This window comes from Bacillus sp. GC_Bacil_1 (assembly GCF_026540675.1).
GTDB classification, from domain to species: domain Bacteria; phylum Bacillota; class Bacilli; order Bacillales; family Bacillaceae_G; genus Bacillus_A; species Bacillus_A cereus.
This window is the reverse complement of sequence record NZ_JALNUG010000001.1, coordinates 1-57,149: the sequence shown is the minus strand read 5'-3', so window position 1 is coordinate 57,149 and position 57,149 is coordinate 1. Positions and strand designations below refer to the sequence as shown.

The window sequence follows — 57,149 nt, the reverse complement described above, 5'->3', positions numbered from 1 at the left end:
GCTCTTCTTCTCATCTACATATTCAGACCGAATTACATTTCGTTGCCATTCCATATGCTGATCAACATCTTTATTTTTATCTTTTAATCCCCTCCGTAGAAGGTGAAATTTTTTTCTCATTAACATGTCGCATCCATCCTATTGATAATAATTATCAATTTCAACTATATTTAGATTAATTGACATTGATTATCAATGTCAACAACTATTTTTAAAAAAATGATTAAAATGTACAAGCTTGTCCGTTAGCTATTCATATACTATAAATGAGCATAGTTCTTTCTCAGCCCTCTCTGACGGAAAGAAATAAAAGCAACTGCGATAGAGCGCAGTTGCCTTTTTTTATTTTTCTATGATTTTAGTAATCTTATAGTAGTCTCTAAGAATAGCTCCACTCCACAAATTAATGCTGATTCATCCACGTCAAATTTCGGATGATGATGTGAATAACAAGTATATATATTTTCATTACCTGTTCCTAATTTAATGAAACAACCAGGTGCTTTTCTTAAATATGCTGAAAAATCTTCCCCACCCATAGAAGGTTCAAGCTTCACAACACGCTCATTCCCAAACAAATGTAGTGCACTTTCTTCTACTATTTTCGTAATATATTCATCATTAATAACCGGATCATATCCATATCGATACGTATATGTATACGATCCTCCATGTGCTTCTGTAATTCCTTTCACAATTTTTTCGATTTTCCCTTCTGCTTCCACCCTCAATGCTTGATTAAATGAACGAACAGTTCCCATTAAAGTTGCTGTACTAGGAATAATATTGTCAGCCACTCCCCCATGAAACTGCGTAACTGAAACGACTCTTTGCATGAAAGCACTTGTATTTCTAGATACGATATGTTGTAGATTTGTAATAATCTGCGCTCCGATAGCGATAGGATCAATCGTTTCTTCTGGCCGCGCCGCATGCCCTCCTTTGCCTTGGATCTCAACTGTAAATACGTCTGGTGCTGCCATCATCGGTCCATATACAATTCCTACATTCCCACTTTCCAAGCCAGACATAACATGTAAACCTATTACATAATCAACACCGTCCATAACACCCGCCTCGACCATTTCTTGTCCACCACCAGGGTATACTTCTTCTGCATGCTGAAAGAATAGACGAATTTCTCCTACAAACTCTTCCTTCATATTATTAAGCACCTCTGCAGTACTTAATAATATAGCTGCGTGAGCATCGTGCCCACATGCATGCATCATTCCTTTATTCACAGATGTATAAGATTTACTTGTCTCCTCTTGAATTGGCAAAGCATCTATATCAGCTCGAATCGCAATTACTTTCCCTTGCTTCACACCCCTTTTGATTGCTAGTACACTATACTTCGTCGGTCTCGTTACTTCAAAAGAAGAAAATGAGCATAATGTATCATATATAAATTGCGAAGTTTCTTTTTCATGAAATGATAATTCCGGATACTTATGAAAATGCCTTCTCCATTTCACGATATTTTCTTCCGAAATTAGACTCTTCCACACTCTATTCATGATAATTTCCTCCTTTTCAAAAGAACTAGAAATTTAAAATTTTACTCCGTCTTAAATGATTAATAAAAACAAATACTGCATTTTTACGTATTCTTATAGTCCACTTTTATGTATTCACACAATCCACTTTCTATTTACATGTCAAACCCATTACAAATTCATGCTGAATGTAATATAATTGCTAAGTTAGGGATTTTCTTTTTTAGTATTTAGTGCTAATATCAGAAAAGAGCCTTTTGACTTATTTTTACCTAAAATGTGGGATTTTGTTTTTTTCACAATAATGTAGGACATGATACCTACAAAGAGCTATTATTTCATTAAGAGAGGGAAAGACATGGAAAGATTAAAAGAGATATGGTCTCGACCACTCACACAATGGGTTGCAAAGACGGTTTATTATCTTGCAATTTTATTTGCATTACTTTGGTTGTATGGATTCCATGATACAAACACAAGTACATTTATTTACAATGAATTCTAGGGTGGGAACGTTATGAAGTTATTAGAACAAATTGAAAAGTGGGCTGCAGAAACGCCTGATCAAACCGCTTTTGTTTGGCGAGATGCGAAAATTACGTACAAACAATTAAAGGAAGATTCTGATGCGTTAGCACATTGGATTTCTTCTGAGTATCCAGACGATCGTTCACCAATTATGGTGTATGGCCATATGCAACCTGAAATGATTATTAACTTTTTAGGATGTGTAAAAGCTGGACATGCTTACATTCCTGTAGATTTATCTATCCCAGCTGATCGTGTACAACGTATTGCTGAAAATTCTGGTGCGAAATTACTTTTATCGGCAACAGCAGTAACTGTAACTGATTTACCAGTTCGCATCGTAAGTGAAGACAACTTAAAAGATATTTTCTTTACTCATAAAGGGAACACTCCAAATCCTGAACATGCGGTAAAAGGTGATGAGAACTTCTACATTATTTACACATCAGGAAGCACAGGTAATCCGAAAGGGGTTCAGATTACTTATAACTGCCTTGTTAGCTTTACAAAATGGGCTGTAGAAGATTTCAACTTACAAACAGGGCAAGTATTCTTAAACCAAGCACCTTTCTCATTCGATTTATCTGTAATGGATATTTACCCATCATTAGTAACAGGTGGTACACTTTGGGCAATCGATAAAGATATGATTGCGCGTCCAAAAGACTTGTTTGCTTCTTTAGAGCAATCGGATATTCAAGTATGGACTTCCACACCTTCTTTCGCTGAAATGTGTTTAATGGAAGCATCTTTCTCTGAGAATATGCTACCGAACATGAAAACATTCTTATTCTGCGGTGAAGTGTTACCAAATGAAGTAGCTAGAAAATTAATTGAGCGTTTCCCGAAAGCAACAATTATGAATACGTATGGTCCAACAGAAGCTACTGTCGCTGTAACAGGTATTCACGTGACAGAAGAAGTGCTTGATCAATACAAATCACTTCCAGTTGGCTATTGTAAATCAGACTGTCGCCTTCTTATTATGAAAGAAGATGGCACGATTGCACCTGATGGTGAAAAAGGTGAAATCGTAATTGTCGGTCCAAGCGTAAGCGTTGGATATTTAGGAAGCCCTGAATTAACAGAAAAAGCATTTACTATGATTGACGGTGAGCGTGCCTATAAAACAGGCGATGCTGGCTATGTTGAAAATGGTCTTCTATTCTATAATGGTCGTCTTGATTTCCAAATTAAGCTGCATGGTTATCGAATGGAATTAGAAGAAATTGAGCATCACCTTCGTGCTTGTTCTTACGTAGAAGGAGCAGTTATCGTTCCAATTAAAAAAGGTGAGAAATACGATTATTTATTAGCGGTTGTTGTTCCTGGAGAGCATTCGTTTGAAAAAGAATTCAAATTAACATCTGCAATCAAAAAAGAACTCAATGAGCGATTACCAAACTACATGATTCCACGTAAATTCATGTATCAATCTTCTATTCCAATGACACCAAATGGAAAGGTAGATCGCAAAAAATTATTGAGTGAGGTTACAGCATGACCGCATATGGATCATTTTATTTTTTCGCTATAGTGGGCATTTTATTAATACCTACTATCATAGCTGGATTAAAAGGTAAAATGTTGCGTAAATATAATGCCGTTTTAACATTAGTCATGCTTGCTATTATCTTCTCGGATAAACCGAAGCAAGCAATGATGTTAGCTGCATTTATTATTTGGCAATATGTCCTTATTAAAGGCTATTTAATTTTAAGAAAACAAAATAATAGTACATTCACATTTTGCATAGCTGTTATTTTATCGATTTTGCCTCTTATTTTGGCAAAAATCGCACCATTTGCATCGTTATTACCTGAGTTAAAACTTGTTGTTTTTCTAGGTATATCTTACGTAACATTCAGAGCAGTTCAAATGGTATTTGAAGTTCGCGATGGTTTAATTAAAGAGCTTTCTTTCTTTAACTTCTGGGAATTCGTTTTATTCTTCCCTGCGATTTCAACAGGACCTATCGATCGTTACCGAAGATTCCAAAAAGATATTCAAAAGCCACCTAGCGCTGAAGAATATCAAAAATTACTATATACAGGACTAAATCGTATTTTCCAAGGTTTCTTGTATAAATTTATTATTGCTTACTTAATAAAGCAATATTGTATGGATCCAGCATTCGCTCAACACGATACAATCTTTTCAAATATGATTTACATGTATAGCTATAGCTTATATCTATTCTTTGATTTTGCTGGTTATAGCTCTTTTGTAATTGGTGTAAGTTATATGATGGGAATTAAAACGCCAGAAAACTTTAATAAGCCATTCCTTAGTCGTAATATTAAAGACTTCTGGAACCGCTGGCACATGAGTTTATCATTCTGGTTCCGTGATTTTATTTACATGCGTTTCGTCTTTTTTGCAACGAAGAAAAAGTTAATTAAGAACCGTTACACAATTTCGTATATCGGTGCATTTTTAAACTTTTTCATTATGGGAATTTGGCATATCCAAGGAAGCGCTGTTGCGCAGTATATTATTTATGGTCTATATCATGCCGCACTGTTTATTTTATTCGATATTTTCGAACGAAAAAACAAGAAGCATAAGTTTTGGCCAAACACTAAATTTACACGCATCCTTGCGATTGTAATTACGTTCCACGTTGTATGTTTCGGTTTCCTAATCTTCTCTGGACACCTTAACAGATACTTTTAATGCACCCTTCTTATTCCATTAAGAAGTTGCACATATAATATATTTCGGATATAAAGGAGATTTTAAAAATGGCAGAATTCAAAGAGCAAGTATTAGATATTTTAGAAGAAGTATGTGAAAACGATATTGTGAAAGAAAACTTAGATGTTCAATTATTTGAAGAAGGTATCCTTGATTCTTTCGCTGTAGTATCTTTATTAGTTGAATTCCAAGAGCGTTTAGATATTGAAGTTTCTATTTCTGATTTTGACCGTGACGAGTGGGCTACACCAAACATGGTTATTAAAAAGTTGGAAGAAATCCGATGAACAAAGCAAAATTTGGTCCGATGCTTTTAGCATTGGCCCTTTTTGCTGTATTCTTACTTATTCCAACGCGCTTCCTACTTCCACTTTTAAGTGATGAAAAAGTAGAACAAGCTGCTACTTCTTTAAAAGAAGAAAAAATTCAAAGTATGATTTTACAGCAAAAGATGTTAGCAAATCCAAAATATCTTCCGATGTACGGTTCATCGGAATTCGCACGTATGGATGCTTTCCATCCATCTAATTATTTTAAAGTAAAGCCTGAAGGGTTCACACCATTCCTTCTTGGACGCGGCGGAACACAAGACCTTGTACATGTGTTAAACTTCGCATCTACAATGGATCAATTGAAAGATAAGAAAATGGTATTCGTTCTTTCTCCGCAATGGTTTGTACCACAAGGTATTGATGAAACGCACTTTGCACCTAACTTTTCAAAGCAACAAGGTTACCATTTCATTTTCAACAATGATTTAAAACCTGAAATGAAAAAACAAATTGCAAAGCGTTTATTAAACTTTGAGATTGTAAAAAAAGAAACTTTATTAAAAATTTCGCTTGAAGGCATTGCTTATGATGATACGAAGTATAAAGTAAAAGCACTTGCTGCTAAACCTTTCGCTTATATTTATCGTAACATTTTAGATCGTAAAGATTTATTTACAGCTATGTTTAATATTAAACCGCACAAAGAAAAGCTTGATCCTTCATTAAAACAAATGAACTGGGAAGAGGCTCGTAAACATGCGGATCAAACAGGTGCAGTAGAATCTGGATCTAATGAATACGGTATTGAAGATGATTATTTCAATAGCAAAATTAAGAAAAAATTAAAGCAACGTGAAGGTTACTTAAAAAATGATGCTTATGACCAATCGCCAGAATATGAAGATTTACAAATTGTACTTGATTTATTAAAACAATCTGGTGCAAAACCACTCTTCATTTCTGTTCCTGTAAAAGGTCCTTGGTACGACTACGCTGGCTTCCCGAAAGAACGCCGCGAAGCATACTATAAGAAAGTTCATGAGCAAATTGAAAAAGCTGGTTATCCAATTGCCGACTTCTCAAATCATGAATACGATAAATACTTCTTAAAAGATCATATGCACTTAGGTTGGAAAGGCTGGGTTTACATCGACGAAGCCATCCAACAATTTTATAAAGCAAACTAATGAAAAGGCCACTTGAATTACTCAAGTGGTCTTTTTGTATATATTTTGTAATTGCTCGATTGCATTCTCCGCTTCTTTCATAACTCGCTCCACTACATGCTGAGCTGATTCGATTCGTGCCAACGATGCTGCCTGTCCTGCCCAAAGTGACATATATTCTTCCTTATTTTGCTTCGCTGCCTCTTGGCGTATTTTAGAAGTTAATACGTTTTGCACTGGATACATCGGAAGCCCTTCTTCTTTTCCTTCATGTCTCTCTATAAATTCATTCCGGATACCCCGTGCATATTTCCCGGAAAACGCACGAGTTACCGTTGTGCTCGTATCTGTACTATGTAAAACCGCTTCTTTATACACATCGTGCGTAATACTCTCTTCACTTGTTAAAAAGGCCGATCCCATTTGAACACCTTCTGCTCCTAGTGCCAATGCCGCAACAAGCCCTTGTCCGTTCATTACACCACCTGCTGCGACAATTGGGATATGCGGAACAGCCCCTACTAACTGAGGTATTAACGCAAAAGTACCAATCATAGCATCTTGTTCTTTCCCGACAAATGTTCCTCTATGCCCCCCTGCCTCGCTGCCTTGACCGACAATTATATCTACCCCTAATTCTGCAAGTACTTTTGCTTCTGTCACATGGGTAGCTGTTCCGATAACCTTTATTCCACTTCTTTTTAAGTCATCTATTTCTTCTTTTTCTAACGTTTGAAATGCAAAGCTAACGACCGGTACTTTTTCTTCTAATAACACTTGTAATTGTTCCTTATAGCTTTTTGGAAGCTTTAACGTTCCTTCTACTTCTATACCTAATTCTCTATTCACTCCGCTTAGTAATATTTTCGCCTCATTTACCTTCTCTTCTTCTATTTGTATCTCTTTCGTTACAAGTAAATTAACACCGAAAGGCTTATCTGTTAGTTCTCTTATTCTATAAATCGCTTCACCAATTTGTTCTGGGCTCATATAGCCCGCCCCAAGCGTCCCTAATCCTCCGCTATTACTTACTGTTGCAACGAGTTCTGGCGTCGTAATCGCGCCTGCCATACCGGCTTGAACAACGGGATACTCAATTTTTAATATGTCTGTTACTCGACTTGTAAACATCATTTTCCCTCCTATTTCCCTTATATCTTCTTTATTTGATAAGCTTTCCCCTGCTTTTGCAAGGGTTGAACTTCATATGAAGCGAATATATTGAAAGAGAAGGAGGCTGAGCTTAATGATTTATCCAAATGCATTAAAACAAGGTGATACAGTAATGATTATTGCACCATCTGGTCCACCTACAATCGAAAATGTATTAAAAGGTGTGAATGTATTACAAGAGATGGGGTTATCCGTAATAATCGGGAAGAGTGTTTACGAGAAATATGGATTTTTAGCCGGAAGTGATCAAGTTCGGCTTGACGATATACATGAAGCATTTACAAATAATGAAGTGAAGGCAATTTTTTGTGCACGAGGTGGTTATGGAAGTGCTCGTCTTCTTCCTCACATTCAATATGAAGTTATTAGGCAGAATCCAAAAATCTTTTGGGGATATAGCGATATTACAGCTTTACATACTGCTGTTTCACGTTATGCAAAGCTTATAACATTTCATGGTCCGATGATTGAAGAACTAGGAAAAGGTATTGATTCCCTATCTTTATCCTCTTTTAATCAGCTATTCCATCCGTATTCAACCATTTTGTCTGCATCAGAATGTATCGTACCTAGCTCCCACAGTACAGTTACAAGTACGTTAGTTGGAGGAAATTTAGCTGTGTTAGCAAGTATAATTGGCTCGCCCTACGAGATAAATACGGACAATACACTTTTATTACTTGAAGACATTGGTGAAGAACCGTACCGCATTGACCGTATGTTAAATCAGCTACTTTTATCTGGAAAGTTTAATGAATGCAGGGGCGTTATTTTCACAAGTTGTCACGACTGCACTCCTTCAAAGCCATCTCAATCATTGCAAACAATATTATATGAATATTTCGCGCCATATCATATACCTGTCCTATTCGATTTACCAATTGGACATATAAGTCCAAACATCGGTATTCCACTTGGAGCTACAGCGACAATAAACACGAATAATAAAACAGTCTCTATTTCTTCTGGTATAGCCACTTCATATTCAAATTAAAAAGTAAAAGGAAAAGCGATTACGCTTTTCCTTTTACTTATAATAATTAAAAATTCGTCCAGATGCGATATCTGCAATTTCTTCTGGAATAAATGTTTTACTTATATCAGTGCCAACATTTAATACAGCTGTAGCATCTTTCTCAATGCTACCAAATAACTCTTTCCCACGTATCGTAATAAGGGGCGTTCCTTCTGGCAACACATCTTTTACAAATTCCATTTGTGTAAAGAACGGAACGATCCATCTACCTTCTCCTTGGAAATGACGCAAACGAAGTATTCCTTCTGTTGCCCCGTCCTCTGCTTCTAGTGAACCAGCAACATAAAACTCAGTAGATAAGAGCAATTCATAAAATTCCTTTTGCTTCTGTTTATCATCCCCTGCTACAACAAGTACCTCTTCTAATTTCTTTACTGAAATTTGCTCCATATGATGCCACCCCTATTTTCAAAATGATTGTACTTAGATTATACGAAATATTCTTATTTTTTTCTACATAATTCGCAATTATTTTCTTAAAATAATTTTAACACTTCTTTTGTCGTCACAATCGTAGCAAACTCTTCATGTAAATTTACAAGTGTCATATTGTGAATATCTTCTGCACTATACTCTTTACCATCTAAACCTATACGGTTAAAAGTAGCCGTTGCATCACTCACTAAATATGTTGTAAATCCTAAATTCCCTGCCATTCGTGTCGTAGTTTCCACGCAATGATTTGTCGTTAATCCTACAACCACTACTGCATTACATTTGTCCTTTCTTAATTGCTCTTCTAAATTTGTCCCAATGAACGCGCTGTTAACGAATTTCTGAATAACCACTTCACCAAGTAGTGGTTGCACTTCTTCTTTAAAGTTTACCGTTTCCGCTCTCTCATAAAACATTGACTGAGCATTTTCTTTATTTACATGTTGAATATGAAAAACTGGTCGTTTCCTTTTTCTCCATTCTTCTAACAAAATTCTCATGTTTTCTTCAGCAAAAATATTATTTCTCTCGCCCCAATCTGGTAATTGAAATGCCTTTTGTACATCGATTATGATAAGTGCTATTTGATTTGTCATCATTTCCCCCTTAATTTGGCTGTAATTGAAATAGAAAACCAAGTTGTTGTGACGCAGTAATAAAGCAAACATAGGCGCAAAGTTCTACAATTTCTTTTTCTGTCCAATATTGTTTTAAGGCGTGAAACATAGTATCATCTATTGCTTTTCGGTCATGAACAAATGTATGCGCAAAAGTAACGGCTACACCAATCTCCTCTGCCTTTTGCACATCATCAGGTCTTCCCTTTGCCATACAGTACGGACATTCATTCCCATACGCTAATGTTCTTCTCACTTGCTCCTTCAACTCTGCTGAAAGAGTTCCTTTATTGTACAGTGTATCTTCTAACTTACTCCACGAGTGTAATATATCCGAATTATGCCCTAATAACTTTTGAAACTTTGTATCTCCTACATTTGATAATGAAATTCTCTCCATCATTTCCCCTCCTATTTCCTTCTGTTTTATTGTAAAATAAATAACGTTCACTTTACATTTCATATGAATCTTAATTTATATTTTTCCTTTACAAAAATCATTATTTTACTGGAGGTATATTTACAAATGCAACTAGACCGTGTTGATCGAAAAATTTTAAATGAATTATATAATGATAGTCGCCTTTCTATGCGTGAATTGGCGAAACGAGTAAACTTATCTGCTCCGTCTACTTCAGAACGTGTTCGTAAGCTCGAAAGCGAAGGTGTTATTCAAAAATACACAATTGATATTGATTATAAAAAGGCAGGACTAGTTTTAGATTGTATTTTAGAAATCACCTTAAAGAATGGTGATACAACACGTATGCAACAATTTATTCAGTCTTATCCATCTGCAAGTTTTTGTTACCGAGTAACAGGAAGCTTATGCTACATTGTAAAAATTTCTGTTCCTTCACTCGTTGAACTTGAAGAATTTATCAATGATGTTTCTTCATATGCAACGACAGTTTCTCATATCGTATTATCAGAAGTATCTCTTACTCCTGATATTGAACATATCTTCCCAGAAGATTAATTTATTTTTATTCATAAAATATAAAAAAACCCCTTACAATAAGAATAAAAATAATATATTATGTATTAAAATACATAAAGTTCGAGAAAGGGGCTTTACATTGAAAATCTGGTTTTATGAAAAAACGGCACAATTAGATGACTTGCTTGGTATTTGGGACAATGTTCCGACCATCCCGCGAATTGGTGAAAAAGTGGAGATTTTAAAGACAGTCCGCACTGTTACAGATATTAAATATGTAAAGAACGGTAATAATTTTCGTGTAGAAATTATTACAAATTAAAAAGTAGCTCCTAAGAGCTACTTTTTAATTATCTATTATGTGCTTTCTTTATAACGATTTTATCTTCTTCTACAGCTACTGTTACATAATCATTTTCTTCTAACCGAAGCTTATTTACAGCCTCATCTGGTAACTCTATGGCCATCAATCTATCGGTTACGATCACTTGACTATACACTTCATTTTCTTGTGATGAATTCACTACTTTTTGCTCATTTATAAAACGTACTGGTGGCACGCCAACTTCTTTTACTGTACGCCATTGTTTCCAAACATACGGAATTAACCATAGTAATCCAACAACTGTAAGACCGATACCAATCCATAAATTACTTTGCGCTTGTAATTCAGTAATTGAGATTGTACCACTTTCTTCTCCACCGAAAAATTGCATACTTGTTGCAATCAAATTATTTAGAGCGTGCACAGCTATATTCGTCCATATATTTTTTGTCTTTATGTATAAAAGACACATAACGACACCAAACATGAACGCACCAATAACATCAAAATGTCCTAGGCCAAAAATAATTGAAGATATAATTACAGCTTTTTTAATTCCCCATTTATGAGCCATTCGCTGTAAGAAAAATCCCCTAAAAATAACCTCTTCCATAATAGGTGCTAACACACATGCTGAAATGAAAGTAAATATCGTCATATATACGTTACTCGTATTAATAACATTTCCGTCTTCTAGCATAGTAACTAAGAAATTCGGTAACGTATGTGCTAATATGTAAAATTGAATCTGAGATATGCCAACTGAAAAAATCATCCCCATTATCGTTGCTAATACAATTAATCCCCAAGATAAACGTCCTGGCTTATCAAAAAAACTGTTAAATACAACATTATTTTTATTTGTTTTTACGTATAGCCAAAGTAACGGAAATACAAAAAATACAGTTATTTGTGAAATAACCTCCATCGTATTCTCAGAAACATTTGCTAGACCTAATGGTATCATTATAAGGAACACCCCTATAATCATCCATCCAAAAAAGCTACGTAGCCTTATACGTGAAAATGCATAGTGCATATAGAACACCCCCAAAGATAGTAAAAATAAAATAAAACTTTAATCAGTACTTTATAGGCAATCCTTTCCCTATAAATAGCAGGATAACTAAATTATAATATGAATATAGTTGAAATCCTTCCTATTTTTCTCAAATCATTTCAAACAGCATAGCTCTTAAAATACCATATCGCTGTTCTTCAAGTTGCAATCCAAGTGAAATTTATGTAATAAAAATCCCCGTTTTTACAAGCGGGGATTTCTTTTATTATAATACGTCACGTTTTTGGAATAATGCACTTGATGCTACAAGTAACACAACAAAGTATGCAGCTACAAGTAATAATGAAGTTGTAAACGTAAATTCTGTAAATGTTGGTTCCATTCCACCATTGATTAATTTATTACTATCGTAAGCTCTTAAATCCAAATGGTTGAATACTACAAACTTCGCTACACCTTTTGCAAACATTATTAATACCATGTTAATTGCACCTTGTAAGAAGAATAGGAACATCGTAATAATTAATGGTAATACAGACTTTCTAAAGACATTTGCTAGGAAAAATGCAAGTGTTGCAAAAAAGAATGGTGAAAGTAGTTGATATAAAGTGGACTTCATTACGATTCCTAACGTTAATTCTGTTTTACTACCATCCATTACAATACCGCCAATAATCATTGCAATTAGCATACCAGCTAATACGATAAATAACATTGCTAATAACACTGTAATATATTTAGAAAATAAAACTGCAAGTCTTTTTCTTGGACGGATTAACAATTGTTTAATTGTACCTTTTTGGAACTCATCAGTAAGAGTACGGGCAGCAAGTGTAATCCCAAAAATCGTTGTAAATAAAACAATTAAGCCAATCTCTGAGTTTGCATAATCTAAATATGATCCCTTAAACTCATCACCTTTTCCCCACTTCAACATTGCTAAAGTACCTAAAATTTCGAGTGCTGCAATGACACCAATTAAAATATACATACCTTTTTTCGCATGCAACTTTAAAAATTCATTTTGAATTAATTTAAACATTACGCTTTCACTCCCCCAGTAATCGCTAAGAACTCATCCTCTAACGTTTTATTTTGAACAGTAACTCCGTATACAAGCACATCAGCATGAACAAGTTTTTTTACAAGTTGCGGAATGTTGTCTTTTGTTACAGATGCTACAATTACATTCCCTTTTGCTTTACCTTTAATGATTTCATTTGCTTTCTTAACTTCATCTACTTCAAACGCTACAACGACTGCCTCATCATGTTTCACTTTTTCATGTAAGTTGTACTCTTGTACAAACTCACCTTGTTTAATAATAACAACGCGATCACACATTAATTCAATTTCACTCAATAAGTGACTTGATACGATTACAGCAATATTCTCTTCTTTCGCTAAACGTTGTAAATAATCACGAATTTGGCGAATACCAGCTGGATCTAATCCATTTGTCGGCTCATCTAAAATTAAGATTTTCGGCTGATGAAGTAATGCTTGTGCAATTCCTAAACGTTGTTTCATACCAAGTGAATATGTTTTCACCTTTTTATGAATCGCATGCTCTAATTCAACAAGCTTTACAATCTCAGCAATGCGCTCTTTACTAATTGGAGTAATGGCCATGTTCGCAAAATGCTTTAAGTTTTGCATTCCTGTCATATAATCATATAGTTCAGGATTTTCTACAATCGCTCCAATTTGCTCTAGTGCCTTTTCACGCTCCGAGCGAATACTATGTCCACAAATTGTAATATCGCCCTCTGTCATTGAAATAAGACCTGTCATCATACGGATCGTCGTCGTCTTACCGCTACCGTTCGGCCCAAGGAATCCGTATACTTCTCCTTCACGAACCTCAAATGATAAACCACGAATAATTTCCGTTCCACCAATCCTTTTTCGAACATTCTCTAACTTTACTACTACGTTTCCCAATGCTGATTCCTCCTTTAGACTTCTAGTTTTTTATCGACTATGTGACCTGTAACTACTAGTAATATAATTGTTAATAAACAATTAAAAAATAGATTTAAAATTGTAATCTCTGTACCAGAATAAAATGATGTATTTAAAAAACCATTTTGATCTATAAATCCAATATTATTTATAGCAAACACATACTTTTCTATTTGCTGAAAAATATACGTTATTCCTCCATTAAATGCGGTAAAAATGACGAATAAAACTAAACAAGCAACTTTATTCATCGATGATTTCACATTTAATAGTTTTACAATTACTATAATAAAATAAATAGAAACTAGCATATTAAGAAAATCTAGTCCCCATAAGAAAATAGATAACATATGATGTAATATTCCATAATTATATAAACTGTGTATTGCTTGCTGAATACCTAAATTAGTTTTTCCATTGTAAATATTTAAAGAAAAATAGTATAGAAAAATGATTCCTATTCCTAGCAAAATCATAAAGAGTAGTACACAGAATAAAATATTTGCACATATATACTTTTTTGCTGAAATAGAAGTATAACGTAGCATAGAATTTTTTAACATTTTCCGAAAAGACGATATACCTGTTAAAAGAATTGCAAATCCATTTATACCTAGTACGATAAAGAATATAATAATAATTATATCTTGCCTACCTGAAATTCTAACTCCTGAAACTCCTTTCATATTAAATAAAAGAATTAATGAAACTGTAATAAAGCCAAAGTAAATAATGGCTATCTTTCTCTTATTACAATTATACAGATAAAGAAAAAGCTGACTCATTTCTCATAGGCCTCCTTAAACAGCTCATGTACTGCTTTCCCCTTTTGAAATCGTAGTTCTTCCACATTTTCATGTAATATTATTTCTCCATCTTTCAAAAAGATTACTTCATCGAATATATTTTCGATTTCTCTTATTAAATGAGTCGATATAAGTAGCGTACAATCTTCACGATAAAATTTAAGTATTAACTCAAGTACATGTTCTCTAGAAACAAGATCTATCCCGCCCAACGGCTCATCCAGTACGTATAGCTTCGCTTTTCGAGAAAATGTTAAAATGATTTGCAGCTTCTCTATCATACCTTTTGACAATGCTGTAATTTTTTCTTCTAACGGTATTTTAAATTCTGCAATCGTATCTACCGCTTTTTGAATATCGAAGTCTTTATAAAAATCCCGGTAGAAAAATAAAGCGTCTTTTACAGTCATCCAATCATCAAAGACTGGCTTATCGGACATGAATGAAACGATTTCTTTCGTCTGTAATCCTACCTTTTTACCGTCTATTGTGATACTGCCTTCAGAAGGGTGTTGCAAGCCTGCAATCATTTTCAATAACGTCGTTTTCCCGCTCCCGTTATCTCCAACAAGCCCAACGATTTTCCCTTCCGTAATCTCTATGTTTAATTCACGGATCACTGCTTTTAATCCGTATCTCTTCCATAAGTTTTCTATTTTTAATAGCTCTGTCATTGGCTCTCCTCCCTCTTATCATGTAATGAAGAACGAAGAATTGTAAGAATTTCTTCTTCTGAAAAACCTAAATTGTCCATTCCATCTATAAAAGAATGAAGTAATTCTTTCGCCATCTCTTTTCGCAGCTCCATAATTTTCTCCCCTTCATTCGTTACATACCGTCCCATTCCTCTACGTGTTACAACAACTCCATCCCGTTCTAGCTCTTGAAATGTACGCTGAATCGTATTTGGATTCACTTGTAATTCACTCGCTAATTCACGGACAGAGGGAATTTTATCACCAGGCAATAAATGTCCTGTTACGATCTCTTTTTTTATGTATTCCATTACCTGAATGTAAATTGGTATATTTGGAGAAAACTCTATTTTCATTTCTTCCCTCCTTTTGTATCAGTGTACTAGTTAAATAATACACTGATACAAAAAGTTTGTAAATACCCATTTAATTACAAAAAGTTCTATCCGTTAACCGAATAGAACTTCCCAAACATAAATCACTATACAGAAATAATAGTGTTATGTAAACAAAATTATAAAGAAAAGCTGTCTTATCAATGAATAAGACAGCTTTTCTTTATAATCCTATATCAAAAGTTAAACACGAAGTCATCGTCAGCTAACTTTTCAACGTTCGTTGCTTTTACGTAACCATTTCCTTTTACAGAGAAGAAATCATGGTTTTTCGTATCTGTACGTAAACCATTTAAAACGATTGGGTTAATTTCTTCTTCTTCAAACTTCGGCTCAAGTCCTAAGTTCATAAGCCCTTTATTCGCATTGTAACGAACGAAACGATTTACATCTTCTACAAGACCGATAGAAGTGTAAATTTCTTCTGTATAGGCCATTTCAATTTCATATAGTTCCATTAATAACTCTTGTGTTTCTTTTTGCACTTCTTGTTGCTCTTCTGCAGAAAGTTCTGCGAAGATTTGTTGTGCTAAAATACCGACGAATACGCCGTGAATTGACTCATCACGAATTATCAAGTTAATAATCTCACCACTTGCTGTTAGTTTTCCTTGACCAGCTAAGTAAAGCGGATAGAAGAATCCACTATAGAATAAATAACTTTCTAAGAACACACTTGCTACCATTGCCATATATAGCTCTTTTTTCGTTACTTCAGGCTTTAACAAACGACGATAGTAACCAGTAATAATACCGGCCTTTTTCTCAAGTAATGGATGATTGTCTACCCAGTCAAAAATATCATCAATTTCTTCTTCAGTAGCTAACGTTGTAAAGATATGACTGTAACTCTTCGCATGTACTTCTTCCATAGCTCCCATGAAAGCTAATACACTTTTCGCTTGTAAATTTTCAAGATGAACAAGTACAAGTGGCATTCCTTCGCCACCTTGTTTCGTATCTAAAAGTGTTAAACCACCTAATACACGCTTATAAGCAATTTGCTCTTCTTTCGATAATTGCACCCAAGTATTTTTGTCAGACGAAACCGCAATTTCTTCTTCTGTCCAAAACTGAGCGATGTTTTGCTTCCAAAACATTAAACTAAAATCATCTTCTTTTTTGTTCCAGTTTACCGCACGCATTAAATCGCCCCTTCTCTAAATATGATAACTAAGCATGAGCAGGGTTCAGAAAACCCTGCTCATCATGTCTCACTTTTTATATTAAACGGTACAAGCCACACACTCTTCCACGCTTAATTTACGTGTTCTCGTATAATACAGACTCTTTAAGCCTTTTTTATGTGCATAGATGTAGTAACGTGCTAATTCACGTGTTGAAATATCACTATTAACGTAAAGAATTGTACTAATTCCTTGGTCAATATGTTCTTGAATTTCTGCGATTAAATCAATTAATTTAAACTGATTCATATCGTAAGAAGATTTATAGTACCAGAACGTATCTTTTGATAAATACGGCATTGGATAATATGTTGTCGCGTTCGCATATGTTCTTGATTCGATTTGACTTACAATCGGCATTACGCTTGAAGTTGCATTTTGAACGTAACTGATTGATTGTGTTGGAGCAATGGCAAGACGATATGAGTTGTATAAACCATTCTTTTGCACTTGCTCTTTTAAACTTGTCCAATCTTCTTTTGTTGGAATATGAATTCCTTCAAATAGTTGCTGAACTTTTTCAGTTACTGGGCTGTAATCTGTCGTTTCATACTTTTCAAAGTATGTGCCATTCGCATAATCAGATTTATCGAAGTCTTTAAATGTCTCGCCTTTTTCTGTAGCGATTTCCATACTTTTCTCAATAGAGTAGTAATTTAACATCATAAAGAATGTACGAGCGAATTCTTTCGCTTCTGCACTTTCATAAGCGATTTTATTTTTTGCTAAATACCCGTGTAAATTCATTGCTCCAAGTCCAACTGAATGAAGCTCGTCATTTGCTTTTTTCACGGTTGGTGCATTCGGAATGATCGTCATATCAGAAACAGCTGTTAAAGCTTCCATTCCTGCATGAACCGCTTCACGAATTTCTTTATTTTCCATTACGTTTACGATATTTAACGATCCTAAGTTACAGTTAATATCACGACGGATAATGTCATCTGTACCGTAATCATTTATTTCTGAAGTTTCTTGAAGCTGGAAGATTTCTGTACATAAGTTCGACATCTTCACAGTTCCAATATCCTTCAATGGATGTTGATTATTTGCATTTGATTTAAACATTAAGTATGGGTAACCAGACTCAAGCTGAATCATAGCGATTTTAATAAGCATATCACGTGCACTAATATCTAGTGGCTTCTTCTTCACTTTCGGATTGCTCATTAATTCATCGTACATTTCATCAATATCAATATCATCTAAATGCTTGCCATATTCTTTATAAACCGTATAAGGTGCGAAAACATGGAAAGGCTCATTTTTCTCAGCAAGCTCAAAGAACTTACTTGGAACGATAATTCCGATTGATAGAGACTGAATACGGCTCTTCTCATCGGCATTTATTTTTTTTGTATCAAGGAATTCAATAATATCCCAATGGAAAATGTTTAAATATACTGCACCGGCACCTTTTCGTTGGCCAAGTTGATTCGCATATGAAAACGAATCTTCAAGCAATTTCATAACAGGTACTACACCACTTGCAGCATTGTCGATACCTTTAATTTGCTCACCACGTGCGCGTAGCTTAGATAAGTTTAAAGCTACTCCCCCGCCGATTTTCGATAATTGCATCGCAGTATTAATGTTAAAGCCGATCGAATTTAAGCTATCGTCCATCTCTAACAAGAAACAAGACACCATTTCTCCTCTTCTGCTTCTTCCCGCATTTAAAAAGGTTGGTGTCGCTGGTTGGTAGTTTTGTTTTACAATCATGCTTGCGAATTGTCTTGCCTTCGAAACATCACCGCGTCCTAAGTATAATGAAACAATTGCTACACGATCTTCATAGCTTTCTAAGTATTGTTTTTGATCATTCGTTTTTAACGCATAATCTTTGTAGAACTTAGATGCTGCCATATAAGATTGGAACTCGAAGTTTTCACCATAAGCGATGTTATATACTTCCTCTACTTCCTCCAAGCTATACTCGTCCAGAACGTTGTAATAGTAATCATGTTCTTTCATATACTCCATTCGCTCTGCCACGCTATTAAAAGGAACGGTATTCTCTCTAGCTTCTTCCATAAAGACTTCTAATGCCTCTTTATCTTTATGAAGCTGATAAAAACCGTCCTGCATTTGCGTGATTTCATTATTCAGTTCAATGTGTCGCAATCTCCCGCACCCTTTCCTTAAAATATTCTACATCGTTATTTGTTCCAGATAACTCAAATTTTGATACAATAGGCACTTCATATTTAGTAGAAATCTTGTCAGCACTTGCACCGAACATGTCTCCCCAGTTACGATTGCCGCTTGCAGATACGCCTTTTAATTTTTCATTATTGCGCTCTAAAAAGTCTAAAACACGTTCTGGTACATTGCCAAAACCTGTTGTATACGTAATAAGAATAAAGTCTTCATCTATTACTAGATCTTCATCAATTTGAACGGCCGGCATATTTAATTTGTGAATGAAACGCTTCACGTTTCCTGTCATAGAATCATATGCAACTAACATTTCCGACCCTCCCTCTCAAATCTATATTCTCTATATGTTGTTCTTGATTTCTCTATATATTGTATTACGTTTCAAAATAAGACACAAGATATATGTATAAATTCTTTCTTTTTTTAACTTTTACTTTTCGACATGATAGCCGTTTTTTTTCAATACAATGACTATGAAACAACATTCTAAAACTCATGTCAATAAAGTGCTTTTCAAAAAAGTTGTCAACGAATTTAACCTTATTTTTAAAAAAGTTAACAATATATTTTGTCATAAAACGGTAGATGCTGAAGAAATATATTTCTCCAGCATCACGCAAAAAAGAACAGATATAAAACGATAATCTGCTCTAAAAAACGATTACATTTATCAAATTTACCTTATTAAATATATTATACATATACTTTCGTCTCTCGTTACATACTAAAAGATAACTATTATAGAAAAAGATTATTATTATGGAACTTCAATTTATTTATGAAAAGTTTATTCAGAGTGCTCAATACGCAAAATATCTTTTACAAATATGTGATGTGGATTTTCATCTTTATCAAGCATTGTACATACAGGAGCCTCTTCATCAAAGTATACAATCATTCCTTCTACATACTGATATGTATGTTGAACTTGTACAGTTACTTTAATTTCTATCGCTTCTTCATATGCTCTTTTTATTTTCTGAAGCATTTTTGCTGAACATTTTCGTTTCTCTGGATACATAACCATTCCCATAAATCTATTGCCGGCTCTATCTTTCCACATATAATCCCAATGTGGTAAAATGCCTTGTTTAAAATCGCCCATAATTCCCCTCTCCTTTATCTTTTATTTATTCCGCATTAAACGTCCAGTTGGTGAAGGTTACTAATCAGTGAGGGATGCCCTGCTGATCAAAATTCCCCTTTATGAACGTGGCGTTTCTGAATATGTATAAATCACTTGCCCGCCTCGCTGTGCGTTACCAATGAAATGCTTAAAGTCTTCTCTATTTACAACAACTTCTCTGAACGTATAAAATACATCTTTCGTAACAACATACTCCGTTATTTCACCATTTTTCAGCTGATCTAAAATTGTATTTGCTAATTCTTTATCCATGTATTTCACCTCTCTGCAATATTTTATTCTATCGTATATTCTATAGGTCAACAACTGTAAAATTATCCCGCTATTTGCGGGTAGTCCGATTGGTGTTGACTACTAATCAGTCGTGGAATGAACAAAAAATCTTACTGATTAACATTTCACTTTATCTTGTTGTTATGCCATGATTTTATTTTCGTTATTTCGCAAACAATATCGTTTTACTATATGTCCACTAAATATCATATACTAACATAGCTACTTCTCTATATCAAACATTTCGGCATTCAATTATGCAAAGTTCCATACCACTATGCTACAATATACAAATAGAACTAGGAGGGATACTATGATTCGGAAAGCAAAAAAGACAGATGCAATGGCAATAGCTCCTTTATTGTATAATGCTCTGCATGAAATTGCTGAAAAAATCACAGGTAGCACAGTTGAAGCAGAAGTATTACTAGGACTTGAGACATGGTTCTCAAAAGAAAATAACCGTCTGAGCTACGAAAACTGTTTTATTTATGAACAAGACGAAAGTGCAGTTGGAATTATTGTCGCTTATCACGGTAGTGAAGCAACACAGCTTGACGCACCAATTGTACATCACTTAAGAGAATTACATAAAGATGAATCGATTACGTTAGAAAAAGAAGCTGAGCTTGATGAGTATTACATTGATACATTATCAGTTTCAAGTGCACACGGTGGAAAAGGTATTGGTTCTAAATTAATTGAAGCTGCCGAAATCTATGCAACTGAAAAAGGGCATGAAAAAATCGCTTTACTTGTTAATTTAGAAAACAAACGCGCCTATTCACTATACGAAAAGTTAGGTTATAAAAAAGATGAAATTGTTATGCTAGTAGGCGAACCTTATGCTCATCTCGTAAAACCATTAAACGTCAAAATTTCTATATCTTAAAAAGAAAGCACACGATTTATATAAATCGTGTGCTTTTATGTTAAATTCGTATTTAATATATTTCCATCCATCGCCTCGTGAAACGTATATGTTGTACATCCCCATGGCTTTCTATGCAAAATAGGAGAACCAGACCATCCCATTGCCCTCAGCTCCGTTCCAATCATCGAATTAAAATAATTATGACCTACAAGAGCAATACTTCCATGTACGAGAGCATAACGATGTAACAGGTAAGCCGCTTGCCTTGCCCTCTCTCTTACTTCCTTATAAGACTCAACATCTTTATGGTAGCCAAGTATCCATAATGTGCGCCCAATGAACATCCATACCTTAATTGTGCATTTCAACCACTTCGGAGCAAAAAAGTATGAAGGAACTTCAGCTTCTCTAAAAAGAGAGTTTTGCATAAAAGATAAAGAATCCGTTAATTCAGCTGCTGATTGTACAGCACGCCTTTGATCACTTGTTAAGACAAATTTCGCTGCTTCAATTGCCTCTATTGTTTCTATCGGCATTTTAGCTTTTTGTATCATTGACTCGGAATCATACTGTTTCATCCATTCGTGAAATGAATTAATTGTCATCGGTTCTCCTATACGACCTAAACAACCATGACGAATAAAAGAAATCTTCATTCTTTTCACTCTCCATTCATCACTTACGAACTCTATTATGCACTAGTTCTAAACATCATACCACGCAAGAAAAGAAAGTCATATACCTTTACATCTCCCCACCACTATCATGCGTTATCGAAGCATGGATACCATCCATCCCATCAAAATATGTACTCGTATCATATTGACGAATCTTTTTTAAATGCATATAAGAAAATAAAAATAAAATTAAAGCTATAACACTCCCCACAAATTCAAACATCATTTTACCGCCTCTAATTTCTCCCACTTCAGCAGGTTATTCTACTTTTTCATTATACCTCGATATAAAGATTCCCGCATTTTTGCTATTTTTTTCAAATAACATGGATTTTCTACATATTTTCTTACAAAAAGTGAATATTTTTCGAATTTTTACTTTGGAAACATTTACAAAGTAGGAAATATGGTTCAAAATAGGAGGAAATAAAAAAACCCAAATTTATTCTTTTTTTGGGAAAACTGTAACAAGGAGAGTTGCTTATGCAGATCGCAGAAACTGGAGATATCATCGAATTTAAAGGTGGAATGCAAGGCCGTGTTCAAAAAGTAAATCAAAACTCTGTTATTGTTGATATAACAATTATGAAGAATTTTAGAGAACTAGATATGGAACCTCTTACAGTTGTAAGTCATAAAAACTATACTGTCATTAATCAAAATGCATAATATAATAGAAAGAAAGAGCCTGTATACTATACAGGCTCTTTCTTTCTATTAACGATTATCAATTGTTTCCGGATATAGATCGTGGTTCATCATGCGGTAGTCAGCCATTTGTTCATACTTCGTCCCTGGGCGACCGTAGTTGCAGTATGGATCAATTGAAATGCCACCACGTGGTGTGAATTTCCCCCATACCTCAATGTAACGTGGATCCATTAATTTAATTAAATCGTTCATAATAACGTTCATGCAATCTTCGTGGAAATCACCATGATTGCGGAAACTAAATAAATACAACTTTAAAGATTTACTCTCTACCATTTTTTGCTCTGGAATATAGCTAATATAAATTGTTGCAAAATCTGGTTGTCCTGTTTTCGGACATAAACTTGTAAATTCAGGACAATTGAATTTTACAAAATAATCACGGTTTGGATGATTATTATCAAATACCTCTAATATTTCTGGGCTATATTCAAATAAATATTTTGTATTTTGATTTCCTAATAATGTTACATCTTTTAGATCTTCATCTAATCTTCCAGTCATTTTAAACATCCCTTCTCGTTATACGCCGCGTTTATTTCCCCATACTAACGCATGAAGCTGAGGCAATACTTTTGCATCATTCATCTCTTTACAATTTACAGCTTTATCAATCAGCCACTCATACTTATCTAATAATTTTTTAATAAGCATCGCATCATCCACTGTTTTTGTATCATCGTTTCCTACTTGCAGGAAAAATGGTACACCTGGATAACGTTCGTGCATCTTAACTGCATATTCAAAATCATGATCATCGAATACTACTACTTTTAAACTAATATCTTTTCCTGCTAGTTTCTGAATAATAGCATCTAACTTCTGAAAATCTGTTTTCATCGTCGAACTTGGTGGTTTTGGAGAAATTGTTACCTCATCAATTTGAAGTAACCAATCTTGCCATTTACTCCCTTGCGTTTCAATTGCCGTTCGCATTCCATTTTCTTTTAATATTGAAAGAAGAAACTCAATATTTTTCAGTAATGCCGGATTTCCGCCTGAAATCGTAACATGAGAAAATTTTTCTCCTCCAATTGCAACAAGCTCATCCCAAATATCTTCTGGTGTCATCTGTCTAATTTGATCTTTAGCTGATCCATCCCACGTAAAAGCAGAATCACACCAAGCACAGCTATAATCACAACCAGCTGTACGGATAAACATTGTCTTTTGCCCTACAACCATTCCTTCACCTTGAATAGTCGGACCGAATATTTCTAAGACAGGGATTTTACTCATCGAGCATCCACTCCCGTCTCACTTCCGCATAACTAGTCGGCGTCTCAAATAGACGAACAAATTCAACGCGAGCTCCTTTATATTCGTTCACTCGATTCTCTTTTGTTAGTGCTTCTGCCATCTTTTCATAAATCCAAACGACCATATTTTCAGCAGTCGTATTCATTGCAGGTAACGTTTCGTTTAAATAACGATGATCTAAATAAATTTCGATTTCATTCTTCCAAATTTCTTTTATATCTCCAAAGTCAATTGCAAGACCTATTTCATTTACATATCCACTAATTCCAAATACAACTTTATATGTGTGACCATGTAAGTTTTTACATTTCCCTTCATAACAGTGTAAATGGTGTGCTGCATCAAATGTAAATTCCTTGCTGACCATTACTCTTTTATTATGGTATTTGAGTTGTTTACGCTGAATATCCTTGTCCATTTTTTGCAAATTCTCTACGATGCGAAATCCAAAAAAGTTATCCATTAGTTGTTCGCTCCTTCGCGTTCCTGTAGGTACGTATCTAATCCTGCTTTACGAAGTTGACATGCTGGACATTCACCGCAACCATCACCAATGATTCCGTTATAACATGTTAATGTTTTTTCCCGAACAAACTCAAATGCTCCAAGTTCATCTGATAATTTCCATGTTTCAGCTTTATCAATCCACATAAGTGGCGTGTGAATGACAAACGGGTAATCCATAGATAAATTTAAAGTAACGTTTAACGATTTCACAAACACGTCACGGCAGTCTGGATAACCACTGAAATCAGTTTCACATACACCTGTTACAATATGACGTGCTCCAACTTGTTTTGCTAATACAGCAGCAAATGATAGGAAGAGTAAATTTCGTCCATCTACAAATGTCGATGGCAATTCACCTTCTTCATGTGTAATCTCCATATCCGTTCTCGTTAACGCATTTGGAGCAAGTTGATTTAATAGACTCATATCTAGTACCGTATGCTTTATTCCTAGCTCTTTTGCAATTTCCGCTGCACAATCAATTTCTAGCTTATGACGTTGATTGTAATTAAATGTTACAGCTTCTACCTCTGCAAACTGCTCTATTGCCCAAAATAAACATGTCGTACTATCTTGTCCTCCACTAAAAACAACAACTGCTTTTTCTTTTTTCATTTCACTCATTCTCCTTCTCTACTATAAATAAGAAGAAAGAACGTTCTTGAACTGTCACAATAAAAAAACAAAACAATACCTAAAGATATTGTTGTTTCCATAGTTTTTTATAGAGGGAGTTCGCGAACCTCTCCCGCGCGGTGCACGGAATTTCTTCTTTCATTGACACAGCTTATTGTAACATATTGTATACTAGCGTAAAAATTTCTGATTTTTCCGCTATTTATCATTTCATTTCTTTCATTTTATAGTATGATTAATTTAATATAAGAAGAGAGGAGGCATCCCACTGAAATCCTTTATTATTTATCTCTTTTTAAATATATTATTCATCCTGATTACAATGCTCGTATATCATTTATTTTGGAATCAAAAAGGGAAACGCTCTCCTAAATTAAATTCAGCTATATTCATTGTACTCTGTTGCCTCGCTACCGTACTCTGTATTACATTTGCAGCAAAAACAAATAATGGTTTTCAATTTGATATGCGCCATATTGTATTAATTGTCGGTACATTAACGGGAGGGCCTATTGCTGGTGGTTCTATCTTAGTTGTATTAAACATATATCGCTTATTATTAGGTGGGATCGGTGTTTTCCCATCTCTTATCGGTTCTGTTCTTCTATTTATTGTTCTACTATTAACATATAAATTTTTCAATCGAACTTCTAATCGTATAAAAATAACACTTGCTATTATCTACAGTCTCACATACGGATTTAGTTGGATACCCTTCTTCCTTTCAAAGGTTACAAATAAGACTGATTATATACCGCATATTATTGTGTATGAGTTATGTTCAATGCTTGGTACGATTCTAATTTTATATTTACTACACATATTACAAACTCAAGTTCGTCTCCAAAACGAACTTATAAATGCTGAAAAATTTCATTTAATTGGTGAAATGGCAGCGTCTATCTCTCATGAAATTCGCAATCCATTAACTTCAACAAAAGGGTTTTTACAACTGTTACAATCAGATACATGCACTGAGCAGGAACGAAAATTATATATCGACATTGCCATTAACGGCATTGAACAAGCAAATCATGTTCTTACAGATTATTTAACCTTTGCTAAACCAAGCATTGAAAAAGAACAAACATTACAGTTAGAAGAAGAATTACTACATGCATTGTCGTTAATTACACCGCTTGCTAATTTAACAAATGTACGTACTCATTATATAAAGCAAAGCACTTCTTTTTTTATCGCTGGAGAAAAGCAAAAACTAAATCAATGTTTATTAAATATTTTAAAAAATTGCATTGAGGCTATGCCAAAAGGCGGTGATCTTTATTTCACATTAGTTCCTGATCATAAGCATATTCAGTTATACATAAAAGATACAGGAGTCGGTATGGATTCAGAACAAGTAAAACGTCTTGGCTCGCCTTTCTATTCAACGAAAGAAAAAGGCACTGGACTTGGAATGATGGTCGTATTCAGTGTTGTTCAAGCTATGAATGGAAAAATTGATATTATAAGTGAAAAAGGAATCGGTACAACCTTTTTATTAACTTTTCCACTCATACAAAAAACGTGATGAAATAATCATCACGTTTTTTCTGTTCCTTCAACTAATTCAGCAAAAGCTTTCACTTTTCCGTGCGGTTGTTGATTTTCTTTACGCGCTTTCCAGGCGCGCTCTTCTTCTCGCTTCTTCTTAGACATATTTTTTCAACTCCTTCTTTTCTTTCTCCATGTAGTATTCCAAAATAAGAAAGAAAACTATGCACGTATCAAAAAAAGAAGTGGTTTCCCACTTCTTCCACTTTAGCGCTGCAAAATTGCATGTTTCGCCTCTTTTAATTGCGTAAGATGTCTTTGTTCATGCAAATCAAGAAATTGAACCCATTGATACAAATTCAGATCATTAAAAACAGGATGCTTTAATCCATTTTCAAATAGATCTTTTTCATCTATAACACTATGAAGCGCATGTAATAGTTCTTGTCGTGAATGTTCTAGTAATTGAATTCCTTGCTGTTTTTTCATTAAAGTTTCTGTTGGTTGCATTTGCTGAGGAGCTTCTCGTTTATGTGTGCGATCAAGCGTAAGTTGGAGGTCTTTAAATGGAGTCATGTTTCTTTCATTTTTTTGTAAAGCATATACAAGGGCAGACGTGACAGATTGTTCAACTAAATGCAAGTGGTGTAAAATTTGAATAATACTCCATTTATCACGGCGTGGCTTTACATTCACTTCTGTATCATTTAACATTTCAATTTCTGATAATAGCGTGCTTCGAGTAGACTGTAATGAGCTTACTAAACTTTCTAAACTCACATCCATATTAGATTGAAGCATACTTCTTTCCCCCCTTTTTGTTGGTGAAAAGAGGTGCTCCTTATTAGAAACACCTCTTTAGTATTCTGAATTTTCTTTTATTATCTCATCATTTTCCCATTATGTCGATGTTAAACATGTGAAAAAAAGCGCATGTTTTTTACAATTTTGTGTCGTCAATCGCATGTAACCATGCTTCAATTTCTGTAATAACACTTTTCACACAGCCTTCAGCAAATGGTGATGTTAAATTTGCAACTTCTACTAATTCTAAGAACGATTTACTTCCACCTTGTTGGCACAGATTCACATAATCTTCCCATGCCTCTTGTCTATTATCTCTTGCACGTTTCCAAAATTGTAGCGCACAAATTTGAGCAAGCGTGTAATCAATATAATAGAAAGGTGAGCTATAAATATGCCCTTGACGTTGCCAAAAACCACCGCGCTCTAAATAATCATTATCCTCATAATCACGATGCGGTAAATATTTCTTCTCTATGTTACGCCATGCTGTCTTACGCTCTTCAGGTGATGCTTCAGGATTTTCATATACATAATGTTGATATTCATCAACAGATACACCATAAGGTAAAAACAGAAGTGCTGAACTTAAGTGAGAGAAGTAATATTTATCTGCATCTTCTTCAAAGAATAGCTTCATCCATGGCCATGTAAAGAATTCCATACTCATAGAGTGGATTTCACATGCCTCATATGTTGGCCAATTATATTCTGGAATTTCAAATTTACGACTTTCATATACTTGGAAAGCATGACCTGCTTCATGTGTTAATACATCAATGTCACCAGATGTTCCATTGAAGTTTGAGAAAATAAACGGCGCTTTATAATTCTCAATATATGTACAATATCCGCCACCAGCTTTTCCTTTTTTCGCAACTAAATCTAATAAATCGTTATCTAGCATGAAATTGAAAAATTCATCTGTTTCAGCCGATAACTCTTTATACATCGTCTTTCCATGATCAACAATCCAATCCGCATCTCCTTTTGGAGTTGGGTTACCTGTAGCAAACTCAAAGTTTTCGTCGTAATAAGCTAACTTCTCTACACCGATACGTGCTTGTTGTCGCTTTCTTAATTCCGTTGTAACGGGAACGATATAATCCAGCACTTGCTGACGGTAATTAGCCACCATCTCCGCATTATAATCTGTACGGTACATTCTTGCATATCCAAGTTCAACAAAGGTTTTGAAACCTAAAGATTTTGCGATTTTCGTTCTCACTTTAACAAGCTCATCATAAATACGATCTAGTTCTTCCTCATTTCCAGCTAAAAATCCGTAGTATGCTTCACTTGCTGCTTTACGTTCGCTTCTTTCTTTTCCTTGCATAAACGGAATCAATTGCGATAACGTTCTTTCTTCTCCAGCAAAGTCAATTTTTGCGGATGCTAATAACTGTGTATATTGCGACGATAATTTATTTTCTAATTGTAAATCTTTCACGACTTCATCTGAATATGTTTTTAAATCACATTCTGCTAGAGCAAATAATTGTTTTCCATAATACGCCTCTAATTCTTCACGAAATGGAGAATTAATAAGTGCCTTATAATATTTTGTACCATATCCTTGTACAACTGGAGAGTATTCATCAAAGAAATCCTGCTCCTCCTTATAAAAAGTATCCGTCGTATCAACAGAATGGCGAATGTAACAAAGGTTTCCCATTGTCCCAAAATCGTTGCGAATTTCATTAATTGAATGAATGACTTGTTTTTGTTCTTCTACAGTTTTTGCGTTATCAAACTTCTCTAAAGCAACAGTAAATTTCTCTTTTAACTCTTCAATATTTGGGCGTTTATATTCATAGTCTTTAAATGACATGAACGAGCCTCCTCTCCATTACATACCTTTATTATAATTCAATACGTATTCTCGAATTCCCTCTTAATTTTCAACAAAATTCGGCAGTGACTACTCTGAGTTCATTGCAAATAAAAAAGCCCTGGATTTATTTATCCAAAGCTCCTTTGGAACATATTATTATTTTTCATACTTCCCAATTTTTTTTAATAGATCAAGTAATTCATCTTTTTCATCTTTCGTTAACATTTCAAAAGACTGATGTATAACTTTCTCATGCCCCGGAAAAATAGAAGCGATAAAGTTCTCGCCAGACTCAGTTAATTGCGCGTAAATAACACGTCTGTCATTCGGACATGGGATTCTCTTTACTAATCCCTTTTTCTCCAGCTTATCTACAACATATGTAATGCTGCCACTGGCTATTAAAATGCGCTCACCAATTTGCTGGAGTGGTTGACCGCCTTTATGATATAGCAGTTCTAATACAGCAAATTCAGTTGGATTTAACCCGTTACTTTGTATAGATTTATTTGTAGTATCCATAACAGAACGATGTACACGAGATAATGCAATAAATACTTTTAAAGATTGAGAAATATCTTCTCGTTCATTATTTGATGTCATACAACTTTCAACCCTTCACTTAAATTCTCACCAATAAAAAGAAAATGCCACTTCATACTTCATGTGAATTCCGAATGAGCATTCACTCATCCATTTCCTCTCCCCTAATATATTAAGAATCATTCTTGAATAAAAACATGACAATTTTAACATAGTTTATATATAATGATAATAAAAAAAGAAGGAGTACCACATTTGAAAGTCAAATTCCAAAGCATAATTATATATATATTGCTTGTTATCCTACCGACAATAGGGATTGGTGCTACATTTTATTCGTATCATACATATAAAATGAAACAGGAAAATAAATTATCCGCTCATACAGTTCTCTTTTTATATAGAGATTATTTAGATCATCATCTTGGTGAAGCAATTTCTGCTTTAGACATGCTTGCAAAAGTTGTAGGCACCGAGACTGGTAATATAAACGGCATTAAACAAATTGTACATGATACAGATGGGAACGATGCACGCTTTTCTGGTTTATATTACGCTACACCAGAAGGGGTCATTACAATCGCATCTGAAGATGAATCAAAGCCTATAGATGTTTCAGACCGTAAATATATTCAAGACGTGCTACAAACTAAAAAAACCACTGTATCATCAGTCATTACTGATCGCGTTCTTGGACATAAAGCTATTATGATTGCTACCCCCATATTCAATAAACAGAAAGAGCTCTCAGGATTATTATTAGCTAGTTTACGCTTTGATTACATTTCATCTTCTTTAAATGCCATTAAACCACAATACCATTTTGAGGTAACTGATAAACATGATGTAGTTTTTCTAACCGATGATAATAACGACACAAGTGATACGCATTCTAATATGCTTACTACCCCACTCCAAAGATTAAATTGGAAGGTCTCTGTTTCTCCATTACCTATTCATCAGAAAACCTTATACCAGTGGGTTGCAATAGAGTGTATCGCTACTTTATTTTTAATGTCTGTTTTATTTTTACTTGCTCAATATATGTTGTTAAAACGTCAAACAAAACTTGAAAGACAACAAAACGAACTACAGAAAATAGAATTAGTTGGAACTTTTGCAGCAAGTACAGCACACGAAATCCGTAATCCTCTTACTGGAATTAAAGGACTCGTCGCTCTATTAAAAGAGAAATATAAAGATGAACAAGATCAGTTCTACTTTTCCGTAATTGAACAAGAAATAGAGCGAATCAATGAAATTGTAAGTGAATTTCTTATTCTCGGAAAGCCAACCGCCATCATCGAACAAACATATGATGTAAGAACAATTCTAAATGAGGTAGCATTAATTATTCAATCTGAGGCGAATTTACATAACATTGTATTCCATTTACATTTGCCAGACCATCCTGTTCATATCCGTTGTTCGAAAGACCATATGAAACAAGTGGTTTTAAACATTACAAAAAATGCAATTGAGGCTATGACTTCTAGTGATACACTAACCATTGTAGTAAAAAACAATGAAACACACGCACAATTGCAGATTATAGATACTGGGAAAGGGATTCCACAACATATTCAAAAACACCTCTTTCATCCGTTCTTTACTAATAAAGATACTGGAACAGGTCTTGGACTTGTCATATGTAAACGAATTGTAGAGATGTATAATGGGCATATTTTTATTGACAGTACAGAAAACGAAGGAACGACAGTTCATATCGAAATTCCGTTACACATAGTATAATTATCCTTATCCTATAAGGGTAATTATACTTATTTCATAAAACCAGCGACAAGCATTCGCCAAAAATTATTTGATTTTCCTTCATACCCGATTTGGAAAATAGGTATTTTTATAATTGAAAACCATTTCGGTGTTTGTTTTTCTTTATAACACTGATATTGTAAAATAAGCTTGTCCAATTCTTGACTAACTTGAATTGTCTCCTTACTATTTAGCCCACTTGTTAATCCTAGTTGAATCATTTCTTCACGTTTCATATGAATATCACGTGAAAGCTTTTCTAATGTGTACTTCCTTTTTACAGTAAACATCCATATCCCCCTTATTATACTTCCATGCTCTCAAGTTCACTTCTCCATTGACTTTTTTAACTACTTAATCATATGCAAATTTGAAGAATCAGAAAATTTAACATTTTCTCCCTGTAATTTACAAATCTTTACCCTCACTTTGAGAATTATTACAAATTATTCTATCTTTGTAAATACATTCGCAATAATAGACATTTTTTTCATCTTCTTTTTTTACAAATTCTACGTAAACCGGGGATTCTTAATTTTCCACCTACTTTTCTTCGACATTTTTTGTTTAATTTATATAAAAAAGCAAAACATAATGATGATTGATAAAGTGAAACTTTCATCAGTGTTTTTTGTTCAGCCCCACTGATTATTAGCATTCACCAATCGGGCGTTTATTGGCAGTGAATCTCCCACCTATCCAGCCCAATGTTGAGGTGGGAGTCTTACTACCCACAAATAGCGGGATAACAAGAGAAAGGAAATATTTATATGCGAAAATATACGATTGCATTATTCATCATTGTTTTGTTTTTACCGTCCTTCTTATTTCCTATTCAAGCAACTGCTCATACGAATAAAGTTGCTATTGTCATTGATGATTTCGGCAATAATATGAAGGGGACTAATCAAATGTTGTCACTTCCAATTCCACTAACTGTTGCTGTTATGCCTTTTCTTCCTTCCACAAAAGAAGATGCAATAGCTGCCCATAAGAAAGGCCATGAAGTTATTATACATATGCCAATGGAACCTATTAAAGGTAAAAAAGAATGGCTTGGGCCGAAAGCCATTACAACCGATTTAAGCGATGAAGAAATAAACAACCGACTTGAACAAGCGATTCAAGAAGTTCCGCATGCAATTGGAATGAACAATCATATGGGGTCAAAAGTAACAGCGGATGAAAGAATTGTTCGCCTTATACTTGCTGCTTGTAAAAAACACGGTTTATTTTACTTAGATAGTAAAACGAATCCTAAGAGTGTCGTCCCAAAAATCGGAAAAGAATTAGGAGTTCCTATTATTGAAAACCAACTATTTTTTGATGATGTGTATACAGCAGGACATATTTCAAAACAAGCCCAATTACTCATCAAAAAAATTCAAGAAAAACCCATTATGGTAGCTATCGGGCATGTGGGCCCCCCAGGTGAAATTACATCACGCGTTATTGAAACTTCTATCCCTAAAATTCGTGAGCATGCAGACTTTATTTTTTTATCTGATCTAGCATTATCCCCGCCTCCTGTTTCAAAATAAAGTTCATTACTCACATATAACCAGCCCTCACCAATCGGGCTTTTACGGGAAGCCCCCATTGCTTTCACTGAATTTTGAGGTGGGGATCTTACCGCCCACAAATAACGGGACAAAAAAGTACCTATCTGTATATAACAGATAGGTACTTTTCTTTTTAACTTAAATATAATCTACATGACTCACTCTGAATCCTTTTTTCTCTATTTTTCCGATTAATTGCTTTAATCTTGTTTCATCTAACTCATCTGATATATTTACAATAACCCGACGGATATATTGATCACCGTTATCGAGTGTAAACAAACCACCGATATTATATGCTTTTAACAATGTCCCAAGCTCTTTAATCGTCCCCTTACAATCTTGTGTTGCAATTGTTAATATATAACCACCTGTTCGCATACCAAATGAATCTTCAATAACATCAAATATATTCGAATGCGTTAACATACCGACAAATTCATTATAATCATTTAGCACGGCTAAAAACGGAAGCCGACGAATTACATAAAAGGCTCTGAAGAAGGAATCCTTTTCAAAAATAAATGCATTGGAATTGTCAAGCATATCTCCTGCACTTACATGATCTAATCCGCTATTGCATTTTTTTTCTAATAAATCTACTTTATAAATAATCCCCATGAATTTCTTCTCATCTTCTGCTAATACCGGGATGGCTCGAAATCCCGTTTCGTTCATCATTTGCAGTGCCTCTTCACCAGAATCATTTATTTTGCAAAATGTTACTTGCTGCTTTGGCAGAAAATGATATTTAACTCGCAAAATATGTTCCTCCTTACATGTCAACATGTAATCTATATATAATAAGGAGACCTATATTTTATGAGTGAAATTATTTTTAAAACGCTTTCATTTATTTATTAACTTGTATCCATATCACATACATTTTTATATAACAGAGCTCCTTGCGCCCTTAATCATTAATAACTTTACATGATAGTTCATTAAATATTCTATACCCTCTAGCCATTTTTTCGATTCTTCTGGCGTTTTCCCCCACACAATCATGCCGTAATTATGAACAAGAACTACTCCTCCACCTTCAATGAAATTCGGAACATTACTTTCTAATAAATCAGCGAATTTTTTTTCATCTTCTACAATTGGAATTGTCATTTCTGTTATACCTTCTTTTCCGAAAACACGCTCCACACTGCGTTTATCGAACGTTACTTCTCCTTCTTCTCCATATAACTCTGATATTAAATGACTATCTACAGTCTGCACTTGTAAAATACATCCTGCACTACTTTTTTTATAAATATCTGCATGCATAAATGACTCTGCAGCTGGTTTTTCTTCATTTTCAAATACTGACTCGCACATGCAATTTACGACAATAAAATCTTCTTCCGAAAATAGCCCTTTATCTCTTCCCTCAACATTTACTAAGAATGTTAACGGCTCTTTTGACGTACATAGCGATAAACTAATTTTGGTGCCATAAAACCAATCACGAAGTGCCAATTCAGATTTCACATCTTTTAATTCATTCCATCTCTTCAGAAAAAATAACATTTCGTCACCCCCGGCATAATATTCATATAAGGTTCGAATCCTTTCTATGTAAAAGGAATATTTTTTGATTATTCTAAAAATTTAATTGAATTATCACATGAGAACGCTTTTTTGTCAATATAGTTTCGTGGTTCTTCTTTAAAATAGGCTATTCATATGTCTATACTCCTATCTATTTCCTATTTCATTTTGCACATAAAAAAATACGCTATTCTTTAATTAAAGAATAGCGTATTTTCCTCATTTTTTATCCCGCTATTTACCGGGCAGTAAGACCCCCACTGATTAAAGTTTCACTTTATTTCTTTATTGCATTATATAAAAACTGTGCGTATTGTTCACGTGTTACGAAATTATCTCCTAAAAAGTTCCCTTCCCCGTCACCTTTTGATATTTTATTATCTACTAAAGCTTTCACATATCCTTTCGCCCAATGGCCATTTGGTATATCTTTAAAGTTCTCTGCACTATTTTCATTTTCTTTTAACTGAAATACTCTTTGTAGTACTACTGACATTTCATATCGAGTTAATACTCCATCTGGACGGAATGTATCATTTCCATACCCTGTCATAATCCCAGCTTGAACTACTGCATCAATAGCCGTTTCATACATATTTCCTTTCGTATCTGTAAAGGTCGTTTTTGGTTTTAGATTATTTTCTAATTTTAAGTACCTTTGTATTAGAAGTGCTACTTGTCCACGAGTAATGTTATCCCCAAATCCAAATTCACCATTTCCATAGCCTATAAATAACTTTTCTTTCGCTAAGTAATTAATTGCTTCTTCTGACCAATGTCCTTTTGGCACATCTTTAAACTCTACCACTTCTGTTTTCTCATCTTCTTTAGATGTATTACCGTCTTTACTTTCTACTACATTTTGAATAACAGATCCTGTAAAGAAGATTCCTGTATCCGCGAATGGATCTTTCACACCAAATTCATATACTTTCTCACCTGGTGTACTCCATTTCACTACACCATTACTATACGTACCGTTATCGCTCTTCAGACGGATTTTCGTAGAAACCTCACCATCTTTTTCATATATAGGTACTTTTACTTCTTTATTTACTTCTGTTTCCTCTAAAAATACTTTTTGATTTTGGACATTAATATAAGCCGTCTTACTTAGTTCTATAACTGGTCGGACATCACGGATTTCATTTGCAACAAAACTTAGAAATACTAATTTTTTCAAATTGCTCACTGGTGATAAGTCTGAAATATAATTCGCTTCTAAATCAAGCTTTTGTAAGTTTACTAGACTTGATAATGGCGTAATATCCTTTAACTCATTGTTAGGTAAGTGTAATTGTTTTAACTGTGTCATCTTACTTAGAGGAGTAACATCTTTTATTTCATTTTTCCCGATCCACAATTCTTCTAATTGCTTCATTTGCTCAATGCCGGATAAATCTTTAACTTTATTACGTGTTAATACTAAATCTGTTAAAGGTAATGAATATAACGCTTTAATATCTTCAATTTGATTACCTGCTAAAGTTAAGTATGTTACATTTTTCAAAGCGCTTAATGGAGCAACGTTCGTAATTTTATTATTTGCTAAATTCAAGTAATCTAGTTGTTCCATTTTCGCTAATGCTGTTACATCTTCTATTTGGTTGCCTGATAGATATAAACTTTTTACATTTTTCATTTCAGTCAGTGGTGCAACGTTTGTAATTTTATTATTACTTAAATCAAGAGATTCTAAATTATCCATCTTAACAAGTGGCGTTACATCTGCAAATTCATTACCACGCAAAGCTAAATGATTTAATTGCTTTAAGTTCGCAAAGAACGACGGGTCTTTTATCTTCGCATTCGCAACTGTTAAAGATTTTAAATTTGGCATATATTTTAATGCACTATAATCAAGTATCTCATTTGTATTTAAAAATAAATCCTTTACTTGTAATAACTCTTCTTTCGTAATTGGTGTATTTAAATCTTTTCTATTAAATACTTTTTTATTCACAAGTTCTCTTAATTTGTTATCTGTTATCATATTTTGATTATCAACTGGAGTATCCGTTTCCGTATTGCCTGAATTAGAGTTATCATCTGGTTTCTCTGTTTCTTTGTTACCTACAGTTGGATCTTTAATTTCAAATTGAACTTGATATTTGTGATCATATCCAATAGCTGGAATAAGTATATGCATTTGCATATTGTGCTTCTTCTCAAACTCGCCAATTTCAAATTGGACTACTTTCGTTCCGTTCTTCCTCTTATCTTCTGATAAAACCTTCACATCATGAAATACACCAGGCTGGTTTCTATCTTCTATTCTAAGATATTGAAAATAATCGCTATCTTGCATTGTTACAGTGACAATTTTTTTGCCAGTTGCAATCGTTACTTTAGGATCTTTTATATATTGAGAAACCATAGATGGCTCGTCTTTTTGGTCCTTATATATTTTAATTTCAGTATCATACGTGCGATCACTCGCTGCTGCTACCGATTGATTTGCTTCAACTTTTAATGCCGCTAATGCTGGAGTAGAATACGTAGCAAATGGAATCGCTAATGTTGTCGCTACTACTAGCGCCTTCATATAATTTTTTTTCAAAATAATATCCCCTATCATATATAATTTTTATAATTGATAACCCTTATCAATTACCCACAAATAAATGATAATGAATCTCATTATCATTGTCAATGAGAATATTACATTAAATTTATATTTTTAAAGATAAAAAATAAAAAGCCCTTTATTCAAAGGGCTTTTTTACCTATCGTATGAAGAATTTCACTTTTTTCCTTCTCATTGATGATACCAATTTTTTGCAAAATATTCGCGTACAATACAAGTTTATTATATATTCGTTCTGACATGTTCTCCCTTCTTTCCTTCGACCAACTTTTTTTGTATTGGTAAATTATATGAAAGAGATGAGAAAATGTGTCCACTTTTTGCATAAATGCAAATCTTTTATTTTACGATTTGCAGACAATAAAACTCCCTCCTAAAAATTAGGCGGGAGTTTAGGTACTTTCACTTTATTTAACAAACTGTCCACTGAATATTATGCTTCATAAGTTCTTCTTCAAAACTATATGGCATTTTTTTATCACAAATTACATGTTGAATACGTGAAAATGCTGCTATACGATAATTCCCTTTCACGCCTACCTTCGTATGATCACATAAAATATATGTCTTCTCAGCTAATTTCATCATCGCCTCTGACAATTTCGCTTTCTCTAATTCAAAGCTGGAAACTCCAAAACTAGGTAATAACCCATCAATCGAAACGAACGCTTTATGAAAATGGAATTGCTGTATTACTTGCTGAGAAATAGACCCTGATACACGCGAATGCTTTGGAGATACTTTTCCACCTATAAATAAAACTTCACCGTGAAACATCTTTTTATTAATAGAAGAAATTAATTGTGTTGCGACTGGAAATGAACTTGTTACAATCGTTAAGTTTTTACGATGAACAAGGTATGGAACCATTTGAAGCGGTGTACTTCCATCATCAATTGCAATGACATCACCATCTTCTACAAATGTCGCTGCTTTATAACCAATTCTTTTCTTCTCTTCTATATGTAACATTTCTCTTTCTAACATCGGTGCCTCTACCCCAGCGCCTGGAAGTTGAACAGCTCCACCATACACTTTTTTCAGCTTCTTTTCACGATCTAATTCTTCTAAATAACGACGAATCGTTTCTGTTGATACAGCAAATTCTCTCGCTAATTCTGAAACCTTTACTTTCCCTTTAAATTCTACCTTTTCAAGAATGGTTCGCTTTCTTTCTTCTCCTACTACAGACATAGCTTCACCTCATTTATATCTCCCTCATAAACTTCCTTACTTATACAAAGTTATAATTTTCTTTGTAAGTAGAAACTTCTTCATGAATATGAATACCGCGCTTTGCTAGCTCATCAAAAATTAATTGTGGATTTTCAAAAGCTTCTTCAGGCGTAACAACACCCACCCTATTTACATTTCCATTTGCAATTAACTCTGCGGCAATCCCAAATGGAATACCGACGTTTCTCGTATACGCTCTTAATTTTTCCCATCCTACAACAGAACCATCAGATAACGGATGTGTATGATATAACACATGTCTTTGCTTCTCATTATTTTTCATACCTATTACTTCTACATGAAGTGCATAACCATAAAGCTCTGTTTCTTGTCCTTCTTTCGATTGCAATAAATACTGCGAAATACAATCCATAATGCCTATTTCTTTCCCGTTTATTTCAATCTGATCATTACGCAATATGCCGTAATCATATAAAGCACGTACAAGTTGCATATTTTGCTTTGGCCAAGTTCCTCTCGTCTCTATCAGTTTGACACCTTTATTTTCTAGTGCCTTTGCTAACGTAATCGTTTCAGAATGCGGAATGATATACTGCGTTTCCTTACCATAAGGCGCTGGCAATTCTATTTCTCTCGGACGCGCAAACGGAAGTACTTGTTTAAATTCACCATCTTCATACACTGTACGCGATGGTAAATGTGGATCATATTCATATGTCGTTGTCTCTGTAATTGAAGCAGAAAAAGCAATCGGACGATACGAACCGTGACTTACGCGGACAGACTCTACAGTATCCAGTTGATTTGCTGCATGCATTGCCATCATTTGCGTTACACCTGGCGTCATGCCAAACCCAGGCAAACATGTTTTTTCATTTTGAACAAATATAGCATGCGATTCATTTTCTTCACCAAATCCATTTAAGTTCACACCGTGGCAGCCTGCTTCTGCAATACAGCGAGTCGACAATCCGTTTAGCTTTATCGTCGTACCGTCCAATACAATGTCATAACCTTTCATTTTTGCAACCGTATCCTCGTGATTCGTTACATCTACTTTTACAAAATCAACACGAGAATCGTTGAGCCATTCTACTACTTTACGGCCTTCTTCCTCGTTAAAATCGGCTACAGTAATCGTCTCAAAAGATGAAAATTGAACTAAATCCAAAATAGCTTCACGACAAATTTTACCTGCTCCCCCTAAACAAAATACTTTCACCCAATAACAGCTCCTTTAGCAATACTATCAACTAAGCGATTAATATCTTCTTCATGTACATCACCTATATTTCCAATCCGGAACGTATCTACTTTCGAAATTTTCCCAGGGTAAATAACAAATCCATAGCATTTTAATTCGTTATATAACTGTTGAAACTCGAACTCCCCTTTTGGATAAATGAAAGATGTAATAATAGGAGATTGATATTTCTCATCTACTAGTGGCTTAAATCCGATTTCTCCCATTCTATTCACTAGTAGTTTTTGATTGTTGTAATATCGATTGTAACGCGCTCTTACTCCACCCTCTTTTTCTAGTTCAAGTAGTGCTTGATAAAAAGCATGTACAACATGTGTAGGTGAAGTAAAACGCCATTTCCCATTTTGTTTTTCCATCGTTTCCCATTGATCATATAAATCAAGAGATAAAGATCGTCCTTGCCCTTTACACTTCAATAATTCATCACGTTTTGCGATTACAAATCCGAATCCAGGAACCCCTTGAATACACTTATTCGCACTACTAATTAAAAAATCAATTTGTAAATCAGCAATGTCTATTTCAATCCCGCCGAAACTACTCATCGCATCAACAATTGTAACCTTTCCATACTGCTTTCCTAATCTACATACATCTACAATTGGATTTATAATGCCTGTCGTTGTTTCACAATGAACAACTGCAATATGCGTAATCTCTTTATCTTCTTGCAATAACTTTTCTACTTCTACAATATTAGTAGGTTCCCACTCTTCTGTTTGGCTGACCACTACATCAATCTGTAACATCTCTGCCATTTGTACAATGCGCTTACCGTACGCACCATTTGTACAAACGAGAAGCTTCCCATTTCCCGGAATAACAGAACCAATTACTGCTTCAACTGAAAACGTACCGCTTCCTTGCATTAACACTGTTGTATATTTCTCTTCTTCCTTCGTCGCTAACGATACAAGTTTAGCTCTTACTTCTTGCACCATCGTATTATATTCAACATCCCACGTACACCAATCGTATAGCATAACTTCTTTTACGGATTTTGTTGTCGTTAATGGTCCTGGTGTTAATAATAAGTAGTGATTTTCATTCATGATCCCGTACCCCTTTTATGAAATAATAAGTTCTTGTTTCTCGATATGTTCCATTACGTTTTCGAGCTCCTGCATCGTTTCAATCGTAAAATGAGCCCCATTTTCAACAAACCGATTACGAACTATTTCTATTTTTTCACGAAGCTCTACCGAATCCATACTCTCCACTTCCGCTTCCGTTAAACCGAGCTCACTACTTCCAAGAATTACACCAACTGTCCACATTCCAGCATTTCTACCTTCTTTCATATCTGATACTGTGTCCCCTACTTTTATCATATGGTTCATCGGATACACACCAAGTTCCATAGCATTTTTATAGCACATCCATGGGTATGGGCGGCCTGCTGGAACATCATCTGGCGTAACAAGAAAATCAGGTTTATATCCTTGTAACGCTGCTTCCTTTGCTACAATATCCATCATTTCTCTCGTATAACCAGTTGTTGAACCGATTTTAATGCCTCTCTCACGTAAAGAAGCGATTACTTCTTTTACCCCATCAATCGGCTTAGCATAACTTGGCAAAATAGAAAAGAGAATTTCTTCAAACTCTTCATACATCTCATGAATGTCTGCTTCTGTTGGTAAGTGACCAAAGACACGCTTCCACTCATCCGCAATACGAGGCATTTCTGTTAGTGCCCTTACATGATCTATTTTTAATAATCCCATTGGCTTACGTGCTTCTTCTGCTGTAATTTCAACGCCGCGTTTATGAAAAATCTTCATGAATACTTCTAGTGGTGCAAAGCATCCGTAATCAACCGTCGTACCTGCCCAATCAAAAATAACTGCTTCAATTTTCATTCTGTCCATCACCCTTCTTACTTATCTTTTTTGCCATTGTGAAGTTCGGTTACGAAGTGCTTTCGTTCCCCATTCATATACAACTCTCACTACAATATTTGTAACAACAATAAGTACACTCATTGCAGCTGCTGGCGCTACATTTCCTGCATCATCCATATTTACGATTGATACGGCAGCTAGTTTAAAATCAGCTGCATATAGGAACACAACTGCCGATACAGTTACCATTGAATTTACGAAGTAGTACATTACCATTTCTAAAATTGCTGGTAAACACATTGGTACTGTTACTCGGAAGAATGTTTTATAAAACGGAATACCCATCGACTGCGAAACAAGCTCAAACTCTCGGTCTAATTTCTTTAAGGCAGTCGTTGCCGTGACAAATGTTACAGAATAAAAATGAATGATATTTACTAGTACTAATACAGCGATTGTTCCGTATAAAGAATGAAACGGATTCGTTACTGATAGTCCAAGAATTTGAATCGTTGGTTGACTAAAGAAAAAGACATATCCTAATCCGAGTACTAAACCTGGTATCGCTAACGGCACTATAGAGAAAAAGTAACCTGTTTTTCTAAAAAATTGTAGCTGGTCTATTTTCTCAATTGCATATGCGAATACAAATGTTAAGATCGCCCCAATAACTGCTGTAACTGCTGAAACAATTACGCTATTTTTAAATGCTTCAAGTCCATCTCCTGTTAAACTGGAAAAATTAAAATGCTCAAATGTAAAACTCATATTATATGGCCATACTTTCACACTTGCAGCAATACCAACTGCAACAAATAATAGAATGATCATAAGGGTAATCACACTACAATATATGAATGAGATTACATCTCTTTTCTTATTAGCTATTATTCTGTATGGTACTGCTTTTGAAGATAAGAAATTCGCCTGCTTTCTTTGCGTAATACGATCAACTACAAATGCGAATATAGCTGGGATTAATAAAATCATTCCGACAGTTGCACCCATCGGCATATTTTGCTGTCCAATTACTTGTTTGTATACGTCAGTAGCAAGCACATTATATTGCCCACCAACAATTTTTGGTGCCCCAAAATCAGTAAAACTAAGTGTAAACACAACAAACATTGCACTAATTAATCCGTACTTTACACTAGGTAAAGTAACCGTGAAAAATTGCTTTGTTTTACTGGCTCCTAACATATTAGAAGCTTCATATAAACGATAATCAGATCCTTGAAAGGCAATTAGCAATATGAGAAAGGCTTGCGGAAATGTATACATAACTTCAGCTATTACAATTCCTATTGGTCCATATAAAGGGATTTGTATACCTTCAAATAAACCAAACATTCCTTTCGTTACTAGCCCTTGATTACCAAATAAATATGTAAGTGCTATACCGTGCATCATCGTTGGTGCAAACAATGGTAATAACGCTACATACTGAAATACGCGCTTTACAAAAACATTCGTACGGGCAATTGCATATGCGTAAACGAATGCGATTGCAACTGAAATCATTGTTGTTGCGCCCGAAATCCATACTGTATTTTGTAAAGACTGAACTAAAGTTGGTGTTGTGAAATATTTACTGAAATTCGCTAAACCAATGAAAACTCCATCTTTATTATAAAAAGCTTGTGTAAATAGTTGTAATAGCGGTAATACAAGTATGATAAGGAAGGAAAGAATCATACCGATAATTACGAGCCTTTGGATCCATTCCTCTTTCCCTATACTTCTCTTAATCTTTTTTTTCGTACTTTCTACCTTATAGTTTTCTAACATCTCCATCTATACAATGACCTTCTTTCCATATGACAACATATGATTTTCTGAGAAAGAGATTTGAATCGGCTTTCCTTTTCTAATAGCCGTTGCTTCTACTTCTGATGCTAATATATCCACTACAATTTTCTCATTATAAAGGTGTGTGTTTTCTTCTACGACTCGCACTTCCGTCCGATATACAGATCCGCGAAATTCCATACTTTCCACAACTGTTTTAATACCGTCCTTTTGTACAATTGTTACATGTTCAGGACGAATTGCATGTTCTTCGTTATTTTTCGAAAAGAAATTAATAGAACCAATAAAATCTGCCACAAACGGATTGGCTGGTCTTTGATAAATCTCCTCTGGTGTTCCAATCTGCATAATTTCCGCATGATTCATTACAACAATTTTATCAGCCATCGTTAATGCCTCTTCTTGATCATGCGTTACCATAATCGTCGTTATTCCTATTTTCTCTTGCAAATCACGCATTTCCCTACGTAATTTTTCACGCACTTTTGCATCTAAAGCTGATAACGGCTCATCGAGTAACAAAATATCTGGAGACAGAGCGAGCGCACGTGCAAGTGCTACTCGCTGCTGTTGTCCACCAGACATTTGAGCAGGATATTTATCTTTTACATTCAGCAAATCTACAAGTTTTAACGCATCTAGCGCTTTCTCTTTCACTTCTGCTTTCCCATATTTTTTTGTCTTTAAGCCGTATTCAATATTTTCAAGTGCTGTTAAATTCGGAAATAAAGCATACGATTGGAAAACCATTCCGAAGTTTCTCTTCCCAGGAGGCAATGCTGTAATATCTTTTCCATTCACAGCTATACTGCCAGTCGTTGGTTCCTCTAGTCCCGCTAAAATGCGAAGCAACGTCGTTTTCCCACAGCCACTCGGGCCTAATAAACAAACAAACTCATTTTTGTTCACAGTAAAAGAAATATCTTTTAACGCTGTAAATGCATCAAACTGTTTTTGAATGTGTTGAATTGATAAATATTCGCTCATTTTTCTCTCTCCCACTCACTTACTTTTTCGGTTCTGCTTTTTGGCCAAACTCTTTTTCCCATTTTTCTAAAATTTTGTCACGATTTTCTGCTACCCATTTAAAGTCATTCTTTTTATATAATTTTTCAGTAACATCTTTCGGGAATCCCTCTGGAAGTTTATAATCATTTTTAATTGTCGCAAATCCATTTTTCTCAAAGTATAACTTCATTACATCATCAGTAATTGCCCAATCTAAAAATGCTTGTGCTAATTTATCATTTTTCGCATTATCTTTCTTAATAAGTGCGTTCGCTTCTACTTCCCACCCTAATCCTTCTTTCGGCAGTACAACTTCAACTGGTGCACCTTTTTGTTTCTCTTTTAAAGCACTATAAACCATTGATACACCGACTGGATATTCACCTGCTCCTGCTAATTTCGCTGGTTTTGATCCTGAATGCGTATAACTTGCCATATTATCATGAAGTTTCTTCATGTAATCCCAACCTTTATCTTCACCCATGATTTGTAGCCATGCAGAAACTGTTAAAAATCCTGTTCCAGATGATGCTGGATGTGGCATAACAAGTGTTCCTTTATACTCTGGTTTCGTTAAATCTTCATATGATTCTGGCATCGGTAAATTTTTCTTCTTTAACTCTTCTTTATTTACAGCAATCCCCGTCATAAATGCAGTATTTCCTACCCATTTTTCAGGTTGCTTATCATCTTTAAATTGTGGAAGAACACGATCTGCTCCTTTTGGAGAGTATCCTTTTAACATATCTTTTTTATCTAAAGCTAATAGACTTGATGCCGCAGTTCCCCATACAACATCTGCTTGTGTATTTTTCCCTTCAGCTAGCAATTTCGCAGTAATAACTCCTGTTGAATCACGTACAATGTTCAATTTCACATCAGGATATTTCTTTTTAAAGGAATCAAGATAAATTGGTACAAGCTCTTCTTCAATTGCTGTGTAAACAGTTAATGATCCAGATAATTTGTCATCTTTCACTTTCGCTCCAGCACTTTCTTCCTTCTTTGCACCACACCCCATTAATAACGAAAATACCATTCCAGTCGCTACAGCTTTAAAGATTGTTTTTTTCACTGTTTCTCTCTCCTTTTACAAATCTTATGTACAACTCAAATATAAACAACTAGTGTAAAAGCAGTATTAAACCAACATTAATCTTTTGTTTGTTGTTTGTTTTTGTGTAATACGTTGCTACTTCTATGTTTTTTCGCATTTTTCTGCTAATAGAAAACACTAAATTTACAAATAATTAAAAAAACCTTTATAATCCCACAAAAAAATGAGGCGTTTGTAAAAAACGCCTCATTTTTGTTTCCCTTTTTTTGAATTACGATTAGCATACTTTGCGCTATTTTCTCCTTCATACTCTAATGCAAATTCTGCATCTGGTAAGCTTTCTTTCGGAGTTTTATTATTATTGATTGCCGCATTTTGTTTCACTTTTCTTTTTACCAATACATTCACCTGCTCTCAAGAAATCACTTTCTACTCTAGTTTGAAACAACTTAAAATAATTATTACTGGCAAGTGTTAACAAGTACATAAGGGGCGTTAGATGGAAATACTACATATGAAGAAATCATTATAAAAAGGAGCGATAATTTTGAAGAAAAAAGAAAAGATTCAATCACCAATTTTAGACGAAACGCTCCCGCATCAAATGAATTTTCCATCTTTTAAAGGAACAGGAAAAACGATGCAACAACCTTTTGTGAATCAATATAATGTTGTAATTGGAGACAGTAAATATAATTCCGAGAACAGTCCGCTTAACAATTGGAGTGATGAAGTAGATCCTGCCATTATGGCTGGCGATGAGTGGATCCATCCGACAAATGATATTGGGTGGATTTCAGAAGAAAATCAAGAGTTACTAAAAAACGAAGTGGATAATAAAAATGAAGCTTTTATGCATCCACAATTTGGTATTAACGACTAAAAAACCATTCTACCTAACGTAGGTAGAATGGTTTCATACTATCCAATAATAATCCGCTCTTTCGGGTATTTATAGCGAGGTGGTTGTTCCCTTCCACCACTAGCTAAAATAAATGTTAAAATACCAACGCGTCCGATAAACATAAGCACAATGAGTACAAGTTTCCCAACAGTTGTTAAATCAGGCGTAACACCTGTTGATAGTCCCGTCGTTCCGAAAGCAGAACAAACTTCAACAATTAAGCTCATAAGCGGTACATTTTCCGTAATAGATAAAATGAATAGCGCAGTAGCACATAACAAAATCCCCATCGTCATAACGACAGATGCTTTTAGTACATCCTCTTCATGTAGCTGACGTTTGAAGACTCTAACTGTTCTACCGCCCCTTGCAAAGGTGTATAGTGACAATATACTAACAGCAAATGTAGTTGTACGTATTCCGCCCCCAACCGAACTTGGAGATGCCCCTATAAACATTAATATACTCATAAATAAAAGCGTCGGTTGTGACAATTCACGTATATCCATCGTAGCAAGTCCACCACTTCGCGTCGTCACAGATTGGAATAATGTATAAAATACCGTTTCATGCCATGACTTTCCTACTAAAAAGTGATTTCTCTCCAGTAAAAAAATCATAATTGTACCAACAACAACGAGTGCAAAAAATGTTGTTGTCGTCAATTTTGTAAATAATGAAAAACGAAATAATTGTTGTCCTCTTTTACTAAGGAATTGCTTCACTTCCATTAGCACAGGGAAACCAATCGCCCCTAAAATAATTAGTAACATATGAATCATTTGAACAATATAATCTTTTTTATACGGAATTAACGATTGTCCTGTTAAATCAAATCCACCGTTCGTAGTCGCACTAACTGCTGCAAAGAAACCGTGAAAATAAGCTTCTTGCCAAGTCGGAAAGTAAAGTAAAAATCTTGTACCTAATAGGATTGCTCCAATAAGTTCTATCGAAATAATTACAATTAAAATAGAACGCATCAATTCTACAAGACCCGATAAATTTCCTTGATTATGGTCTGCCATAATTAATCTTCTTCTTTGCAAACCAATCTTTTTCCCCGTAATGATCCAAACAAATGTACCAAGCGCCATAATTCCTAAGCCGCCTAATTGTAAAATAAGGGCTAAAACAATAATTCCTGCTGTAGTAAACGTATCTGAAATCGTAATAACAGACAGCCCCGTAACACTTACCGCACTAACCGATGTAAAAAGGGCATCTATAAATGTCCATTTCACACCAGGTTTCGTAACAAACGGTAAACTAAGCAAGATTACCGATACAACTACTGCTAATAAATAAAATAAAACAATGAGTTGTACTGGACGTAATTTTTGTAAAAACTTTTTTATATCTCTCATTCCATCACTTCGCTACCTTTTTTCTATCGATTAAATAAAGAAAAATCTTCCCTTTCTTTATTTGTAAATAACTGTTCAAATAATTTGGCAAAGACCATTCCATATACAGTTCCATTACCTCCATACGGCAATGCGTAAAACAAATTATGTATCTTTTCGTCTTCTTTTAAAATGGGGAGACCATCATGAGTACCACCAAATGCGGCTGCCCAATAGTAGTCTGCCTGTATATTTTTATACTGCGGGAACATCTCTTTTACAATATTAATAAGGATATCACGCTTATGCAATAATTTCGTATCACCGATTGTTTGAATTTGCATCGCTTCATCTAATCCGCCTACAATAATGCGGTTTCGATACGTTCGAAAATATAAGTAAGGCCGTTCCGTTTCCCAAATTAACGATCGCTCATGCCAGCCTTCAAACTGATCTATTTCATTTGTTACAATTGCATAAGAAGTTTCTACTGTTGTATTTTTTTCTTTCTTTCCAAAAAGCGCTTCATAACCTGTCGCCATAATAATATTCTTTGCTACAATTTGATTTCCTGTTTTCGTGTAACAAATTAAATCATTTTGGCGTTTTTTTATATGTATTGCCTCTGTATGTTCATATATATTAGCTCCTATTTGGTTTGCTTTATGCAAAAAACTATGCGCTAATAAATACGGATTCACCTCAGCATCACCTTGCGTATATAACGCTGCTTGTTTTGCAAAAGAATAACGTTTCTTAATATCAGCTTCTGTAAAATATTCAACTGGAAATCCATAATTCTGTAACGTATTATATTCCTCTTGTAAAAATGAGACATCCTCACTTTTACTTGCATAATATAAACTATTTCGCGGAATAAAATGGGGATCAATATCAAGAGTCGGTATAACCTCTTCCATTGTTCTTAGCGCTTCATAACAAAGCTTATATGCTCGTACCCCTTTTTCTTTACCAAATGTATGGATAAGGGAGGTTAACGATTTATCATGAAGGAATTGTAGTAAACCTGTATTAGCAGCTGTGCTACCACACCCAATTGCTCTTTTTTCAATAAGCGTAACACTCATGCCAATTTTCGCTAACGAATGCGCTATATGAGCACCAGCTTCGCCGCTTCCGACTACGAGCACATCACATATCATATCATTTTCTAACAGTGGATAACAAGGTACAGAAACTCCTGTATTCCAAAACAACTTACCATTCATAAGTTTCATAATTATACTCCTAAAATATAAGTTTCTCCTTTCTATGTTTTGTTATTTTCCATAAAAAAATCCAACTAACATAGGCTAGTTGGATTTTTTATTTTTAATTAGAACGCTCTTCAAGCCAATTTCCAATCGTCGGATATGTTTGTTTTACAGCTGTTCCACCGTAAACGATAGACATATGCCCTGTCGGTAAACATACATATTGTTTATCTGTGCTAGAAATATGGTCTAGTAATGCTTCTACTTGACATGGCAAAGCAATATGATCACGTTTCCCGGAAATATTTAAGACATTCGCCTTAATATTTGCAAGGTCTACCTTTTGTCCGCGAATAACGAGTTCACCCTTAACCAGTTTATTATTTTGATAAAAATCACGAATCCACTGTCTGTATGATTCACCTGGGAACGGAATACCATCACCAACCCACTTTTGAACCAATCTCCAGCTTTCGACGAAGCGCTCATTCTCTGAACGATCTACTAAAGCAACATATGGACCGACAAAGTTCGTAATTGGTTTTAACATTTTGTTTCCGAAATCAATCATTTCTGGCGGAATATTTCCAAATGTATCAACCGCTTTATCTAAATTGAAGTATTTCTCATCTAACAAAGGACCATACAATCCTGTTTCAGAGAAATCAAAAGGACTTGTCATGAAAATTAAATTACGAATTGGCATGTGCGGATGAAGTGCTGCATAAATAGAAGTTAGCGTTCCACCCATGCAATAACCAAGTAAAGAAATCTCGTCCGATTTTGCAGTTCGCATTACTTTTTTTACTGCTTTTGCAATATAATCAAACACGAAATCATCAAATTTCAAATGACTATCTTCTAAACCAAATGTGCCCCAATCAAGCATATACACATCAAAACCACGATCCACTAGATATTCCACTAAACTATTTCCAGGAGTTAAATCCATAATATATGGTTTATTGATAAGAGCATATATTAACAGAATTGGAACTCTTTGTATTTTTTCTTGTTTTGGAATGTAGCGATAAAGCTTCGTCTTATTCTTCGTCCAAATAACCTCTTTCGGCGTTAATCCTACTTGCGGCTCTGGTTCACGTAATAAAATTTCACTCGCCCTTTTCACTCGGCGGTATGCTTTTCGGTACTCTTCTGGGTATAGCTCTAATTGCTTTTCCCATTCTGTTGCGAATGTAGTCATTTTTTTTATCTCCTTTTTGGTCGATTTCCTTCTTAAAAAAAGAAGTGCATTCCTGCTATGGATATGCACTTTTTTCTTACTTCATTACATATATAATCCGCCGTTAATGTTTAATTGCTGACCTGTGATATACGCACCGTCACGGCATAGGTATACTACACCTTTTGCAATTTCATCAGCTTGACCAAAACGTTTTTTCGGGATTTTTGCAACGATTTTTTGACGTACTTCTTCTGGCACTTCTGCTACCATTTCAGTATCAATAAATCCTGGGCAAATTGCATTTACAGTGACATTTGTTTTTGCAAGTTCTAACGCTAATGATTTTGTAAATCCTAACATACCCGCTTTTGCTGCTGAGTAGTTTGTTTGGCCAAATCCACCTGCTTGACCAATAATAGAAGAAATGCTAATAATTCTTCCTTCTTCCGCTTCCGTTATGTATGGAAGAACCGCGCTTGTCGTATTAAATACGCTACTTAAATTCACGTCAATTACGCGCTCCCAATCTTCACGATTTAACTTTTTGAATGTACGATCTCTTGTAATACCAGCATTATTAACAAGAATATCAACTTTACCAAAATGATTCACAGCTTCTTCTACAAGTCGGTTTGCATCTTCTACTTTAGAAACATCCGCTTGCACTGCATAAACGTCATGTCCGTCTTTTCCTAGTTCATTTACTAAGTTTTCAGCTGCTTCTTTACTGCTATTATAGTTAATAACAACTTTAGCGCCCTCTTGTGCTAACGCTACTGTAATTGCTTTTCCAATCCCTTTTGCTCCACCTGTTACGATTGCTACTTTTCCATTTAATTGAACCATTTCTTTTCCCCCTTAAATGAATTTGTGAACGATTGTTATGAATCATTTTGGTACTCATACTGTAGAGTCCCTATATAATTATGTTTCGCCGTTTACATGTGAAAAGAGATTCTCCCTCTCTCTTTTGCCTGTTATAAACAAGCGCTTTTATCATTTTTTATTTTCCGGCTTATTCGCAGGCTTTATCTCTTCTTTTACAGGTACTTGTAGTTTAGCTAGTACTGCATTTTGCTTTTCTAGCAATTCTAAAATTTGATCTACTTTTGTTTCAAGCGTACGAATATCTTGTTTCACTTTTGTCACATCACGCTTTAATGTAGGAGCTTGTCCTAAAGAATCTACTTTCTCCTCTAGAAACTCCTCAATGTTATCTACTTTATTTTCTAAGTTAATAACAAGCGTAGCCACTCTTGCAATATCCTCTTTCGTCGGCACATTTACTTGTTCTAAATAGTTTTTTGTCGTATCATTTAATGCTTTTTGATAAAACAAATTCAAATCTAGAACGCTGCCCATCCAAGCAGAATATTCTTCTGTTTTAATTGTTTCATTGAGCGCTTTTCCCCAAAATGTTTCGGTTTGTTCATAAGCATTTTTCCATGCTTGTAGTGGATCGAATTTTTGATCAATCACTTTACCTACACTCCCTTTTTCTTTTTTGAAACAATTCAACCTATTCACTATTTTCTAATATTCTGAATAAAACTTCAAGTCTATATTTTATTTTTTTCTATTTTCTAACAAATGTGTTGACTTTAAAAACAGATAGGTGTAAATTGCACTTATAAGCAAAAAATTCCATCTAACTGATTCATGAGGTGATGCACAATCATGCTACAAAATGAACCAGAACAACGCGAAAGTTTGGAGAACAACCAAGCGAAACAACCAAACTCCATGCCAAAAAACTTCTTAGTTCCCTTCTTACTTCTCTGTCTAAAAGACTGGAGTCTTCATGGTTACAAACTTATTCAAATGCTAATGGATATCGGCTTTTCTTCTGTTGACCAAGGTAATGTTTATAGAACACTACGCAAATTAGAAAAAGAAAACCTTATTTCTTCTACTTGGGATACAAGCGATGGAGGGCCGGCAAAAAGAATTTATTCTTTAACTGAATATGGAGAGCAATATTTAACAACATGTGCGACTTCTTTTGAACATTATCAAAATATGTTGCGGACGTTTTTCACGTTATACACCAATGCATTCTTTCCATTTTCTACTTCTCCAGAAAAGGATGAAAAGGATTCTTCATCTTCACCTGGTGGTACAGCAGAGTAATCTGCGTTCACAATATGTAAAAAAACATTTGGGGGTCAAACAATGGAAACTAAACCATACGAATTAGTCGATGCATTTTGGAAAAACTGGTCTCAATCACTTTCCCTTTTTTCTTCAGCTGGGAAACAATTAGAGCAACTTACTTTAGAAACATTAAAACAACAACAAGACGCTTTGCATAAATTAACATCAGGAGTAGATGAACTAGAAAAAGAACTACAACAAATCACTGCTCAGTTCAATAACCAATATACAGATTACGTGAAACAATTAACTGGTAACTCCTTAAATGATCAAATTAACGAGTGGCAAGACAAGTGGAAAGAACTTTCTGCTCATATGCAGCAGCTTACTGTTTCTCCTACAAAAACATCTTTGTCAATTCTTACACAAACAAGCGGTCAATTTGAAGAAACAACAAAACAATTTATTGAGCAACAACAATTACAACGTGAAGAGGCTCAAAAACAGTTAGAGGGTTTTTTGGAAGAGTTCAAGTCAAAACAGTTGGAACTCGCAAAAAAGTTCGAGGAAAACTCAAAAAATCTATTTACTTCCATCAAGTAAGAAAAATGTGGGAGCTAACTGCAGCACAAACAAAACTCTTTCTTCCTCCTACTACATCAAGATGGCTAACATTTTTCGATATGGAAAAGAAGGAGGACAAAATGAATCCATTTCAAGAAGCACAAACTGTTCCGGAGCTTCGTTATGATGAGATTCAAGTCGGTGATCAAGCATCCCTTACAAAAACAATTACAGATGAAGATGTTATCAATTTTGCAAAATTGACTGGAGATGTGAATCCTATTCACATTTTAGATTCTTTTGCAAAAACGACAATGTTTAAAGAACGTATTGCTCACGGTATGCTCGTTTCGAGTTTTATTTCTACCATCCTTGGAACGAAACTCCCAGGCAAAAATACGATTTATTTATCCCAAAATGTTTCATTCCGTGCCCCTGTCAAAATCGGTGATACACTTCGCGTTGTGGCAGAGGTTATTAAGAAGCGTGACGATAAAAAAATCATTACGTTGCAAACAAACATATATAATCAATCAGATGATATTGTCGTGGAAGGAACAGCGACAATACTAAAAAAAGAGTAGCAAAGTTGCTACTCTTTTTTTCTATCCAAGAACTTCTAATCGCACCGATTACTTCCGCGTATGAGTATGTCATTTCCACATAAAATAACGTTACCAGTTTAGATAAGAACTTAGCTGAACTGGACTACTCATAAGGATGTGTATCAACATGGTAAAAACAAACAAATTATTAGTTCCAGGTGCAGAACAAGCGCTTGAACAATTTAAATATGAAATTGCACAAGAATTTGGTGTAAGCTTAGGTTCTAATACAGCATCTCGTTCTAACGGTTCAGTTGGCGGTGAAGTAACAAAACGTCTTGTTGCTTTAGCTCAACAACAATTACGTGGATAATTATATAACATATGGCTTAGAGGCAGATATTATCTGCCTCTTTCTATTTTCAACATACATAATAGTGCTTTTTCACATACTAATCAAAGCAAAACGAAAGGAGCAATATGTGACATGAAACGGATTAATATTAGCATGAGCCCTCCCCGCGTTCTTACTTTATCTTTTATTGTATTATCAGTTGTCGGCACATGCTTATTAAAACTGCCAATTGCTACGACAACGTCCATTTCATGGCTCGATGCCTTATTTACAACCGTTTCCGCTTGTACTGTTACTGGGCTTGGTGTTGTGGATACTGGAAAAGTGTTTACTTTATTTGGACAATGTGTCATTTTAACGCTTATACAAGTTGGCGGGCTTGGCATTATGAGCTTTGCGGTCTTAATTGCTATTATGCTCGGAAGAAAAATCGGTCTTCAAAACCGTATTTTATTACAACAAGCATTAAATCAAACGAATATCGGCGGCGTTATCCGTCTTGCCAAAGCATTATTTTTATTCTCTTTTACAGTCGAATGTATCGCTACTTTAATTCTTTCTTTTGAATGGGTACCCAAATATGGGGTTGCCAAAGGGATCTATTATAGTTTTTTCCATTCAATCTCAGCCTTTAACAATGCTGGTTTTTCTGTGTGGAGCGATAATTTAATGTCCCATTCTCATAGCATTCTTGTCAATTTCGTCATTTCCTCTCTAATCATTTTAGGTGGAATTGGTTTTACAGTAATTGTAGACATAAAAAGAAAGAAAAACTTTAAAAACCTTACACTACATTCAAAACTTATGCTCACTTCTACTCTAATCGTCAACATTATTGCTACCCTTTTTATTTTTATATTCGAGTTCCATAACTCCCTTTCTATGAGAGGTTTTACCCCATTTGAAGAAGGAATGGCCTCTTATTTTCAAGCAATTTCAACACGAACTGCCGGGTTTAATACTGTTGATATTTCTACATTGTCAAAACCTTCCCTCCTATTAATGATGCTCCTTATGTTTATTGGTGCTGGTAGTGCTTCAACGGGTGGTGGGATTAAGTTAACAACATTTTTAATCATATTTTTTGGCGTATTTAAATTTTTACAAGAACAAGAGGATATTGTCGTATTTAAAAAATCCATTAAAGATACTCTCATTGTCAAATCATTAACCATTACTATTATTTCCATTTCATTTATCTTTTTTGCTATTTTAATTTTGAGTATTACTGAGCGAGTTCCTCTATTGATGAGTGCTTTCGAAGTATTTTCAGCATTCGGGACTGTTGGCCTCAGTATGAACTTAACACCCCACTTAACTATAATCGGAAAAGCTATTATTATCTTTATGATGTTTTTTGGCAAAATGGGGCCTTTAACATTGGCTTTTTCATTTGCTCGTAAAAAGAACCGGAAAATAAAATATCCTAATGAAGATATTTTAACAGGTTGACAACCGTATCAATTATCCATATAATGAGAATACAATAACATATCTCCAAAGGGGAGTAGCGTCCAAGAATATTTCTTGGAAACAAAGTCGTCATTACGTAGAACTTAGTTCTTCCGGCTTTGTTGGCATTTTTATTACATATGTCTAGCAAGACCTTTGCCTATTAACGGCAGAGGTCTTTTTTGTATTCATTTCCAAATTCTTCCAAAGTTAATAGGCAGGAGTATGGGGAAACTAAATAGTGGGGAAATTCTTCACTTATTTAGAACTTATAGAGATGAGAGGAGAATGTACATGGATGTATCATTATTATTGGAGTATGGTTGGGTATTACTCATCCTAATTGCACTTGAAGGGATTTTAGCGGCTGATAACGCTCTTGTTCTTGCAATTATGGTAAAACATTTACCAGAAGAAAAACGAAAGAAAGCACTATTTTACGGATTAGCGGGGGCATTTGTTTTCCGATTTGGATCGTTATTTATGATTTCGTTCTTAGTCGATGTATGGCAAGTGCAAGCAATCGGTGCCATCTACCTTATGTTTATCGCTGGTAATCACTTATTTAAAACATATGTTAAAAAGAATACAGATGAAGAAACAGAAGAAAAAGAAGCAAAGAAAAAACAAGAGAACTTCTGGTGGACTGTATTTAAAGTTGAAGTTGCTGATATCGCCTTCGCAGTTGATTCAATTTTAGCTGCGGTTGCACTAGCAATGACTTTACCAAAAACAGGATTAGGTACAATTGGTAGTCTAGATACTGGGCAATTCGTTGTTATCTTTGTAGGTGGACTTATCGGATTAATCATTATGCGATTTGCAGCAACTGCATTCGTACAAATCTTAAAACGTAAACCAGGACTTGAAACTGCAGCATTCTTAATTGTAGGTTGGGTTGGTGTGAAGCTAGCAGTTTATACATTAGCACACCCTGCATTAAATGTAATTCCACATTCATTCCCAGAATCCACTCCGTGGAAGCTTACATTCTGGATTGTATTAGTCGGAATCGCAGTTGGTGGTTGGTTCTTCTCAAAAGAAGTAGAAGTAAAAGTAGAAAAGAATTTAGACGAAAAAGCGCTGTAATTACAGCGCTTTTTCTTTTTCCTTTCTTCCTCTCAATGTCCAGAAAAAATTCCATTATACTACCCTTTGTAAACGTTTTCTTAACGTATGTATGTCCTTTTTGTGAAACATTGCACAAACTTATTGAAAGTGAGAACAATTCCATGTACTTTATTCATATAAGGAGTATTTATAGAAGATTTACTAAAGGAGCGTATTACTCATGCTAGAACAAGGACTAGATTATGTTGTCAAACTGGCTAAAAGCAAAAAGAAAATGCTAGATACAAACCCAATGCAATATTTCATTCGTGCTGCACTTGCGGGTATTTATATCGGTTTTATTATTGTACTATGTTTTAAATTAGGTAACTTTTTTCACATTGCAGATTCACCAGCAACTTATTTAGCTGCTTCTATGTTTTTCGGGATTGCTCTCGTACTTATTATATATGGCGGTGCTGAATTGTTTACTGGAAACACAATGTACTTTACTGTAGCAACTTTAAGAAAAGAAACAACGATTTCTGATACACTTCGTAACTGGGTTGCTTGTTATGCAGGTAACTTAGCCGGCGCGTTATTCTTTGCCTTACTATTTTACGCAACTGGAATTTTTGAAGCAATTGATCACGGTCACCTAATGAATAAAGTCGTTGAAGGAAAGATGAACACACCTACAATGCAGTTATTCTTTAAAGCCATTTTATGTAACTGGCTCGTATGTCTTGCTTGCTTCTTACCATCTCAGGTTAAAGGCGACACGGCAAAAATAATGGTCATGATGCTACTTGTTTTCACATTCTTCTTATCTGGTTACGAACATAGTATTGCAAACTTGTCACTCTTTGCTTTATCTTTAGTTTCACCACATCCTGAGACAATTTCTTTTTCAGGTGCTATTCATAACTTAATTCCTGTTACAATCGGTAACATTATTGGCGGATCAGTATTTGTCGGTATGGTATACCACTACTTAACAAAAAAAACACCTGAAGTTCAACAGGAAGAAACTGAAATCGCAGCAGCTCAACAAGAAGAGATTATTCCTTTACAAGCACATATGAAACATTAAAAACTCCAAAGTTTTACTTTGGA

65 protein-coding genes and 2 riboswitches (1 of these 67 running past the window's edge) are annotated in these 57,149 nt (G+C 34.7%); of the genes, 21 read left to right on the top strand and 44 right to left on the bottom strand.

Annotated features, from left to right (window positions below):
- Together OXT04_RS00325 and OXT04_RS00320 are read right to left on the bottom strand one after the other, a co-directional pair.
- On the bottom strand, positions 1-126 hold the 5' portion of the coding sequence (locus OXT04_RS00325) for a hypothetical protein (protein ID WP_000929009.1). Its footprint begins 51 nt before the window's first position; only the first 126 of its 177 coding nucleotides appear in the window; it begins with the start codon at positions 124-126; the stop codon falls past the left edge of the window.
- Positions 127-350: 224 nt separating this feature from the next.
- Entirely contained in the window at positions 351-1,520 is a 1,170-nt protein-coding gene (locus OXT04_RS00320; RefSeq protein ID WP_098447270.1) for an amidohydrolase, read from the bottom strand.
- Positions 1,521-1,857: 337 nt separating this feature from the next.
- On the opposite strand from OXT04_RS00320, the gene OXT04_RS00315 reads away from it, so the two are divergent.
- From OXT04_RS00315 to dltD, 5 genes are all read left to right on the top strand, one after another.
- Positions 1,858-2,004: a teichoic acid D-Ala incorporation-associated protein DltX gene (locus tag OXT04_RS00315; RefSeq protein WP_000440293.1), complete on the top strand. Its 147-nt coding sequence runs from the start codon at positions 1,858-1,860 to the stop codon at positions 2,002-2,004.
- A gap of 12 nt (positions 2,005-2,016) precedes the next feature.
- On the top strand, positions 2,017-3,531 hold the full coding sequence (gene dltA, locus OXT04_RS00310; RefSeq protein WP_000770502.1) for a D-alanine--poly(phosphoribitol) ligase subunit DltA: 1,515 nt from the start codon (positions 2,017-2,019) through the stop codon (positions 3,529-3,531).
- Positions 3,528-4,703 carry a D-alanyl-lipoteichoic acid biosynthesis protein DltB gene (gene dltB, locus OXT04_RS00305; RefSeq protein WP_267412591.1) on the top strand — a complete coding sequence of 392 codons (1,176 nt, stop codon included), beginning with the start codon at positions 3,528-3,530 and terminating at the stop codon, positions 4,701-4,703. The genes dltA and dltB overlap by 4 nt, the downstream gene beginning before the upstream one ends.
- Positions 4,704-4,771: 68 nt before the next feature.
- Entirely contained in the window at positions 4,772-5,011 is a 240-nt protein-coding gene (gene dltC, locus OXT04_RS00300; protein ID WP_000807310.1) for a D-alanine--poly(phosphoribitol) ligase subunit DltC, read from the top strand.
- Positions 5,008-6,183 carry a D-alanyl-lipoteichoic acid biosynthesis protein DltD gene (gene dltD / locus OXT04_RS00295; protein ID WP_001030287.1) on the top strand — a complete coding sequence of 392 codons (1,176 nt, stop codon included), beginning with the start codon at positions 5,008-5,010 and terminating at the stop codon, positions 6,181-6,183. Before dltC ends, dltD begins: the two co-directional genes overlap by 4 nt.
- Before the next feature lie 21 nt (positions 6,184-6,204).
- Here dltD and OXT04_RS00290 read toward each other — a convergent pair whose 3' ends face one another.
- On the bottom strand, positions 6,205-7,293 hold the full coding sequence (locus tag OXT04_RS00290) for an NAD(P)H-dependent flavin oxidoreductase (RefSeq protein WP_098447271.1): 1,089 nt from the start codon (positions 7,291-7,293) through the stop codon (positions 6,205-6,207).
- A gap of 115 nt (positions 7,294-7,408) precedes the next feature.
- On the opposite strand from OXT04_RS00290, the gene OXT04_RS00285 reads away from it, so the two are divergent.
- A complete protein-coding gene (locus OXT04_RS00285) occupies positions 7,409-8,329 on the top strand; it encodes a S66 peptidase family protein (RefSeq protein ID WP_000640064.1) in 921 nt (306 codons plus the stop codon).
- Positions 8,330-8,362: 33 nt separating this feature from the next.
- Here the strand turns inward: OXT04_RS00285 and OXT04_RS00280 are convergent, their stop codons facing one another.
- From OXT04_RS00280 to OXT04_RS00270, 3 genes are all read right to left on the bottom strand, one after another.
- On the bottom strand, positions 8,363-8,761 hold the full coding sequence (locus OXT04_RS00280) for an SseB family protein (RefSeq protein ID WP_000435265.1): 399 nt from the start codon (positions 8,759-8,761) through the stop codon (positions 8,363-8,365).
- Positions 8,762-8,847: 86 nt separating this feature from the next.
- Complete coding sequence (locus tag OXT04_RS00275; protein ID WP_267412590.1) at positions 8,848-9,402, bottom strand: cysteine hydrolase family protein; 555 nt, start codon at positions 9,400-9,402, stop codon at positions 8,848-8,850.
- A gap of 10 nt (positions 9,403-9,412) precedes the next feature.
- Positions 9,413-9,823: a carboxymuconolactone decarboxylase family protein gene (locus OXT04_RS00270; RefSeq protein WP_016082359.1), complete on the bottom strand. Its 411-nt coding sequence runs from the start codon at positions 9,821-9,823 to the stop codon at positions 9,413-9,415.
- A gap of 126 nt (positions 9,824-9,949) precedes the next feature.
- Between OXT04_RS00270 and OXT04_RS00265 the strand changes: the two genes are divergently transcribed.
- Positions 9,950-10,402, top strand: coding sequence for an Lrp/AsnC family transcriptional regulator (locus tag OXT04_RS00265; protein ID WP_001175505.1), 453 nt, complete (start codon positions 9,950-9,952; stop codon positions 10,400-10,402).
- Positions 10,403-10,502: 100 nt separating this feature from the next.
- A complete protein-coding gene (locus OXT04_RS00260; protein WP_000707107.1) occupies positions 10,503-10,685 on the top strand; it encodes a DUF3913 family protein in 183 nt (60 codons plus the stop codon).
- Between the two features lie 28 nt (positions 10,686-10,713).
- On the opposite strand, the gene OXT04_RS00255 is transcribed toward OXT04_RS00260, so the two are convergent.
- The 11 genes from OXT04_RS00255 to OXT04_RS00205 all read right to left on the bottom strand — a co-directional run bounded on the left by OXT04_RS00255 (position 10,714) and on the right by OXT04_RS00205 (position 20,316).
- Positions 10,714-11,727: a CPBP family intramembrane glutamic endopeptidase gene (locus OXT04_RS00255; RefSeq protein WP_000558812.1), complete on the bottom strand. Its 1,014-nt coding sequence runs from the start codon at positions 11,725-11,727 to the stop codon at positions 10,714-10,716.
- Positions 11,728-11,974: 247 nt separating this feature from the next.
- Complete coding sequence (locus OXT04_RS00250) at positions 11,975-12,751, bottom strand: ABC transporter permease (RefSeq protein ID WP_000475427.1); 777 nt, start codon at positions 12,749-12,751, stop codon at positions 11,975-11,977.
- Complete coding sequence (locus OXT04_RS00245; protein WP_098447272.1) at positions 12,751-13,653, bottom strand: ABC transporter ATP-binding protein; 903 nt, start codon at positions 13,651-13,653, stop codon at positions 12,751-12,753. The genes OXT04_RS00250 and OXT04_RS00245 overlap by 1 nt, the downstream gene beginning before the upstream one ends.
- Positions 13,654-13,667: 14 nt before the next feature.
- The gene (locus OXT04_RS00240) at positions 13,668-14,459 is read right to left on the bottom strand and encodes a hypothetical protein (protein ID WP_000080431.1); all 792 of its coding nucleotides are present in this window, start codon (positions 14,457-14,459) and stop codon (positions 13,668-13,670) included.
- Positions 14,456-15,154: an ABC transporter ATP-binding protein gene (locus OXT04_RS00235; protein ID WP_000137746.1), complete on the bottom strand. Its 699-nt coding sequence runs from the start codon at positions 15,152-15,154 to the stop codon at positions 14,456-14,458. Before OXT04_RS00235 ends, OXT04_RS00240 begins: the two co-directional genes overlap by 4 nt.
- Entirely contained in the window at positions 15,151-15,531 is a 381-nt protein-coding gene (locus tag OXT04_RS00230) for a GntR family transcriptional regulator (RefSeq protein WP_000687503.1), read from the bottom strand. The genes OXT04_RS00235 and OXT04_RS00230 overlap by 4 nt, the downstream gene beginning before the upstream one ends.
- 215 nt (positions 15,532-15,746) lie before the next feature.
- Positions 15,747-16,715, bottom strand: a complete 969-nt coding sequence (nrdF, locus tag OXT04_RS00225) for a class 1b ribonucleoside-diphosphate reductase subunit beta (protein WP_001203025.1) — start codon at positions 16,713-16,715, stop codon at positions 15,747-15,749.
- Between the two features lie 81 nt (positions 16,716-16,796).
- Positions 16,797-18,881, bottom strand: a complete 2,085-nt coding sequence (gene nrdE, locus OXT04_RS00220; RefSeq protein ID WP_001215839.1) for a class 1b ribonucleoside-diphosphate reductase subunit alpha — start codon at positions 18,879-18,881, stop codon at positions 16,797-16,799.
- Positions 18,868-19,227 carry a class Ib ribonucleoside-diphosphate reductase assembly flavoprotein NrdI gene (gene nrdI / locus OXT04_RS00215; RefSeq protein ID WP_000959447.1) on the bottom strand — a complete coding sequence of 120 codons (360 nt, stop codon included), beginning with the start codon at positions 19,225-19,227 and terminating at the stop codon, positions 18,868-18,870. Before nrdI ends, nrdE begins: the two co-directional genes overlap by 14 nt.
- A gap of 477 nt (positions 19,228-19,704) precedes the next feature.
- Entirely contained in the window at positions 19,705-20,022 is a 318-nt protein-coding gene (locus tag OXT04_RS00210) for a hypothetical protein (RefSeq protein ID WP_000502199.1), read from the bottom strand.
- A 99-nt stretch (positions 20,023-20,121) separates the two neighbouring features.
- Positions 20,122-20,316 (bottom strand): hypothetical protein, encoded by a 195-nt coding sequence (locus tag OXT04_RS00205; protein ID WP_000356686.1) that lies wholly within the window; start codon positions 20,314-20,316, stop codon positions 20,122-20,124.
- A gap of 334 nt (positions 20,317-20,650) precedes the next feature.
- Here OXT04_RS00205 and OXT04_RS00200 point away from each other — a divergent pair, with 334 nt between their 5' ends.
- Positions 20,651-21,229 carry a GNAT family N-acetyltransferase gene (locus OXT04_RS00200; RefSeq protein ID WP_000619546.1) on the top strand — a complete coding sequence of 193 codons (579 nt, stop codon included), beginning with the start codon at positions 20,651-20,653 and terminating at the stop codon, positions 21,227-21,229.
- A 35-nt stretch (positions 21,230-21,264) separates the two neighbouring features.
- Here the strand turns inward: OXT04_RS00200 and OXT04_RS00195 are convergent, their stop codons facing one another.
- Complete coding sequence (locus OXT04_RS00195; RefSeq protein ID WP_098255476.1) at positions 21,265-21,867, bottom strand: histidine phosphatase family protein; 603 nt, start codon at positions 21,865-21,867, stop codon at positions 21,265-21,267.
- Between the two features lie 88 nt (positions 21,868-21,955).
- On the bottom strand, positions 21,956-22,111 hold the full coding sequence (locus tag OXT04_RS00190) for a hypothetical protein (RefSeq protein ID WP_000461432.1): 156 nt from the start codon (positions 22,109-22,111) through the stop codon (positions 21,956-21,958).
- A gap of 260 nt (positions 22,112-22,371) precedes the next feature.
- Between OXT04_RS00190 and OXT04_RS00185 the strand changes: the two genes are divergently transcribed.
- Positions 22,372-22,557: a YkvS family protein gene (locus tag OXT04_RS00185; RefSeq protein ID WP_001165082.1), complete on the top strand. Its 186-nt coding sequence runs from the start codon at positions 22,372-22,374 to the stop codon at positions 22,555-22,557.
- Between the two features lie 48 nt (positions 22,558-22,605).
- Here OXT04_RS00185 and queF read toward each other — a convergent pair whose 3' ends face one another.
- From queF to queC, 4 genes are read right to left on the bottom strand one after another with little or no spacing between them, the layout of a single operon-like run.
- Positions 22,606-23,103, bottom strand: coding sequence for a preQ(1) synthase (queF, locus tag OXT04_RS00180; RefSeq protein WP_001986050.1), 498 nt, complete (start codon positions 23,101-23,103; stop codon positions 22,606-22,608).
- A gap of 18 nt (positions 23,104-23,121) precedes the next feature.
- Entirely contained in the window at positions 23,122-23,838 is a 717-nt protein-coding gene (queE, locus tag OXT04_RS00175) for a 7-carboxy-7-deazaguanine synthase QueE (protein WP_000036292.1), read from the bottom strand.
- Positions 23,831-24,322 (bottom strand): 6-carboxytetrahydropterin synthase QueD, encoded by a 492-nt coding sequence (gene queD, locus OXT04_RS00170; protein ID WP_000368414.1) that lies wholly within the window; start codon positions 24,320-24,322, stop codon positions 23,831-23,833. Before queD ends, queE begins: the two co-directional genes overlap by 8 nt.
- Complete coding sequence (gene queC / locus OXT04_RS00165; protein WP_000711595.1) at positions 24,322-24,984, bottom strand: 7-cyano-7-deazaguanine synthase QueC; 663 nt, start codon at positions 24,982-24,984, stop codon at positions 24,322-24,324. Before queC ends, queD begins: the two co-directional genes overlap by 1 nt.
- Positions 24,985-25,077: 93 nt before the next feature.
- A riboswitch (PreQ1 riboswitch) is annotated at positions 25,078-25,121 on the bottom strand.
- A gap of 206 nt (positions 25,122-25,327) precedes the next feature.
- On the opposite strand from queC, the gene kinB reads away from it, so the two are divergent.
- Entirely contained in the window at positions 25,328-26,536 is a 1,209-nt protein-coding gene (gene kinB / locus OXT04_RS00160; RefSeq protein ID WP_000964151.1) for a sporulation sensor histidine kinase KinB, read from the top strand.
- 11 nt (positions 26,537-26,547) lie between these two features.
- Here the strand turns inward: kinB and OXT04_RS00155 are convergent, their stop codons facing one another.
- The 4 genes from OXT04_RS00155 to OXT04_RS00140 form a co-directional block, all read right to left on the bottom strand.
- Positions 26,548-26,664, bottom strand: coding sequence for a DUF6254 family protein (locus OXT04_RS00155; RefSeq protein WP_000038355.1), 117 nt, complete (start codon positions 26,662-26,664; stop codon positions 26,548-26,550).
- A 102-nt stretch (positions 26,665-26,766) separates the two neighbouring features.
- Complete coding sequence (locus tag OXT04_RS00150; RefSeq protein ID WP_000941977.1) at positions 26,767-27,300, bottom strand: DinB family protein; 534 nt, start codon at positions 27,298-27,300, stop codon at positions 26,767-26,769.
- Between the two features lie 139 nt (positions 27,301-27,439).
- A complete protein-coding gene (locus OXT04_RS00145) occupies positions 27,440-29,134 on the bottom strand; it encodes a M3 family oligoendopeptidase (protein WP_000008582.1) in 1,695 nt (564 codons plus the stop codon).
- Positions 29,135-29,293: 159 nt separating this feature from the next.
- Positions 29,294-29,740, bottom strand: a complete 447-nt coding sequence (locus OXT04_RS00140; RefSeq protein ID WP_000203336.1) for a MarR family winged helix-turn-helix transcriptional regulator — start codon at positions 29,738-29,740, stop codon at positions 29,294-29,296.
- A 195-nt stretch (positions 29,741-29,935) separates the two neighbouring features.
- On the opposite strand from OXT04_RS00140, the gene OXT04_RS00135 reads away from it, so the two are divergent.
- Positions 29,936-31,432, top strand: coding sequence for a DUF3149 domain-containing protein (locus OXT04_RS00135; RefSeq protein ID WP_000865057.1), 1,497 nt, complete (start codon positions 29,936-29,938; stop codon positions 31,430-31,432).
- A 29-nt stretch (positions 31,433-31,461) separates the two neighbouring features.
- Here OXT04_RS00135 and OXT04_RS00130 read toward each other — a convergent pair whose 3' ends face one another.
- On the bottom strand, positions 31,462-31,743 hold the full coding sequence (locus OXT04_RS00130; protein WP_000495527.1) for an aspartyl-phosphate phosphatase Spo0E family protein: 282 nt from the start codon (positions 31,741-31,743) through the stop codon (positions 31,462-31,464).
- 480 nt (positions 31,744-32,223) lie between these two features.
- On the opposite strand from OXT04_RS00130, the gene OXT04_RS00125 reads away from it, so the two are divergent.
- On the top strand, positions 32,224-32,994 hold the full coding sequence (locus tag OXT04_RS00125; RefSeq protein ID WP_001234111.1) for a divergent polysaccharide deacetylase family protein: 771 nt from the start codon (positions 32,224-32,226) through the stop codon (positions 32,992-32,994).
- Positions 32,995-33,153: 159 nt separating this feature from the next.
- Here the strand turns inward: OXT04_RS00125 and cbpA are convergent, their stop codons facing one another.
- The 11 genes from cbpA to OXT04_RS00070 all read right to left on the bottom strand — a co-directional run bounded on the left by cbpA (position 33,154) and on the right by OXT04_RS00070 (position 45,722).
- Positions 33,154-33,777, bottom strand: coding sequence for a cyclic di-AMP binding protein CbpA (gene cbpA / locus OXT04_RS00120; RefSeq protein WP_001264203.1), 624 nt, complete (start codon positions 33,775-33,777; stop codon positions 33,154-33,156).
- Positions 33,778-33,903: 126 nt separating this feature from the next.
- Positions 33,904-34,533 carry a class II aldolase/adducin family protein gene (locus OXT04_RS00115; RefSeq protein WP_000896010.1) on the bottom strand — a complete coding sequence of 210 codons (630 nt, stop codon included), beginning with the start codon at positions 34,531-34,533 and terminating at the stop codon, positions 33,904-33,906.
- Positions 34,534-34,831: 298 nt separating this feature from the next.
- Positions 34,832-37,132, bottom strand: a complete 2,301-nt coding sequence (locus OXT04_RS00110) for an NEAT domain-containing leucine-rich repeat protein (RefSeq protein WP_097920407.1) — start codon at positions 37,130-37,132, stop codon at positions 34,832-34,834.
- A gap of 420 nt (positions 37,133-37,552) precedes the next feature.
- On the bottom strand, positions 37,553-38,335 hold the full coding sequence (locus OXT04_RS00105) for a DeoR/GlpR family DNA-binding transcription regulator (RefSeq protein ID WP_000117666.1): 783 nt from the start codon (positions 38,333-38,335) through the stop codon (positions 37,553-37,555).
- A 40-nt stretch (positions 38,336-38,375) separates the two neighbouring features.
- On the bottom strand, positions 38,376-39,560 hold the full coding sequence (locus tag OXT04_RS00100) for a saccharopine dehydrogenase family protein (RefSeq protein ID WP_000862169.1): 1,185 nt from the start codon (positions 39,558-39,560) through the stop codon (positions 38,376-38,378).
- Complete coding sequence (gene phnW / locus OXT04_RS00095; RefSeq protein ID WP_001004785.1) at positions 39,557-40,654, bottom strand: 2-aminoethylphosphonate--pyruvate transaminase; 1,098 nt, start codon at positions 40,652-40,654, stop codon at positions 39,557-39,559. Before phnW ends, OXT04_RS00100 begins: the two co-directional genes overlap by 4 nt.
- Positions 40,655-40,669: 15 nt before the next feature.
- A complete protein-coding gene (phnX, locus tag OXT04_RS00090) occupies positions 40,670-41,464 on the bottom strand; it encodes a phosphonoacetaldehyde hydrolase (protein WP_000687382.1) in 795 nt (264 codons plus the stop codon).
- A gap of 21 nt (positions 41,465-41,485) precedes the next feature.
- Positions 41,486-43,243: a putative 2-aminoethylphosphonate ABC transporter permease subunit gene (locus OXT04_RS00085; RefSeq protein WP_267412588.1), complete on the bottom strand. Its 1,758-nt coding sequence runs from the start codon at positions 43,241-43,243 to the stop codon at positions 41,486-41,488.
- Positions 43,244-44,245 carry a putative 2-aminoethylphosphonate ABC transporter ATP-binding protein gene (locus tag OXT04_RS00080; protein ID WP_000006196.1) on the bottom strand — a complete coding sequence of 334 codons (1,002 nt, stop codon included), beginning with the start codon at positions 44,243-44,245 and terminating at the stop codon, positions 43,244-43,246.
- Positions 44,246-44,264: 19 nt separating this feature from the next.
- Positions 44,265-45,341 carry a putative 2-aminoethylphosphonate ABC transporter substrate-binding protein gene (locus tag OXT04_RS00075; RefSeq protein WP_267412587.1) on the bottom strand — a complete coding sequence of 359 codons (1,077 nt, stop codon included), beginning with the start codon at positions 45,339-45,341 and terminating at the stop codon, positions 44,265-44,267.
- A 228-nt stretch (positions 45,342-45,569) separates the two neighbouring features.
- Positions 45,570-45,722, bottom strand: a complete 153-nt coding sequence (locus OXT04_RS00070) for a hypothetical protein (RefSeq protein ID WP_000240799.1) — start codon at positions 45,720-45,722, stop codon at positions 45,570-45,572.
- Between the two features lie 148 nt (positions 45,723-45,870).
- On the opposite strand from OXT04_RS00070, the gene OXT04_RS00065 reads away from it, so the two are divergent.
- Positions 45,871-46,206 (top strand): DUF3905 domain-containing protein, encoded by a 336-nt coding sequence (locus OXT04_RS00065; protein WP_000726028.1) that lies wholly within the window; start codon positions 45,871-45,873, stop codon positions 46,204-46,206.
- A 38-nt stretch (positions 46,207-46,244) separates the two neighbouring features.
- Here OXT04_RS00065 and OXT04_RS00060 read toward each other — a convergent pair whose 3' ends face one another.
- The 5 genes from OXT04_RS00060 to phaR all read right to left on the bottom strand — a co-directional run bounded on the left by OXT04_RS00060 (position 46,245) and on the right by phaR (position 51,452).
- Positions 46,245-47,594, bottom strand: coding sequence for a TrkH family potassium uptake protein (locus tag OXT04_RS00060; RefSeq protein WP_001204706.1), 1,350 nt, complete (start codon positions 47,592-47,594; stop codon positions 46,245-46,247).
- Positions 47,595-47,617: 23 nt separating this feature from the next.
- A complete protein-coding gene (locus tag OXT04_RS00055; protein WP_000772526.1) occupies positions 47,618-48,811 on the bottom strand; it encodes an NAD(P)/FAD-dependent oxidoreductase in 1,194 nt (397 codons plus the stop codon).
- 94 nt (positions 48,812-48,905) lie between these two features.
- On the bottom strand, positions 48,906-49,991 hold the full coding sequence (phaC, locus tag OXT04_RS00050; protein ID WP_256426316.1) for a class III poly(R)-hydroxyalkanoic acid synthase subunit PhaC: 1,086 nt from the start codon (positions 49,989-49,991) through the stop codon (positions 48,906-48,908).
- A gap of 84 nt (positions 49,992-50,075) precedes the next feature.
- Complete coding sequence (locus tag OXT04_RS00045) at positions 50,076-50,819, bottom strand: acetoacetyl-CoA reductase (protein WP_000250407.1); 744 nt, start codon at positions 50,817-50,819, stop codon at positions 50,076-50,078.
- A gap of 150 nt (positions 50,820-50,969) precedes the next feature.
- A complete protein-coding gene (gene phaR, locus OXT04_RS00040) occupies positions 50,970-51,452 on the bottom strand; it encodes a polyhydroxyalkanoic acid synthase subunit PhaR (RefSeq protein ID WP_000566941.1) in 483 nt (160 codons plus the stop codon).
- A gap of 198 nt (positions 51,453-51,650) precedes the next feature.
- Between phaR and phaQ the strand changes: the two genes are divergently transcribed.
- The 7 genes from phaQ to OXT04_RS00005 all read left to right on the top strand — a co-directional run bounded on the left by phaQ (position 51,651) and on the right by OXT04_RS00005 (position 57,126).
- Entirely contained in the window at positions 51,651-52,103 is a 453-nt protein-coding gene (gene phaQ / locus OXT04_RS00035) for a poly-beta-hydroxybutyrate-responsive repressor (RefSeq protein ID WP_000939954.1), read from the top strand.
- A gap of 42 nt (positions 52,104-52,145) precedes the next feature.
- Positions 52,146-52,670: a polyhydroxyalkanoic acid inclusion protein PhaP gene (gene phaP, locus OXT04_RS00030; protein WP_000448592.1), complete on the top strand. Its 525-nt coding sequence runs from the start codon at positions 52,146-52,148 to the stop codon at positions 52,668-52,670.
- 101 nt (positions 52,671-52,771) lie between these two features.
- The gene (locus OXT04_RS00025; RefSeq protein WP_001067916.1) at positions 52,772-53,215 is read left to right on the top strand and encodes a MaoC family dehydratase; all 444 of its coding nucleotides are present in this window, start codon (positions 52,772-52,774) and stop codon (positions 53,213-53,215) included.
- Between the two features lie 148 nt (positions 53,216-53,363).
- Positions 53,364-53,549, top strand: coding sequence for an alpha/beta-type small acid-soluble spore protein (locus OXT04_RS00020; RefSeq protein ID WP_000241212.1), 186 nt, complete (start codon positions 53,364-53,366; stop codon positions 53,547-53,549).
- A gap of 114 nt (positions 53,550-53,663) precedes the next feature.
- Positions 53,664-54,983, top strand: a complete 1,320-nt coding sequence (locus OXT04_RS00015; protein WP_000822356.1) for a TrkH family potassium uptake protein — start codon at positions 53,664-53,666, stop codon at positions 54,981-54,983.
- A 38-nt stretch (positions 54,984-55,021) separates the two neighbouring features.
- A riboswitch (yybP-ykoY riboswitch) is annotated at positions 55,022-55,187 on the top strand.
- A 90-nt stretch (positions 55,188-55,277) separates the two neighbouring features.
- Positions 55,278-56,072: a TerC family protein gene (locus tag OXT04_RS00010; RefSeq protein ID WP_000383326.1), complete on the top strand. Its 795-nt coding sequence runs from the start codon at positions 55,278-55,280 to the stop codon at positions 56,070-56,072.
- A gap of 202 nt (positions 56,073-56,274) precedes the next feature.
- A complete protein-coding gene (locus OXT04_RS00005; protein ID WP_000893034.1) occupies positions 56,275-57,126 on the top strand; it encodes a formate/nitrite transporter family protein in 852 nt (283 codons plus the stop codon).
- Positions 57,127-57,149 lie beyond the last annotated feature (23 nt).

Coding starts and splice junctions, on each gene's coding strand:
- OXT04_RS00275 (WP_267412590.1), bottom strand. CDS start 9,402: ATGACAAATCAAATAGCACTTATCATAATCGATGTACAAAAGGCATTT.
- OXT04_RS00315 (WP_000440293.1), top strand. CDS start 1,858: ATGGAAAGATTAAAAGAGATATGGTCTCGACCACTCACACAATGGGTT.
- OXT04_RS00130 (WP_000495527.1), bottom strand. CDS start 31,743: ATGTTTACTGTAAAAAGGAAGTACACATTAGAAAAGCTTTCACGTGAT.
- OXT04_RS00105 (WP_000117666.1), bottom strand. CDS start 38,335: ATGTCTGTAGTAGGAGAAGAAAGAAAGCGAACCATTCTTGAAAAGGTA.
- OXT04_RS00025 (WP_001067916.1), top strand. CDS start 52,772: ATGAATCCATTTCAAGAAGCACAAACTGTTCCGGAGCTTCGTTATGAT.
- OXT04_RS00010 (WP_000383326.1), top strand. CDS start 55,278: ATGGATGTATCATTATTATTGGAGTATGGTTGGGTATTACTCATCCTA.
- OXT04_RS00265 (WP_001175505.1), top strand. CDS start 9,950: ATGCAACTAGACCGTGTTGATCGAAAAATTTTAAATGAATTATATAAT.
- dltB (WP_267412591.1), top strand. CDS start 3,528: ATGACCGCATATGGATCATTTTATTTTTTCGCTATAGTGGGCATTTTA.
- OXT04_RS00240 (WP_000080431.1), bottom strand. CDS start 14,459: ATGAGTCAGCTTTTTCTTTATCTGTATAATTGTAATAAGAGAAAGATA.
- dltD (WP_001030287.1), top strand. CDS start 5,008: ATGAACAAAGCAAAATTTGGTCCGATGCTTTTAGCATTGGCCCTTTTT.
- OXT04_RS00015 (WP_000822356.1), top strand. CDS start 53,664: ATGAAACGGATTAATATTAGCATGAGCCCTCCCCGCGTTCTTACTTTA.
- queC (WP_000711595.1), bottom strand. CDS start 24,984: ATGAAAAAAGAAAAAGCAGTTGTTGTTTTTAGTGGAGGACAAGATAGT.
- queD (WP_000368414.1), bottom strand. CDS start 24,322: ATGGATAACTTTTTTGGATTTCGCATCGTAGAGAATTTGCAAAAAATG.
- nrdF (WP_001203025.1), bottom strand. CDS start 16,715: ATGCGTGCGGTAAACTGGAACAAAAAAGAAGATGATTTTAGTTTAATG.
- OXT04_RS00145 (WP_000008582.1), bottom strand. CDS start 29,134: ATGTCATTTAAAGACTATGAATATAAACGCCCAAATATTGAAGAGTTA.
- phnX (WP_000687382.1), bottom strand. CDS start 41,464: ATGAAAATTGAAGCAGTTATTTTTGATTGGGCAGGTACGACGGTTGAT.
- OXT04_RS00255 (WP_000558812.1), bottom strand. CDS start 11,727: ATGCACTATGCATTTTCACGTATAAGGCTACGTAGCTTTTTTGGATGG.
- OXT04_RS00185 (WP_001165082.1), top strand. CDS start 22,372: ATGCAGATCGCAGAAACTGGAGATATCATCGAATTTAAAGGTGGAATG.
- OXT04_RS00270 (WP_016082359.1), bottom strand. CDS start 9,823: ATGGAGAGAATTTCATTATCAAATGTAGGAGATACAAAGTTTCAAAAG.
- OXT04_RS00155 (WP_000038355.1), bottom strand. CDS start 26,664: ATGTCTAAGAAGAAGCGAGAAGAAGAGCGCGCCTGGAAAGCGCGTAAA.
- kinB (WP_000964151.1), top strand. CDS start 25,328: ATGCTCGTATATCATTTATTTTGGAATCAAAAAGGGAAACGCTCTCCT.
- OXT04_RS00280 (WP_000435265.1), bottom strand. CDS start 8,761: ATGGAGCAAATTTCAGTAAAGAAATTAGAAGAGGTACTTGTTGTAGCA.
- OXT04_RS00195 (WP_098255476.1), bottom strand. CDS start 21,867: ATGAAGATTTCTTTTATTCGTCATGGTTGTTTAGGTCGTATAGGAGAA.
- OXT04_RS00205 (WP_000356686.1), bottom strand. CDS start 20,316: ATGGATAAAGAATTAGCAAATACAATTTTAGATCAGCTGAAAAATGGT.
- OXT04_RS00055 (WP_000772526.1), bottom strand. CDS start 48,811: ATGAAACTTATGAATGGTAAGTTGTTTTGGAATACAGGAGTTTCTGTA.
- OXT04_RS00005 (WP_000893034.1), top strand. CDS start 56,275: ATGCTAGAACAAGGACTAGATTATGTTGTCAAACTGGCTAAAAGCAAA.
- nrdI (WP_000959447.1), bottom strand. CDS start 19,227: ATGTTAGTTGCATATGATTCTATGACAGGAAACGTGAAGCGTTTCATT.
- OXT04_RS00235 (WP_000137746.1), bottom strand. CDS start 15,154: ATGACAGAGCTATTAAAAATAGAAAACTTATGGAAGAGATACGGATTA.
- dltC (WP_000807310.1), top strand. CDS start 4,772: ATGGCAGAATTCAAAGAGCAAGTATTAGATATTTTAGAAGAAGTATGT.
- phnW (WP_001004785.1), bottom strand. CDS start 40,654: ATGAATGAAAATCACTACTTATTATTAACACCAGGACCATTAACGACA.
- OXT04_RS00250 (WP_000475427.1), bottom strand. CDS start 12,751: ATGTTTAAATTAATTCAAAATGAATTTTTAAAGTTGCATGCGAAAAAA.
- OXT04_RS00190 (WP_000461432.1), bottom strand. CDS start 22,111: ATGTTTGAATTTGTGGGGAGTGTTATAGCTTTAATTTTATTTTTATTT.
- phaC (WP_256426316.1), bottom strand. CDS start 49,991: ATGACTACATTCGCAACAGAATGGGAAAAGCAATTAGAGCTATACCCA.
- phaP (WP_000448592.1), top strand. CDS start 52,146: ATGGAAACTAAACCATACGAATTAGTCGATGCATTTTGGAAAAACTGG.
- OXT04_RS00320 (WP_098447270.1), bottom strand. CDS start 1,520: ATGAATAGAGTGTGGAAGAGTCTAATTTCGGAAGAAAATATCGTGAAA.
- OXT04_RS00200 (WP_000619546.1), top strand. CDS start 20,651: ATGATTCGGAAAGCAAAAAAGACAGATGCAATGGCAATAGCTCCTTTA.
- OXT04_RS00115 (WP_000896010.1), bottom strand. CDS start 34,533: ATGTTATTTTTTCTGAAGAGATGGAATGAATTAAAAGATGTGAAATCT.
- dltA (WP_000770502.1), top strand. CDS start 2,017: ATGAAGTTATTAGAACAAATTGAAAAGTGGGCTGCAGAAACGCCTGAT.
- OXT04_RS00140 (WP_000203336.1), bottom strand. CDS start 29,740: ATGACATCAAATAATGAACGAGAAGATATTTCTCAATCTTTAAAAGTA.
- OXT04_RS00290 (WP_098447271.1), bottom strand. CDS start 7,293: ATGTTTACAAGTCGAGTAACAGACATATTAAAAATTGAGTATCCCGTT.
- OXT04_RS00060 (WP_001204706.1), bottom strand. CDS start 47,594: ATGAGAGATATAAAAAAGTTTTTACAAAAATTACGTCCAGTACAACTC.
- OXT04_RS00080 (WP_000006196.1), bottom strand. CDS start 44,245: ATGAGCGAATATTTATCAATTCAACACATTCAAAAACAGTTTGATGCA.
- OXT04_RS00020 (WP_000241212.1), top strand. CDS start 53,364: ATGGTAAAAACAAACAAATTATTAGTTCCAGGTGCAGAACAAGCGCTT.
- queF (WP_001986050.1), bottom strand. CDS start 23,103: ATGACTGGAAGATTAGATGAAGATCTAAAAGATGTAACATTATTAGGA.
- OXT04_RS00285 (WP_000640064.1), top strand. CDS start 7,409: ATGATTTATCCAAATGCATTAAAACAAGGTGATACAGTAATGATTATT.
- OXT04_RS00125 (WP_001234111.1), top strand. CDS start 32,224: ATGCGAAAATATACGATTGCATTATTCATCATTGTTTTGTTTTTACCG.
- OXT04_RS00085 (WP_267412588.1), bottom strand. CDS start 43,243: ATGGAGATGTTAGAAAACTATAAGGTAGAAAGTACGAAAAAAAAGATT.
- OXT04_RS00045 (WP_000250407.1), bottom strand. CDS start 50,819: ATGGTTCAATTAAATGGAAAAGTAGCAATCGTAACAGGTGGAGCAAAA.
- queE (WP_000036292.1), bottom strand. CDS start 23,838: ATGAGTAAAATCCCTGTCTTAGAAATATTCGGTCCGACTATTCAAGGT.
- OXT04_RS00210 (WP_000502199.1), bottom strand. CDS start 20,022: ATGGGCGATTTTAAACAAGGCATTTTACCACATTGGGATTATATGTGG.
- OXT04_RS00110 (WP_097920407.1), bottom strand. CDS start 37,132: ATGATAGGGGATATTATTTTGAAAAAAAATTATATGAAGGCGCTAGTA.
- phaQ (WP_000939954.1), top strand. CDS start 51,651: ATGCTACAAAATGAACCAGAACAACGCGAAAGTTTGGAGAACAACCAA.
- OXT04_RS00230 (WP_000687503.1), bottom strand. CDS start 15,531: ATGAAAATAGAGTTTTCTCCAAATATACCAATTTACATTCAGGTAATG.
- OXT04_RS00150 (WP_000941977.1), bottom strand. CDS start 27,300: ATGCTTCAATCTAATATGGATGTGAGTTTAGAAAGTTTAGTAAGCTCA.